We start from the raw sequence: 47649 nt of genomic DNA, 5'->3' as shown, positions 1-47649 counted from the left end.
GCCACGATCTCGGCCAGCACGGGGGCGCCCATCCCGTCGTACAGGTTGACCACCCGGGCCCCGGCCAGCCCGGCCGCGTAGCGGGCGGCGAGGGCTTCGGGGGTGTTGCCGGTGAGCAGGGTGACGGTGGTACCGCGACCGGCGCCACGGGCGACGAGTTCGTGGGCGAGGCGGTAGGTGGTGGCGGCGAAGTCGCCGGCGGTGATCTCGACGCCGTCGGCGGAGGTGATGGCCCGCCGCTCGGGGTGCGAGGCGAGGGACCGGAGGATGAGAGCGGGTCCGCTGACGAACTCCCGGTCACTCATGGCCACTTCTTCCTTGTAGTTTGCAACCATGTCGTCAGGCTAACTCCACCCCCCGCTACACACCGGCGATATTTGGCCATGTCCGGTCAGAAGGTGGTCGGTGGACGAAGGACCAGCTCGGTGACCGCCTCCCAGTGCTCGTCGGGGGCGGTCACGATGACGTACCCGGACTGGTCGGGGAGGGCGGGGATCAGGGCGCTGCGGCAGCCGAGGCCGTGGTGGATCTCGACCGGGACGGGCGTGCCGTCGAGGCGCAGCACGTCGGTGCTGGTCCGCTCGACGGCCGGGAGCTGCCCGGTGCGCGGGTCGTAGTCGAAGCGGTCCGAATTGGCCAGGAAATTGGCGAGTTGGGACTGCGGGGTGGTGACGGAGCCGATCCGGTGCTCGGGCGGCAGCGGGCGTGAGGTCTGGACGATGGCCAGGAACTCGCGGCCCCGGTGGTAGTTGAGGTCGATGTGGCAGAGGTAGCCGTTCGTGGATTGGCGGCCCACCAGGAAGAACCAGGCGGGCGGGGTTTCGCGGACGGTGGCGATCCGCCCGCCCCACTCCTCGGCGGTCCCGCGCGGGGTGGGGCGGTGGCGTCGGTGGGCGTCGTGCGGGCGGTCGCTGTAGAACATCGGCACCTCAACTCACTTGGCGGGAAAGTTCGTTGAGCCAGTATGGCGCGGGGGGAGGCGCCGCGTGCGACCCCGTGGTGATCGAGGCCGAGCGTCCGGGGTCAAGGTCCGCCGGGTCACGGGTCTGTCCCAGCGGGGGACGGGGCGGGTGCGGGGGCTTGGTGGGGGCGGGAACCGCTGTTCCGGCTGGGTTGGGGGCCCGGCTCCGGCGCTTCGTGGTCGGCCGGTCGTGTAACAGCACTGTCCTGACGGATGGTCGGGCGGAACGGTTCGTCGGGCCGGGTGGTCCTGCTCACCAGAACCCGCCGCTCGTACGGATCCGTGCCGAGCAGCCGCCACCGCCACCGCCACCCGAGACCGAGGAAGTCACGATGCGCGTTCACAAGGCCACCTTCGCCGCCGCCCTGGTCGTCGCCGCCGGCCTGTCGCTCACGGCCTGCGGCCCCAACGACGACACCGGCACCGACCAGGCCAAGCCGACGGCCGCGGCTAGCGTCACCACCGCGCCCACCAAGGCCGGTACGACCTCGGGTGGCGGTTCGGGCGGCTCCGCCGGAACCGGTGGGACGGCCCCGAGCGGGAAGGCCACGGCCGGTGGGACGGGCGCCACCGACGGCGGCAAGGCGGGCGCCAAGTGCCGGACCGACGACCTGACCATCACGGCCGTGGACCGCACCATCGACGGCGACGCCGCCCGCACCGTCGTGGTCGAGCTCAAGAACCACAGCGGCCACGACTGCTCGCTCACCGGGTACGCGGGCGTCGACCTCAAGACCAACGCCGGTTCGCTCTCCGCCCAGCGCTCCGGCGAGCCGGTCGTCGCGGGCGTCGTCAAGAACGGCAAGTCGACGTTCTTCGGTATCAGCTACCCGAACAACACCTCGGGCGGCTCCGGCGTCCGGATCACCGGCCTGGTGGTGACCCCGCCGGACGAGACCAAGTCCGTCACCCTGCCCTGGCCGGGCGCGGGCTCGCTGCCGGTCACGGACGGCTCCGGCTCCCCGGTGAAGATCGGCCCGATGGGCAGTGCGGGCCAGGGCGGCCAGTAGTCCCCCGTCTGGCCGCAGGGTCGCGCCGCCGCATCGGGCCGATCCGGGGCCTCACCGGTCCGCGGTGAGCTTGCCCGCGACGCCCCAGCTCTCCGGCTGGAACTCCTGGACGAAGACGAACACGCTCTCGGCGGGGACCTCCAGGGTCTCCACGAACGCCTTGGTGACCTTCTCGACCAGCTCGCGCTTCTGCTCGACGCTGCGCGGGCCCTGCTGGATGGTGACGATCGGCATCTTCGGCTCCTGACCGGGTGTCCTGCCCGGCTCTTCCGCCGGGCTCTGCTGCCGGGTTCTCCGGCTGAGAACAGTCCACCGGATCGGGCCGTCCGCACCCAGACCCGAATCGCTCTCGCAGCGATCACGAATCCTGATCGTCCCAGGTCGGGGGCGTTCTGCGGCAGGTTTCCAGGAGCAGCCGGGGCACCGGGGCGGAGCGTCGTACGGCGATCGAGGTGGGCAGCGCCAGCGGGGTGCGGCAGCGGCGGAAGGCGACCCGGTGGGTGTTCACCATCCGGGCGTTGGCCGCGTACACCACAGTCCACATCGGGGTGCCGGTGCCGATCGAAGCCAGGGTGTCCTGGAGGGCGCCGTGCGCCGGGCCGAGGACGGGCCGGAAGCCGGCCCGGGCGCAGGCCTCGGTCACCAGGTCCACCAGCGCCGGGTGGTTGGCCCGCTCGGTCAGCCGCAGCGGCAGCTCGGCGAGGTCCGCGAGGTCCACCTCGGCCGCGTCGGCGAGTGGGTGCCGGGCGGGCAGCGCGAGCACCAGCTCGTCCGCCCAGACGGGCAGGAAGCGCAGCTCCGGGTTGTGCTCGGCGATCGCCCCGCGGACGAAGGCGGCGTCCAGCCGGCCGTCCGACAGCCGGGCCAGCCGCTCCCGCACCGGGATGGAGTGCAGTTCCACGCGGACCCCGGGGGCCTGCTGCTGGTAGGCCTCCAGGATCAGGTCGAGCCGCTCGGCGAGCCCGGTGACGGTGCCGAGCCGCAGCACGGCGGGCGCGGCGAGGTCGGCGGCGAGCGCCCGGGCGGCGTCCTCGGCGGCCAGCACGTTCCGGGCGGCGGGCAGGAACCGCTCCCCGGCCGGGGTCAGCCGGACGTACCGGGGCGAACGGTCGAACAGCTCGACCCGCAACTCCCGTTCCAGCCGCCGCACCTGCTGGCTCACCGCCGGCTGCCCGAGCAGCAGCCGCTCGGCCGCCCGGCCGAAGTGCAGTTCCTCGGCGACGGCGACGAAGCAGCGCAGCTGCCGTAGCTCCATGCGGTTCCCCCTGGCGGATCGGTCGTCGCCCCCATCGTCCCAGGCCGGGCCTCGAAGGCGAGGCCGTCCGGGTAGAGCTCCAGCCGCACGCCGTCGTCCTCGTCGTCCTCCAGGGCGGCCGGCCATTCGTCCCGCAGCTGTCGGGCCGCGGCGATCGCAGCCTGCTCGCCGTCCGCCGCACGGGAAGTCGGCCGGGCCGACTTCCCGTGCGGGCACTCGGGCCGCCGGTGGGGCTGGAACACTTGGGGGCATGACACCGAGCATCGTCGTGCAGTACACCGGGCTCCTGCGGAACAGCTCCCACGATCTCTGGGTGCGGCTGCGGGAGTTGCTGCGCGGCCAGGGGCTCGATCCCGAGGGGACGGTCGTCGTGGACCTTCTCCAGGAAAGCCTCAGTCACGAAGAGGGGCGGGTCATCTCCGCCGACGGCCGGGTCTACGAGTTCAGCCTCCACTACGACCAGGAGCGTGCGGGCGGAGCCCTCGACGCCCACCTGAGCGGGTGGAAGGACATCACGGACTCCTGGCAGGGCGGAGCGCTGGCGCCACGGACGGAGTTCGCCTTCGCCTGGAAGTCCCGGTCGGCGTGACGGTACGGGAGTGGGAGTCCGCCGGAGGGGGTCGCGGGGCGGGAGAGCGGGCGCTCCGGCCCGCATGATGTCCGGGTGATCTGCGAGTGATCTGCGGGACAAGGCGTGCACGGGAAGTCGGCCGGGCCGACTTCCGGTTCCGGCTCCGGTTTCGGTTCAGGCGCGGCGCCGGCGGTAGTAGGCGACGGTGACGAGCAGGAGCAGCGGGCCCCAGAGCAGTAGCGGTGCGTAGCAGGCGTCCATCAGGAGCAGGGCCGGCCCGGTCGGGGCTCCCGGGGCCCCGCCGAAGCCGCCCGCCCGGGGGATCGTCAGCAGCATCACGACGGCCGCGCCGAGCAGCGCCGGGACGACCGCCGCCAGCGGCGCGACCCGCCTCCCCCCGATCAGCGGGAGCCAGCGCGGTACCACCTCGCCCCAGGGCTGCACCAGCCCGAGCGTGAGCAGGGTGAGCCCTTCGGCGCCCAGGCTCATCGCGATGCACACGGCGCTGAACCAGCCGGGGATGTCCAGGCCCGTGGTGTCGAACCCCACCGGCACGCCGACCCCCATCGCGATCCGCCAGACCCCGGACGGTACGGCCGTGAGCGCCGCGACGTGCGCGGCCCGTACCGCCCAGCGGGCGGGCGGCCGGTGCGTCGGGGCAGCGGAGAGGGCGGCGGCGGTCGGCGGGTTCCGGTGGGTGTCCATGTCCATGGCCCCCATGCTGGCGCGCGGCCCGCTGCGCCCGGATCCTGCGCGAGGCCCAACTCCGATCCCCCGCCCGGGGGATGGGGGACGGCGTCCGGGGTGGCACCCCCGGCACACCGCGTACAGGTGACGGAGCACAGCGCACAGCTCACTACCACGTGCAGATCCGGACGACGAGGGCGGGAACGGGGCGCCCCACACCCCCAGGCGAGGGCCGTGCGACCCAGCACGGCCCTCGCTGCATGAGGCCGGTAGGTTCTGGGCGGTGATGACTCAGATCGTCACGCTGGTCGGCGTCCTGCTGGGCGCGCTCACCTCCTTCGTGGCCACCGGGTGGGCCGAGCGGACCAAGCACCAGCGCGCCATGGCCACGCTGTGGGAGGCCGAGATCGCGGCCCGCGAGCACGCGGGGGAGCCGAACGGCGTCGCCCTGATCGAACTGCTCAACGCCTACCACGCGCAGGCGCGGCTCGACCTCGGCGGCCCGTCCCTCGACCGATGAGCGTTGGCTGCGGCACGCGTGCGTCGCCGTGCTGTAGCCGCCGCGTGCTGTCCCCGCCCGCGCAGGAAGTCGGACGGGCCGGGGCAGGGAGCGGGGAGATCCCGCTGGTGCTGTCCCTCGGCCCGCCCGTCACTGTCGGCTCAATCCCGGGGCGGTCATACTTTCCGTTCGATGAGGTACGACTTGAAGATGACGTCGTTGCCCTTCTTCACGCCGGGGTCCACCTTCGTTGTTACGCCAACACAGTCCACCTCCGTGAAGACGTCGACAGACTCGTCCGACAGCGCGTTTTCGGGCCCGATGCCGAACCACAGGGGACGGTTATGGAGCTCGGGGAGGTTGTAACAAATGCCGTCCGACGGCGGGTTTTGGAGCTGGCCCTTCTGCCACGTCGACTGCGGCAGGAAAGGGTCGCCGTACTTGAAGAGGACAAAGCCCGTCGCGGCGTCGGCCGGTGTGGGGAGGGTGACGAGGAGGGCGAGGGCGCCGAGGGCGGCGCCGACTGTGTGACGCAGACGCATACGGGGGCTTCCTTCTCTCTGTGGCAGCCGATCCGCGATCGGCCATTTCGAACGAGAGCATGGCGCAGGAGCCCTTTCAGTACGCCACCGACTCGCGGGCACCCGAGTGACCAAGGGGCGCACAAAAGCAACCCCAGCGCTCGCTCTGGGCAATCGAGCGCTCCGCCATAAGGGTTGTCCAGGCGACCGTGATGCGCCTGACGCAGGCGATCTGGGTGAGCCAGTCACACGACCCATCGGATGCGCCCTAGCAGGTGGCTCCGGCGGTCAACTCCGAAATCCCATCGACGTGTGGCGGTCCGTCAGTGCGGTACAACCCCAAGTGCACCGTCGCCTGAACCGCCCGGGGGCCGGTCACCGGCTGGCTCCCTCCGTTGAAGTCACAGGTGTGGTGCACGGGAAGTCGGAGGGGCCGACTTCCGGTGCGGGGTGGGGGGTGTTGGGGTGTTCAACCGGATCGAGCTCGGAGTGGAGCCGCAGGGGCGGCGGTGGGTGCCGCTGGTGCGGGTGTGGATCGACGGTGCGGAGGTGGTGGCGGAGGCCGTCGGGGCCGGCGGCCGGGGTCCGTTCGCGGACGAGGTGCTGCCCGCCGAGGGTGACGGCCTCCTGCACGCGACCGCCGATCCCCGGCGGGTGGTGCTGGGCGAGCCCGAGTGCACGGGCGGGTGCTGCGGGTTCGTCTCGGTGGTCGTGCGGCGGTGCGGGGGCATCGTGGAGTGGTCCGACTGGGAGGTGCCCTACGAGGCCGCGCGGCTGCCGGACTTCCACTTCGACGCCGATCAGTACGACGCCGAACTGGCCCGGGCCGCACGGCTGCGGCACTGAGCGAGCGCGGTTCTGATGCGGGGGTCGGGGGCGGGTTCGGCGGTGAGGAGTTCGCCGGCGGTGACGAGGGTGGTCCAGTACCGGGCGGGGTCGCCCGTGCTGGGCAGGGGGCGGGCGGCGGTGAGGGAGAGGTAGGCGGCGGTGAGGTTGCCGGTGGTGAACCAGCGGGCGAGGCCGTGCTGGTGGCCGGCGCGGATGCCGCCCATGGCGTCGATGGCGGCCAGGAAGTGCTCGACGACGGCGAGTTCGGTGGCGGTGAGGGCCTTGGGGACGTCGAAGACGCCGAGGGCTTCGAGGAGTTCGCCGGTGTCGGCCTCGGTGCCGGGGCGGGGGTTGGCGAGGAGGGCGTCGTAGCACTCGTTGAGGCGGGTGGTGGTCTCGGCGTGGGGGATGGCGAGGGCGAGGCAGACGGCGCGCGCGGCGGGGAGGGGTTCGCCGGTGCGGCGGGCGAGGATCGCGTAGGTCTCGGCGGGGGTGTGGCCGCGGTCGAGGGCGTGCCGGGCGAGGGTGGGGAGTGGAGGCAGCATCGGGGTGTGGGCTTTCAGGCGGCGAGGAGGGCGGGGGAGGGGGCGACGAGCGCCCAGACGAACTTGCCGATGCCGCCGGCCCTCGGGCAGTAACCCCAGCGTTCGGCGAGTTCGTTGACGAGGTAGAGGCCGCGTCCGTGCTCGTCGGTGGTGGTGGGGGTGCGGAGGGAGGGGCGGCCGGTGCCCGCGTCGTGGACTTCGAGGCGGAGGCGGTCGTTGACGAGGGCGAAGCGGATCTCGATGAGGCGGTCGGTGGGGGCGTCGGAGTGCTGGACGGCGTTGGCGAAGAGTTCGCCGAGGAGGAGTTCGGCGATGTCGCGGTAGCGGTCGCCGGTGGGGAGGGCGGCGAGGTAGGCGCGGAGCAAGTACCGGGCGAGGGGGGTGGATTCGGTGCAGGAGTCGAGGCGGGCGGCGAACGCGCGGGGGCGGCGGGAGATGGGCATGGGGGGACCTCGGGAGGGGGCGGAATAGGGGAGCGCGAAAGGCGCGCGCAATCACGCTGTGCACGCGAATGATTGCGTTCTGGTGTCAATCATCGGGGTTGCGGAGGTACGGTGACGCCAGTTAGGCGTGCGGGACGTGCGGTGCACAACTGGGGGCAGTCGTGGCACAGGGGAAGACCAGGCGGGGAGCGACCGTTAGCTCCGCGATCATGTTCGGCGAGGAGCTCAAGTACGCCCGAGAGGCGGCGGGCTACACCCAAGGGGACGTGGGCAAGCTCCTGCACTGCGATCGGACGGTGATCTCACGGACCGAGAGCGGGAAGCGGAAGCCGACGGTCGAGGAGGTCGGAGAGCTCGACCGGCTGTACGGCTCGGGCGACTTGCTGAAACGACTCTACGGGCGGGTCGACTGGGATGCGTCGCTCGAGTATCCGGACTGGTTCTGGAGGTACGTAGACCTGGAGGCTGTCGCCAGCGCTGTGCGAACCTACCAGGAGGGTCTGATGGCAGGCCTGTTGCAGTGTCGGCAGTATGCGTATGCACTCATCTCCGACGGAGATGCAGCTGGTGATGCGGACGAGGTCGAGGAGCTGATCAAGGTCCGACTCGGCCGCCAGAGCCGGTTCCTGTCGCCCGGCGGGCCGCTGCTGGTCGTCATTCTCGATGAGAGCGCCATCCGAAAGGTCATCGGCGGGCCCGGGGTGATGAGAGCTCAGATGGAGCACCTGCTGAGGGTGGCGCAGCTTCCGAACATCGTCATTCACGTGGCGCCGTTCTCCAGTCGGCAGGCCTCCATTAACACGACTATGGTGTTGCTGGAACTGCCAGATGGGCAGAACGTGGTCTACTCGGAGAGCATCGATCGCGGGGATCTCATCGAGGATTCCGCCAGGGTGACCAGGCATCACCATCGCTTCGATCGGCTCCGTGGCGAATGCCTGTCCGAGAGTGACTCGCTTCGGTTGTTTGCCGATGCGATGGAGGGGTTCAGAGATGATGAGCAACGAGCTCGCCGTGGCCGAGTGGCGGAAGAGCAGCTACAGCGGCGGCAACGTCGACAACTGCATCGAGGTGGCCCTTGGATTCCTCCCCAGCGCCGTTCCCGTGCGTGACTCCAAGGACCCGCACGGCCCGGCTCTCGTTTTTTCGGCCCCCGCATGGGCAGCCTTCGTAACGGCCGTCCGTGAGGGCGACCTTCCGGCATAGGCAACGGAGGAGCCGACAATGCTGACTTGGCGCAAGAGCAGCTACAGCTGGGACGATGGTGGCGACTGCATCGAGGTGGCCCTGGAGTGGCGCAAGAGCAGCTACAGCGGTGCCAACGCCGACGACTGCATCGAGGTGGCCCTCGGATTCCTCCCCAGCGCCGTTCCCGTACGTGACTCCAAGGATCCGCACGGCCCGGTCCTCGTCTTCCCCGCCCCGGCCTGGGAGTCCTTCCTCTCGGCCGTCCGGTCCGGGGGCTTTCCCTCGTAGCCCCGAGGTGGTCAGAGGCACCCCTCCAGATGGTCTATAGTTAACCCATCACCCAGATGCGCGGGTGGCGGAATAGGCAGACGCGCTGGATTCAGGTTCCAGTGCCCGAAAGGGCGTGGGGGTTCAACTCCCCCCTCGCGCACAGCGAATGGCCGGTCGATCTTCGGATCGACCGGCGTTTTTGCGTTACGGCACCAGGTGGTCCAGGAGGGCGTCCAGGCCGGTGGCGAACTCTGCTTCCGCGTCGTGGTCGACCAGCAATGGGGCCAGGGTGCGCAGCAGTGGGTACTCGGTGGCCGGGAGGCGGTGCAGGCCGAGGCGGAGCAGGGGTTCGGGGTCGTCGGGGTTGTCGATCACCTGCCGCTTGTCCACCAGCAGGAAGCCGATCGCCCAGCCGACCACGGTCCGGTAGAGACGCAGGGTGGCCCGGTCGTCGAGGCCGGCCCGGCTCAGCACGGTCAGCACGAGTTCGTTGAGCTGGAGCATCGAGGCCGGGCGGCGGGCCAGTGGGACGCTGAGCGGGCGGGTGGCCACCAGGGAGAACACCTCCGGATGGGCGTCGGCGACCCGGTGGAAGGCCCGGGCGACGTGGTGCAGCTGTGCCCGCCAGTCGCCCTCGCCCCAGCCCCCGCCACCGCCCCCGCCACCGCCCGCCCCCTCGCCCACCTGCTCGTTCACCTCGGCGTAGAAGGCCTCCACCATGCCGTCGAGGAGCGCCTGCTTGCCGTCGGCGTAGCGGTAGAGCGCCATCGGCTCCACTCCCAGGTCGACGGCGAGGCTGCGCATGGTGAGCGCCGCGAGGCCCTCGCGGTCGACCAGGGCGACCGCCGCGCGCAGCACCCGTGGCCTGCTCAGTCGGCCACGGCCGGACGGCTTCGGCTCGGGGGTCGAGTCGGTTTCCACCACTGCCCCTCCCGGGCTGTCCTCGGTCTTGACGTCCGCCGCCGCGCGGCACAGGCTGTAAGTATACAAGCGACATTTACGGCAGATACGTATCACCTACGTATACACCACCAAATAAGACATCGGGAGGAGAAATGTCCATCATCAAGATCGAAGTGACCAACGAGAGCACCGTGCTCACCGACCACGAGGTGAGCGCCGTCGTCCCCGCACTCCAGACCCAGGTCCACCGGGACTTCGCCCCGGCGTGGGGGGTCGACGCGGACCTGTCCTTCGTCGCGTCGAGCGCACTCTCCGACAACGCCTGGTGGCTGGTCGTCCTGGACAACTCCGACCAGGCCGGCGCCCTCGGGTACCACGACGTGACCACGAGCTTCCTGCCGATCGGCAAGGTCTTCGCCGCCACCGACAAGCAGTACGGCGAGAACTGGACCGTGACGACCAGCCACGAGCTGCTGGAGATGATCGCCGACCCGGACATCGACCAGGTGGTCTTCGACCAACCGACCGCCAACAAGGGGACGTTGTACTCCATGGAGGTGTGCGACGCCTGCCAGGACGAGAGCTACGCGTACGACATCGCCGGGGTCAAGGTCAGCGACTTCGTCTACCCCGCGTGGTTCCAGTCCGGCCGCCCGGCGAACGGCGCCCGGTTCGACCACGGCAATGCCATCAAGCAGCCGCTCGAACTCCTCTCCGGCGGCTACATCGGGGTCTTCGACGTCTCGGCCGGCACCGGATGGACCCAGAAGACCGCCGCCCTCACCGTCGCCTACCACAGCCGCGCACACGTCGGCAGCCGCCGTGAACGGCGCCGGATCCCGCGCGACCAGTGGCTGCCGAGCAAGCGGCGAAGCTGATGTCCGGCAGCGACGGACTCCAGGCGGTCGAGCACCTGGTGGTGCTGATGCTGGAGAACCGCTCCTTCGACCACATGCTGGGGTTCCTGTACACGGACGAGGGCAACGTCTCCCCGGCCGGCCAGCCGTACGAGGGCCTGACCGGGCAGGAGACCAACCCGGACCAGAACGGCAAGCTCGTCACCGTCCGCCGCATCCGGTCGACGGACCCCCACCCGTACTTCATGCCGGGCGCCAACCCCGGTGAGGGGTACGGCCCGACAAACGCCCAGCTCTTCGGCACGCCCAACCCGCCGACGCCGCCGGTCGCCGGGATGCAGGGGTTCGTGACGGACTTCGCGCGGGTGCTGGACCAGCCTCCCCAGCCGAACCACACCGTCCTACCCGGCACCGTCCCGGCCGACATCATGAGCTGCTTCACCCCGGACACCGTGCCGGTGATCTCCGCGCTGGCCCGCGGTTACGCGGTGTGCGACCACTGGTACAGCTCCGTGCCCACCGAGACCCTGCCGAACCGGGCGTTCTCCTGCGCGGCGACCAGCCAGGGGCACCTGGACGACCACACCCACAACTTCACCTGTCCCAGTATCTTCGGCCGGCTCACCAGTGCCGGTGTGTCGTGGCGGGCCTACGGCTACCACGCCGCGCCGTTGGTCTCCGGGAACTTCCCCGACATCCACGGCGCCTCCGCCGACCACTTCGGCGTCTTCACCGCCTTCCAGGCGGCGGCCGCGGCCGGCACCCTGCCCTCCTTCACCTTCCTCGAACCCAGCTGGGGGGCCACCGGGAACAGCGAACACCCCATCCTCGACGTGGCGTTGGGCGAGCACCTGATCCGGGACGTCTACCGGGCCCTGCGCGACGGACCGGCACCGGCCTGGGGGAAGACCCTGCTCGTCATCACCTATGACGAACACGGCGGCTGCTACGACCACGTCCCGCCGCCCACCACCAGTGCCCCGCCCGGCGACGGCACCATCGGCGAACTCGGCTTCGACTTCAAGCGGTTCGGCGTCCGCGTGCCGACCGTCCTGGTCTCCCCGCTGATCGCCCCCGGCACCGTCTTCCGGTCACCCGACGCCGCCGCGCAGCTGGACCACACCAGCATCCTGCGCACCGTCGAGCGGCGCTGGTCGCTGCCCGCCCTCACCGCCCGCGACGCCGCGGCCGCCGACATCGGGCCCGTGCTCACCCTCGCCGCGCCGCGCACCGACGACGTCCTCGCGGGCGTCACCGCACCGGCCTCGGCGGCCGTCAACCCCGTCGCCGGAGAGGTCACCCACCTCCAGCAGGTCTACGCCGACCTCGTCGCCCGGCGGCTCATCCCGCCCGGCGCGGTCGCCGCGGCCACCGCGGCCACCGGCCCGCCGTCCGGCGGCTGAGCTCCACGGCCACGTCGAACGGCCGGTCGACCCTCGGATCGATCGGCCATGTCGCTGTGCCCTGGCTGCGGCCGCAGAACGTCCGCGCATCGCCACCACCGCCACCCCCACCACCACTGCCACCCCCATCGGCCCCGCACCTGGGCGGTGAGGGGCCGGGGCCGGGACTGTCGGAGGGGGGTGGCACACTCCCCGCCATGAAGATGATCGAAGCGATCGAAGCCGTCCTGCGGGCGCACCACGGGGAGGACGAGCCCGGCTTCCTGGGCGAGTTCACGCCGGCCGGGCGGCTGGCGAGCCGCGGGCAGGTCGCGGTCTGCGGTCTCGACGGCAGGGACCACTACACGTTCAATGTCATCGCCGACGGGCTGCACGAGGTGTACCTCGCGTACGACTGGGACGACGGGCGGGGCGCCACCGTCTCCGCGGTCGCGCTGGTCGCCGCCGGCACCGGCCCCGAGGCGCTGGTGGACGCGGACTGGGAGGAAGCCTCCGACGACGTCAACGAGCTGAGCTACAGCGCGTCAGCGATCTACTCCGCCACCCCGGACAACCTGGTGATCGGCGGGGCCCTGCGCCGGACCGCCGGGTTCGCCGAGGCGGCGGACCCGGCGGCCCACGCCGCCGCCGAGTTCGAGGCCCAGCAGGCGGCCGGCTCCCGGAGCCCGGTGCTCGACGTCGTGGTCGACCCGGCGAGCGGCGCGAACGCCCTGGTCTTCCCCACCTGTGACTTCACCTCGGGCAGCATCCTGGTCGGGCAGGACGCGAGCGGTGCGGGCGTCGGGATCATCTGGTGCCACTTCGACGGGTGATCCACGGCGGGTGACCTGCGAAGGGTGACCCGCGAGGGGCTACCGGGGCGGGCGGCGGATCAGCGTCCGATCAGCGGCAGAGGGCCGTGTCCACGACCTTCTCCAGGTGCCGGGTGACGGCGTCCTCCGCCGGGATCTGCGTCACCGCGATGCTGACCGCCCGGCCGTCGTCGGTGGCCCCGCCCCGGGTCTCGTAGCCCGGGATGTCCCCGCCGTGCCCCCAGTAGACGCCGCCGCAGGACAGCGGCCGGCTGATGAGCCCCAGCCCGTAGCCGGCGCCGCTGTCCCCGATCGGGACGGTGGTCCGCATCTCGGCGAGCTGGGCCGCCGGGAGCAGGCGCCCGCCGAGCAGCGCGGTGAAGAACTGGTTGAGGTCGGCGTTGGTGGAGGTCATCTGGCCCGCCGCCCAGCCCATCGAGGGGTCCATCTCGGTGGTGTCGATCAGCGGGCCGCCCGGCTTCTCCTGGCGGTAGCCCCTGGGGTGGGCCTCCCGGATGCTCCGGTCACCGATGGTGGGGAAGTAGGTGTGGCGCAGCCCGATCCGCTGGACGATCCGCCGGTCGATCTCCTCGCCGAGGGGGCGGCCGGTGATCTTCTGGATGAGCAGGCCGATCACCACGTAGTTGGTGCTGCTGTAGTCGAACTTCTCGCCGGGCGCGGAGCCGGCCTTGTGCCGGAAGGCGATGTCCAGCAGCTCGCGCGGCTCGAAGTACCGCTGCAGCATGGTGGCTTCTTCGACCTCGCCCTCGTAGTCGGGCAGGCCGCTGGTGTGCTGGAGGAGCTCGCGCACGGTGATGTGGTTCCCGTCGATCCCCTCCCCTCGGACGAGGCCGGGCAGGTAGGTCTCGATCGGTTCGTCGAGGCGGACCTTCCCCTCGCCGACCAGTTGCAGCGCCACGACGGCGGTGAAGGTCTTGGTGTTGCTGCCGATCCGGATCTGGGCGTCCTTGGGCACCTTCGCACCGGTGGCCAGGTCGGCGACGCCCGCCGTGTAGGCCTGGGTGCGGCCCTTGCGGTCCTTGACGGTCGCCAGTGCGGCGGGCAGCTTGTCCTGCCGCACCAGGGCGTCCAGGCCCTGCTGGACGGTGTCGGGCCTGGTGGTGGCGGTTGTGATTGTGGTTGCGGCTGCGGCGGTCGGTGCGAGGACGCCCGCCGCCATGACACCGACCGCCATCGCCACCGCCACCGAGGACGCCACGGCGCCGCGTCGCCCGGGGGTACGAAGCCTCTGCCAAGTCTGCTCGCGCATACGTCAACTCCTGTGAGTCGTAGGGGAAAGGGGGCTGGGGGCGGGTCGGCCGCCGGTCAGCCCCGGTGGAACTGCTGCTGGACGCACTCCCGGTACTGCCGGAAGCGGTCGGGCCGGTGGCACGGCTGCGTCCGGTCGGCGTACCAGGCCAGCAGGACGGCGGCCAGGACGGACACCGCGATCGCGATGAGCGACAGCACCAGCGCGGCCACGGCCGGGCCGTTCCGGCGGGCCGGGAGGTCCAGGGTGCGGACCACGTCCGTCCGGGGCTCGTCTTCTCGGGTGTGCATCGGCCGTCCTCTCGTCAACTGGCAGGGCACGATCCTGACTTCCGGGTCCCCGGGCGCACATCGCGGAAAAGCGGGAACTGGCCCTCCCTCGATCGGGGGAGGTGGCCGCTGACCTGGCCGGACATACTGGCGGGCATGATCAGGGGAATTCGGCCGCTGCTGCGCGGCTCGACATACACGGGTGCGCTGTTCGCCTACTGCGGCGCGCTGGCGAGCCTCGTACTGCTGCCGGTGGCGCTGGCGCCGGCCCTGGCGTGGCAGTCGGCTCCGTACGGGGTGCGGGCCGCGCTGGCCCTGCTGCTCTGGGCGGTGCTGATCGGCGCGGTCGGGCTGGCCCGCACCACGCGCCGGGTGCTGGTCGCGTCCGCCCGTCGACTGCTGGGGGTGGCGCTGCCGGACCCCGGTCCGTCCGGGGCGGCTGGTGCTTCCGGTGCGTCCGGGGTGGCCGCGACGGTGGCCGCCGACCGTTGGCGGACGCCGCTGTGGCTGCTGCTGCACGTCGCCCTGGGGTGGACGGGGGCGCTGACCAGCGGCCTGTTGCTGGTCGCCGGCCTGTCGCTGCCGGGGGACTGGCTCGGCGGCCAGGCGCAACTGAGCCTGTTCGGCCGGTCGGTGACGGTGTCCGGCGGCGGGTGGGGCCGGGCGGCGGGGGTGGTGTGCCTGCTGCTCGCGGTGGCCGGGTGCGCGGCGGTGGCGGGGACCCTGCGCCGGCTGGCGCCGCGCCTGCTGGGGCCGTCGGCCGCCGAGCGGCTCGCGCAGGCCGCCGAGCGGGAGCGCCGGCTCGCCGAACGCAACCGGCTGGCCCACGAGTTGCACGACTCGATCGGGCACACCCTGACGGCGGCCACCATCCAGGCCGCCGTCGCGGGCGAGGTCCTCGCCGCCGACCCGGTGACGGCCCGGGCCGCCATGCGCAGCATCGAGGAGTCGACCCGGGCCGCGCTGGAGGACCTGGACTACGTGCTGGGCGTGCTGCGCGAGGAGGAGGCGGGCACGGCGCCCACCCGGACCCTGGCCGACCTGCCCGAACTCCTGGACCGGCTGCGGCACGCGGGCGCCGTGGCGGAACCGGAGCTGACCGGCGACCTGGCGCAGGTGCCGGGGACGATCTCCCGGGCGGCGTACCGGATCCTCCAGGAGGGGCTGACGAACGCGCTCCGGCACGGGGCGGGCGGCCCGATCACCGTCCGGGTGGCGGCGGGGCCGGACGCGCTGGAGCTGCGGGTGGTCAACCCGGTCGGGGGCGTCGCGGGCGGTGCGGGGGCGGGGGCCAGAGGTTTCCCGACGTCCGGGCACGGCCTGCCCGGGCTGGCCGAACGGGTGCGACTGCTGCACGGCGAGTTCGAGGCCGGACCGGTCGGGGGCGGACCGGACGGTGGCGGACCGGTCGGGGACGCGTCGTGGCGCCTCGCCGTCCGGCTGCCGGTCCGGGCGGCGGTGTGAGCACCGCGCCCGAGGCCCCCGTCACGCTGCTGATCGCGGACGACGACGCCATCACCCGCAGCGGCCTGCGCACCCTGCTCGGCGTCCAGCCCGGGATCGAGGTGGTCGGCGAGGCCGCCGACGGAGTGGAGGCGGTCGAGCAGGCGCTGCGGCTGCGGCCCGACGTCGTCCTGATGGACGTACGGATGCCGCGCCGCAACGGCATTGAGGCCACCCGGCACCTGCTGGCGGAGTCCGCCGAGCCGCCGAAGGTCGTGGTGATCACCACCTTCGAGAACGACGGCTACGTCACCGCCGCGCTCAGCGCCGGGGCCAGCGGCTTCGTGCTCAAACGCCTCCCGGTCCGGCAGATCGCCGAAGCGGTACGGGTGGTGGCGGCGGGCGAGGCGATCCTGTTCCCGGCGGCGCTGCGCAGGATGGTCGCCGCCCGGCCGCTGGACTCCACCGAGGCCCTGCCGCAGGCGGCGCTGACCGGGCGGGAGGAGGAGGTGCTGCGGCTGATGGCCACCGGACTGTCCAACCCGGAGATCGCCGAGACGCTGACGGTCAGCCTGGAGACCGTCAAGACCCACGTCGGGAACGTGCTCACCAAGCTCGGCGCGCAGAACCGCACCCATGCGGTGGTGATCGCGTACGAGTCCGGACTGGTGGTGCCGGGCTTCACCGGGTGAACCTGCGTCGGTTGAGCCTGCCTGCCTCACCCGCCGGTCCGGGCCCCCACTAGGCTGGGCCGGTCGGTCGGCCGACCGGCCGGACGCGCCTGGGGGAGGAAACGGCACGTGACCTTGTCGGAACACGATCCGCGGGAGATCGGCGGATACCTCCTGGAGGGCAGGCTCGGTGCGGGCGGGATGGGCGTCGTCTACCGCGCCCGGTCGGTGTCCGGCCGCCAGGTGGCCGTCAAGGTCATCCGGCCCGAACTGGCCGCCGACGCCGAGTTCCGGGCCCGCTTCCGGCAGGAGGTCACCGCCGCCCGCAAGGTCAGTGGCGCCTTCACCGCGCCCGTCCTCGACGCCGACCCCGAAGCCCCGGCGCCCTGGCTGGCCACCCTCTTCGTCCCCGGCCCCTCCCTGGGCGAACGGGTCTCCGGACAGGGCCCGTTGACCCCGACCGAGGTACGGCGCCTCGCCGCCGGACTCGCCGAGGCGCTCCAGGAGATCCACCGCGTCGGGCTGATCCACCGCGACCTCAAGCCCGGCAACGTGCTGCTCGCCGAGGACGGGCCGCGCGTCATCGACTTCGGCATCGCGCGCAGCGCCGGCGAGACCCAGCTCACCAGCACCGGCGTCGCCGTCGGCACCCCGCCGTTCATGGCCCCCGAACAGTTCCGCAACGGCACGGCGACCACGGCCACCGACGTGTTCGCCCTCGGCTCCGTGCTGGCCTTCGCCGCCACCGGGCGCGGCCCCTTCGGCGCGGACTCCTCGCACGCCGTGGGCTTCCGGGTCGTCTACGAGGAGCCGGACCTGGCCGGGCTGGCGCCCGAGCTGTATCCGCTGATCATCGGGTGCCTGGCCAAGGAGCCGGAGCAACGGCCCACGGTGGAGGGGCTGTTGCGGATGACCGGGGAGGGGGCGAGGGGGCGGACGGTCCAGCTGCGGACGGGGCCGGTGGCGCCTGCTGCCCCGGGTCCTGTTGCTGCCCCGGCTCCTGGTCCTGGTCCTGCCCCGGGTCCTGCTCCTGCTTCGGTCGTGCCGACGCCGACGGCCCCCAACCCGGTCGCTCCGGCGCCGGTGCCGACACCGGCGCAGGTGCCGCCGCCGATGGCGCCGACCGTACCGCCGTACCTGCCGACCGCCCCGTCCGCGGCCACCTCCGCCGTCCCCGCCGGCCGACCCCGCCCGCGCAAGGCCCTGCTGGTCGGCGCCGCGGTGGCCGCCGTCGTGGTCGCCGCGGCGGGCACGCTCGGCTACCTCACCTGGCAGGACCGGCAGCCGGGCACCGGGCAGTCCGGGCAGTCCGGGCAGGCCGGCCAGACGGGGCAGACCGGCCCGTCCGCCCCCGCCTCCGGCGTCAGCTGCGCCCCGGCCGGACAGGCCGCCATCGGCGTGGACGGGATGGAGGCCGCCCTCGTCGAGCGGTGGACGGCGGACTTCGGCAAGGCCTGCCCGGGCAACCGGCTGACCTACAAGGGCCCTGCGGCCCCCGGCGCCGACGACCCGTTCAAGACCTCCAACGCGACCCTCTTCGCCGACGGCGGGCTCGACGCCGCAGGCTTCGACACCACGCTGAGCGAGCAGCAGGCGGTCACGTACGGCAAGCGCTGCGCCACCGGCCAGGTGTCCCAGCTCCCGGTCACCGTGGCCCCCGTCGCGGTCGTCTTCAACGTGCCCGGCGTGGCCGACCTGGTGCTCGACGCCCCGACGCTCGCCAAGATCTTCCGGAAGCAGATCCAGGCCTGGAACGACCCGGCGATCAGGGCGCTCAACCCGGCCGCGGTGCTGCCCAGTTCACCGATCGACGTGCGGGTCCCGGCCGGGCTGTCCTGGTCCTCCTACGTGTTCTCCCAGTACCTCGGCAAGGCCGCGCCCGCCGACTGGCCGTACGAGGTGAGCGCGGTCTGGGGCTCCGAGGTGAAGGCCCAGCCGGGGGCGACCGAGGCGAGCATCCCCGGCGCCGTCGCCGGTGCCCAGTGGTCGATCGGCTTCGTCCCGCTGCGGGCCGTCGGGAACCTCCACACGGTCCGGGTGCGGACCGGTGACTCCGACGCGGCCCCGAGCACCGCGACCGCCAATGCGATGGCCGCGACCGGCACGGTGGAGACCTCGGGCAGTCGGCTGTCGGTGAAGCTCGACTACCAGAAGCCGGTCAAGGGCGGCTATCCCGTGGTCGGCATCGGCTACCTCGGCTTCTGCGAGCGCGGCGGGAACTCCGCCGTGGTGGCGGGCCTCGCGTCCTACGCGGTCAGCGGCCCGGGCCAGGCGAGCGGCGAGTCGATGAAGTACGGCACGCTGCCCCCGGCGGTCGTCCAGCAGGTGCAGGGGGCACTGGCCGGGCTCCGCGCCCAGTAGCGGAACCGCCCCGCCCCGGAAGGCGGACGCGCGCCCGGTCGGCCACCGCCGACCGGGCGCGCGAACGGATCCCTCGGGCCACTACTCCTCGACCCGGACCTTGTCGGCCTGCATGCCCTTCTGGCCCTGGACGGCCTCGAAGGAGACCTTCTGGCCCTCCACCAGGGACTTGAAGCCGGTCGACTCGATCGCCCGGAAATGTACGAACAGGTCGGGGCCGGACTCCGGGCTGATGAACCCGAAGCCCTTCTCGTCGTTGAACCACTTCACGGTGCCGTACTGGCGGTCGGCCATGCCTACTCCTCGGGTTCGGGGGTGCCGTCGGCGTGATCCTCTCACGGAGGGCGCGTGGGTCAATACGAAGAGTAACGATTCTGCCCCTGTGCGCCCGTCGCGAGCCCGGTGGGTGCCCGGCGCGAGCCCGGTGCCTGCCGCTGTGGCGGGAGGCCGCCGCGCCCACGGCGGTGGAAGCGATCCGCTCGGGTATCTCCGTTGCGGGGGTGGGGCTTTGCGGCGAGGATCCTGTTCGTGCCCGACTCCTGGTCCGAACTGACGCCCTATCCGAAGATCCCCGCGAGGGGGCGCCCCGACGCGCCCGGCAGCCGGGAGTGGACGGCGGCGGAGAAGGTCCACGGCGCGCACTTCGCCGTGGTCTGCCAGGGCGACACCGTACGGGCCGCCAAGCGGCGCGACCTGCTCGGGGACGAGGACCTCGACGCCTTCTTCGGCGTCAGCCGGATCTGGCCCCGACTGCGCGTCGCGGTGGGCCGGTTCGCGGCGGCGGTACGGGCCGGCCGGGGCGGCGACGCCGTCGTCACCGTGTACGGGGAACTGGCCGGTGGCCGCTACCCCCACCCCGGGGTGCCCGCCGCCCCCGGCGTCGACCCCGTGCAGACGGGGGTCTGGTACGACCCCGGGCTGCGCTGGCTGCCCTTCGACGCCACGGTGGAGACCGCCGACGGCCGCTGCTGGCTCGCCGACCGGGAACTCCGCTCCGCCGCCGACGCGGCCGGGCTCAGCTGTGCGCCGCTGCTCGCCCGTGGCCCGCTGAACACCCTCCAGGACCTGCCCGCCGCCTTCCCCAGCCGGGTGCCGGCCCTGTTCGGACTGCCCGAGCTCGCCGACAACCTCGCCGAGGGCTACGTCCTCAAGCCCGCCGGCGAATGGCGCGAGTCGGGGGCGGCGGCCCGGCCGGTGCTCAAGGTCAAGCAGAAGGCCTTCGCCGAGGACGGGCGCTACGACGGCGCCCGCCCGTATCTCCCCCCGCCCGAGGGCGCCGCCGGCGTCCCCGCCTGGCTGCTGGTCCAGGCCTCCGCCCTGCTCACCCCCACCCGCGCGGCCGCCGCCGTCAGCAAGCTCGGCCCGCGCACGGCCCCGGATGCGGTCGCGGCCGAGATCGCCCAGGACGTCACCGACGAACTCGCCGAAGCCCTCGGCGGCCTGGAGCGGACCAGCGCGTCAGCGCTGTGCGACGCCCTCCGGCCTGCTGCCCATGCCCTGGTCCTCTTCGACGCCCAGGACCGGCGCAGGGCTTGAACGTACGTCCGTGCGGCGCGCGGACGGGACGTACGTCCGTGTGAGACGCCCATGGTGGACCCATGTCTCAGATGTGCGTCTTGGACGTCCGTATGGAACGAACGTCCGTGTGATCCGCCCGCCCCCGGGGCGCGCGCCGTCCGCTGCGCGCCGCCCGCTGTGTGCCGGTTCGGTGCTGCGCAGGGGGTTCTCGGGGACCGGCTCTTATTGTACTGTCCGTCTAATAAGGCGGGTGGGCGGGAACCCGCAGGGGCAGGCACCAGGAGGCAGCCATGGCTCTCACCCGGCAGACGGCGGCGGACCGGAACGGCCACGGGCCAGCGGAACACGGCCACACGGCGGCCGACGACGACGTCTCGAAGCGGCTGCTGGAGTCGGCCGCCACCCTCTCCTTCGACCCGATGACCGAGATCGACTGGGAGGCGCCCCTTCCCGAGGAGCACTACGGTCTCAACCCCGAGTGGAGCACCCTCTACGGCACCCGGCTGTGGGACGAGATGACCGAGCGGCAGCGGGTCATGCTCACCCGGCACGAGGTCTGCTCGATCATGAACACCGGCATCTGGTTCGAGATGATCCTCCAGCAGATGGTGCTGCGCGACCAGTACCTCAAGAACCCCGCCAACGCCGAGTTCCAGTTCGCGCTCACCGAGATCGCCGACGAGTGCCGCCACTCCATCATGTTCGCCCGCGCCTGCCAGAAGATGGGCGTCCCCGCCTACCGGCCCAACAAGGTGATCGCCCAGGCCGGGCGCGCCTTCAAGGCGCTCGCCAAGGGCGAACTCGCCTACGGCGGCATCCTGGTGGCCGAGGAGGTGCTGGACGTCATGCAGCGCGACTGGATGCGCGGCGAGAACGTCCTGGAGATCGTCCGCGGCACCTCCCGGATCCATGTGGTCGAGGAGTCCCGGCACATGAAGTTCGCCCGGCAGGAGATCCGCGAACGGGTCCGCCACGCGGGCCCGGCCCGGCGCCGCACCTCGGCCACCGGCATCGCCATCGGCGCGTACGTCATCGTCAGCAGCATGGTCCACCCGGGCGTCTACAAGGCCGTCGGGCTGGACGTGGCCCGGGCCCTCGACGAGGTGAAGGGCAACGAGCACCGCAAGGCGATGATGCGCAACAGCTCCCGGCACCTGATGGCGTTCCTCGCCGAGGCCGGGCTGCTCACCAGCCGGTCGGCGGCGATCTACCGCCGCGTGCACATGCTCTGACGATCCGTCACCCACAGCGAGGACCCACCCCGGCCATGGCCTACGCGATCACCCGGACCTGCTGCAACGACGCCTCGTGCGTGTCCGTCTGCCCGGTCAACTGCATCCACCCGACCCCGGAGGAGCCGGAGTTCGGCACCACCGACATGCTGTACATCGACCCGCAGGCGTGCATCGACTGCGGCGCCTGCGCGGACGCCTGCCCGGTCGACGCGGTGTACCCGGTCGACCGCCTGCGCGGGCCGGACGTCCTCTTCGGCGACCTCAACCGCGACTGGTACCGCGACCACCCCAACGACCACGCCTGGGGCGCGCCCAGCTTCCCGCGCAGCCTGCCGGGCGAGCTCGGCACCCTGCGGATCGCCGTGGTCGGCACCGGCCCCTCCGCCGGGTACACCGCCCAGGAACTGCTGCGCTGCACCAGCGCCGAACTCACCATGATCGACCGGCTGCCGGTCACCGGCGGCCTGCTGCGGCACGGCGTCGCCCCCGACCACCAGTCCACCAAGCGGATCGCGGAGAGCTTCGCGAGCGTCTTCCACGACCCGCGGCTGCGGATGCACCTCAACCTGGAGGTCGGCACCGACGTCACCCACGAGGAACTGGCCGCGCACCACCACGCGGTGGTGTACGCGGTCGGCGCGGCCGCCGACCGGCGGCTCGGCGTGCCCGGCGAGGACCTGCCCGGCAGCCTGCCCGCGACCTCCTTCGTCGGCTGGTACAACGCCGACCCGACGGTGCCCGCCGACGCGGTCGAGCTGTCCGCCGAGCGGGTCGTGGTGGTCGGCAACGGCAACGTCGCGGTGGACATCGCCCGCATCCTGCTCACCGACCCCGACCGGCTCGCCGTCACCGACATCGCCGACCACGCCCTGGCCGCGCTGCGCCGCAGTCGGGTCCGGGAGGTCGTGCTGCTGGCCCGGCGCGGGCCCGGGCAGGCGGCCTGGACCGCACCGGAGTTCCTGGCACTGCGCCGGCTGCCCGGGGTCGAGCTGGTGGTCGAGGACCACCCGCAGGTGCGGGCGGCGATCGAGGAGGCCGCGCCGGACTCGCGGGCCGCGCTGCTGGCCGGCCTGCCGCTGGTGCGCACCGACGAGGGCGCCGAGCCGGGGCCGGGCCGGCGGATCGTGCTGCGCTTCCTGTCGACCCCGGTGGAGCTGACCGGGGCGGACGGCCGGGTCGGCGGGCTGACGGTCGAGCGGACACGGCTGACCGAGGACGGCGAGCCCGACGGGACGACGGGGGAGCGCGAGGCCCTGCGGGCCGGGCTGGTGGTGCGCTCCATCGGGCACCGCGGCGTGCCGCTGCCGGGGCTGCCCTTCGACGAACGGACCGGGACGGTCGCCCGGCGGGGCGGACGGGTCGTCGACCCGGCCACCGGGCGGGCGCTGCCGGGCGCGTACGTGGTCGGCTGGGCCAAGCGCGGGCCGTCCGGCGGGATCGGGGCCAACCGGGCCTGCGCGCGGGAGACGGTGGACGCGCTGCTGGACGACGCGGTGGCCCGGGTGCTGCCGGAACCCCCGGCGGGGCGGGCGGAGTTCGAACGCCTGGTGCGGCGGCGCCGGCCGGACGCCGTCGGGTTGAAGGAGCTGCGCGCGGTGGACCGGGCGGAGCGCGAGCGCGGTGCGGCGCAGGGGCGGCCGCGGGTGAAGCTGGCGACGGTGGCGGAGCTGCTGGCGGCGGGGCGGCGGCGGTAGGGCTTCTCGGCGGGGGCGTTCACCGGAGGCGGCCCGCGCGGGGTGGACGTGTGGGGTGGATGCGCGGGGGGATGTGCGGTGGGGTGTGCGGGGTGGATGTGCGGGCTACCCGGTTGACGCGAGCGTGACCCGGTGCGCATGGGGCGCGTTGGGTGGATGTGAGTAGTTCTGAGGTGACATCGACCGGTTGGCCCTGGTCGGCCGAAGAAACGATCCTGCACGGTGCGGGGCACCCTCCGGAATCCGATCCGGAGGTGCCCATCTACGCCGAGCTGGCCCGGTTGTGGCAGTCCGAAGGGCGGTCGGTGCCCGGGCTGCCCGATCCGCTCTGGGAGTCGCTGGCCGGTTCCGCCGTCCCGCCCCTGCCGCCGTCGGAGCCCCCCGGGTAGAACTGCCGTGCCCAGCGCCGGAACAACCCGATCGAGCGCTCCCCGGGCACCAGCCGAGGCTGCGCCAGGTACCGCTTGTGGGCCAGCACCGGCCGGTCCTGCTTGATGATCCGTACCGAGGCCTGCAGGGCCAGCCAGGACGCCGCCCGGTCCACGGCCCGCGCCGCCCCGACCCCCGGCACCGGCACGGTGGCGGTCACCGCGAAGCGCACCAGGGTGCGCCAGGGCGCGAGCGGCGTCGGCAGCACCCACACCAGCAACGAGCTGCCCAGCTCCGGAAGTTCGGCCGTCAGCCGCATCATGCCCAGCCCCGCCAGCGTCACCGGCTGGTCCAGGCTCACCGCGCCCAGGCCCGGGAACCGGGTGGTGGTGCGCTGGTGGACGGTGAACAGCGGGCCGTCCGGCTCCGGTGGTGCGGTCTCGCGGGTGTCCAGGCCGTGCAGCACCGAGACGTGCCGGAAGTCCACGCTGTTCTCCAACACCTCCTGCGGATGGGAGAGCACCTCCCCGCTCCACCAGGCCAGCGGCCGCACCCCGACCGCGGGCGGCAGCTCCCACGCGGGCGCGGCGTTCTCCGGCCTGCCCTCCGACCCGCTCTGCGACTCACTGCCCGACTCGCCGCGCCAGACGAACAGTGCGCCGTCCCGCTCGACCAGCCGGCGCCGCGCCAGCTCGCCGCGGAACCGGGTGCCGTCCGGGGAGCCCGTGCAGGAGCCGTCCGGGGCGAAGGCGAAGCCGTGGAACGGACAGACCAGCTCCTCGCCACGCACCCGCCCGCCCGCGCCGAAGTGCGCGCCCAGGTGCGGACAGTGCGGCCCGATCGCGCGCACCGCGCCCCGGGCCGTCCGGTACAGCACCACGTCCTCGCCCATCAGCCGGGCCGTGCGCACCCGGCCGGGCGGCAGGTCGCGGGAGCGGCCCACGCAGAACCATCCGCTCGGGTACGGCAGCGGGGCGGAGTGCTCGGCCATGGCGGTCACCTCGGTGGCTTGACGGCGGTGTGAACGTACCAGGCGATGTGCTCGCGCACCGCGTACATCTCCACGGTGGAACGGAGGTTGAGCCAACGCGCCGGATCGCCGAGGCGGCGCAGCAGCTCCCAGGGCAGCCGGAAGTACGCGTGCACCGCCTCGGTGGTCGGCAGGTAGTACCGCGTCGCGTCCAGGGACTCCGCGACCTCGAAGCCGGCCCCGGCGAGCAGCTGCGGCAGGTTGCCCGCGTGGTAGAGCCGGGCCCCGGTCATCGCCATCGCGTCCAGGTACGGTTCGAGCACGGCCCTTGCCGGTTCGGGGAGTTGGTCCACCGGACCGGTGCTCATCGGGCCGAGCAGCACCAGCCGCCCGCCCGGGCGCAGCACCCGGTGGAACTCGGCCAGCGCACGGGCCGGGTGGTAGGAGTGGACGAGCGTCTCCATCGAGTAGGCGCCGTCGAAGTGACCGTAGGGGAAGGGGAGTTCGTGGTAGTCGCCCCAGCGGAAGTCGGTCCGGTCGGCCAGGGCGGCACGGGCGCTCAGGCGGTGGGCCTCGGCGAGGTGGAAGTCCAGCACGTCGACCCCGGTGACCAGCAGCCCGAAGCGGGTCGCCATCGCCCGGGCCACCACCCCGGCCCCGCAGCCCGCGTCCAGCACCCGTGATCCGGCGGGCAGCGCCAGCTTGCGTCCGAGCACGTCCTCGAGCTGACGCTGGGCCCGCCACAGCCGCCACTTGGACTGGCCGGGCTCCGTCCACCCCCAGTGCCGGGCGTTGCGCGCCACCCGGGTGTAGAACCACCGGCTCCCGGCGCGTCCGTAGACCCGGCGCAGCGCGCTGAGATCGAGCTCCTGGGCGACCATGTCGCCACGCTAGCCGCGGGCCCGCCGCCCCTCCCGGCGGCGCCACGGGCGGTTGCGCCGCCGGGAGGGTTCGTACGGTCGTCGGACCGGGTGATCAGCTGACCAGGGAGGCGCGCAGCCCCGCCCGGGCCCGCGAGGCGACGGCCCGCGAGGCCTCAGGCCGCGCCCGCCGCGCCGCGCAGGGTGCCGCTGCCGTCGCGGCCGCGCAGGGCGAGGGCCGCCGGGAGGACCGCCGCCGGGAGTGCGACGGCGGCGCAGCAGGCCGCCAGCACGCCCATCACCGTCCACGGCACCACCATCGGCGTCGGGCCGACCAGCGTGGTCAGCGCCGTCCAGGAGCCGCCGACGCTGATCGCCGTGCCGAGCCCGCCCAGCAGGGCGCCGGCCGCCACGCAGAGCAGGGTCTCGACTGCCACCGTGCGCAGCACCTGGCCCCGGGTGGCGCCGGCCAGCCGCAGCAGGGACAGCTCCCGCCGCCGGTCGCCGGTGGTCATCACCAGCGAGTTGGCCAGAGTGATCACCGCGTAGCCGATCGTCAGGCCGAGGATCATCAGCAGGGCGTTCCAGGAGTCCCGCGCGGTGCTGTCGGTGGCGGCCGACCAGACCTGCTCCGGCGTTTCGAGCCGGGCGCCCAGCCCGTCCACGGCCGTCCGCAGGGCGGCGGTGGCCTGCGCCCGGTCGGCGCCGGGCAGCAGCCGCAGGTCGATCCGCTCGGCCAGGGCCGGTCCGCCGACCCCGCCGGTGACGGCGTCGGGGCCGGTCACCCAGGCCTGGACGGCCTCGGCGCCGGTGCCCAGCAGGGCGGCGACCCGCAGCTCCCGCGGGGTGCCGTCGGCCCGCCGGACGGCGATCCGCTCGCCGACCGCGGGCGAGCCCGGCCAGGTGCGGCTGAGCACGACCGAGCCCGGGCCGAAGTCGGCGAGCGAGCCGGCGACGACCGGGAGCCGGTCGACGGCGGCCAGTGCGGCCGGGTCCGCCGTCGCGGCCCGGAAGGACACCAGGGCCTGGCCGCCGTCGACCGGAGCCAGTACGGAGGTCGGGGTGATCACCGCCGCCTGCACCCCGGGGACGGCCCGGATCCGGTCCGCCACGGTCCGGCTCAGTCCGGGGGTGCCGGCCGGCACGACCACCAGGTCGGCGGCGGACAGCTGGGTGCGGGTCTCGGTGACCTGGGCGCGGTTGATGGTGTCGATGCTGCCGACCAGGCACCCGGCGAAGGCGACGATCAGCACCACGGGGGTGGTGGTCGCGGCGGTGCGCCGGAAGGCGGTCAGCGAGCTCTGCCGGGCGGTCGCCCAGACGATGCCGCCGCCGTCCTCGGCGGACCGGCCGCGCAGCCGGGCCACCAGTGCGGGCAGCGCCGTCAGCAGCCGGATCGCCGGCCCGGCCAGCACGGCCGCCAGCAGCACGCAGCCGGCCACGACCGGCAGCAGCAGGGCGAGCGAGTCGGCGACGCTCGCCGCCGCGTCCGGCCAGCTGCGGGCGGTCAGCGCGAGGGCGGCGATCCCGCCGCCGAGCACCAGCAGGCCGCTCGCCCAGCGGAACGCCAGGACGGCGCGCGAGGTCCGCTCGGCGTCCGCCTCCGCGAGCGCCTCGCCGGGGCTGATCAGGCCGGCCTTCACCGAGGAGAACAGCACGCCGGTGATCGCGGTCAGCAGCCCGATCGCGCCCGCGATGAGCAGCCCCCACCAGGTGACCGGGACGGTGAACCCGTCCGGCACCAGGTCGCGGTCGACCAGCCAGCGGCCGGCCGGCGCCGCCCCGGCCGCGCCCAGCGCGCATCCGGCGGCGGAGGCCAGCACGCCGACCACCAGCGCCTCCCGGTTCACCAGCGCGCGCAGTTGGCGACGGGTGGCGCCGATCAGCCGCAGCAGCGCGAGTTCGCGGCGGCGCTGGGCGATCGACAGGGCGAAGGTGCCGCCCACCACGAACACCGCGGTGCCGCCGGAGACCGCGGCGGACAGGCCGAGCGGGGTCTGCACGGCGTCCAGCCGGGCGGCGACCTCGGCGTGGTGCGGGTCGGCCTGGCTGCGCTCGGCGCCGGTCAGCACCCGGGCGACGCCGGCCCCGCCGTTGGCCGCCACGGCCCGGCGTACGGCGTCGGCGGGGCCGAAGGCGGCCAACACGCCCACGGCGGGGCTGAATTGCGCGGCTCGGGTGTCGGTGAAGAAGACGGCGTGCTCGAAGGTCTCGGCCTCGGTGACGCCGGAGACCGTCGCGGTGTGCGGGCCGTCGGCGGTGACGAACCGGACCGGCCGGCCGATCTGCTCCGGGCGGCCGCCGCCGATCACGACCTGGTCGTCGCCGGCGGGCGCGGCGCCGGCGGTGAGCCGGTAGCCGCCCAGGGCGGCGCTCGACCAGGCGCGGCCGACCTGACCGCGCGGGCCGTCCGCGAGCTGGGCGTAGAAGGTGTGGTCCTCGACCGTACGGCCGGTCGCGCCGACGGCGGCGAGCAGCCCGGCGGGCAGGCCCGGCTGGGCGGGGACCTGGGTCGGCTGGAGGTCGCCGCCGCCCGCGGGCGTGAAGTCCACGTTCTGGTCGGCGACCACCAGCACCGGGGCCTCGGCGAAGCGCTGACGCCCCTGGTCCGGGACGCCCACGGTGGCCGAGATGACCAGGATCGAGGTGGCCAGCAGGGCGACGCCGCAGGCCAGCGCGACGAAGCTGCCGACGAAGGAGGCCCAGCGGAGCCGGACGGAGGCGAGGGCGAGGGTCAGCATGCGAGGGCCTCCTCGACGGCGCGGCTACCGGACGCGAGGGCCTCCTCGATGGCGTGGCGCTCCGGCGCGTCGGCCTTCTCGACGGCGTGGCCACCCGACGCGTCGGCCTCCAGCGCGGTCATCCGGGCGGCGACCTGCTCGGCCGTGGGCCGCTCCAGCGAGCCGGCCAGCCGGCCGTCCCGGAGGAAGAGCACCCGGTCCGCGTACGAGGCGGCGACCGGGTCGTGGGTGACCATCACCACCGCGCGGCCGGGGTCGTCGGCCATCCCACGCAGCAGGGTGAGCACCTCGCGGCCGCTGCGGGTGTCCAGGGCGCCGGTCGGCTCGTCGGCGAGCAGCACCGCCGGGCGGGTGATCAGCGCCCGGGCGATGGCGACCCGCTGCTGCTGGCCGCCGGACAGCTCGCCCGGCCGGTGCGCGGCCCGGTCGGCGAGGCCGACGGCGGCCAGCGCGGCGGCCACCTCGGCCGCGGCGGGCCGGCGGCCGGACAGCTTGGCCGGGAGCGCCACGTTCTGCGCCGCGGTCAGCGCGGGCAGCAGGTTGAAGGACTGGAAGACGAAGCCGATCCGCTCCCGGCGCAGGATCGTCAGCTCCTTGTCCCGCAGCCCGCCGAGGACGGCACCGGCCACCCGTACCTCGCCCCGGTCGACGGCCTCCAGCCCGGCGGCGGCACGCAGCAGCGTCGACTTGCCGGACCCGGACGGCCCCATGACGGCGGTGAAGGTGCCGTAGGGGAACCCGACGGTCACGTCGTCGAGCCCGACGACGGGTTCGGGCCCGCGCCGGTAGGTCCGGCGGACGGAGCGGAGTTCGACGGCGAGGTCGGTGGCGTTCATGATCCCCATCCCACCGCCTGGGGTGGGGGCGGCTCAATGACCATGGGTTCACTTCCGGGGGTGTAGCCAGCTACACCCCCTCCGCCCTACACCCCCTCGCACCACCGGCGCTTCAACCGCTCCCAGCGCTCCGCCTGCTCCGCGGTCAGGGTGCCGCGCAGCTCGGCGAGTTTCAGGAGCTGGGCCTCGGCGTCGGCGCCCAGCGGCTGGGCCTCGGCGCGGTAGTGGTCGGTGAGCAGGGCGTCGAGTTCGGGCCGGGTGAGGGCCGGGTCGAGGCGCTCGGCGAGCTTGGCCATGTTGCGGTAGGAGCCCTGGAGCAGGAACGGTGGCTCGGTGCGGGCGCGGTCGTCCTGGGCGGCGGAGTCGAGGTAGGCGCGGTTGACGGCCAGGACGGTGCCGCGCAGGTGGAGCAGCCCGGCCAGCACGGCGGTCATCCGCTCGACCTCGGCGGCCGGCCAGGCGCCGGTCAGGGTGCCGCCCGGGGTGCCGCCGGCGCGGGCGAGCAGGGTGTCCAGGTCGGCCCGTTCGGCGGTGGCGAGCGGGGCCAGGTGGGGGCTGGCGGGCAGGGAGTTCTCGACGAAGCTGAGCGCGAAGAGGTCCTCCCGGCCGGCCACGGCGTCACCGAGGTTCCAGACGTCGGCCCGGTTGGCGAGCATGTCGGGGAGCCGGAAGAGCCGGCCGGACTCGGTGTACGGGTTGGCGGCCATCACCACGGCGAAGCGCTTGTCGCGCAGGTCCCACTCCCGGGCCTCCCCGTCCGCGACGCCGTCGATCCGGCGCTGGGCGTCGCACAGCGGGATGAAGCGCTGCAGGAACTCGGGCGAGGTGTGCTGCACGTCGTCCAGGTGGAGCAGCACGTTGTCGCCCGCGTGCAGTGCGAAGTTGAGCTTCTCCAGCTCGCGCCGGGCGGCGGCGTCGGGGGCCTCGGCCGGGTCCAGCGAGGTCACCCGGTGGCCGAGGGCCGGGCCGCTGACCGAGACCAGCAGCAGGCCGAGCCGCTCGGCGAGGTACTCGACCAGGGTGGTCTTGCCGTAGCCGGGCGGGGAGACCAGCAGCAGCAGGCCGCTGCGGTCCACCGGCCCGCCGGGGCCGGCGGTGCCGAGCTGCTTGGCCAGGTTGTCGCCGATCAGCGGCAGGTACACCTGGTCGATCAGCCGGTTGCGGACGAAGCCGTTGAGCGGTGCGGGCCGGTACTGGTCGAGCCGCAGCCGGGCGTGTTCGGCGGCCAGCAGCTCACCGCGCAGCCGCTGGTAGGCGCGGTGTCCGGGGGCGTCGACCGCCTCGAACTCGCGGACCCGGGCGAGCAGTTCGTCCAGGCGGAGGTCCAGCGCGCCGCCGCGCAGGCGGGGGTGGTCGCCGAGCAGTCCGGTCAGCCGGGTGCCGACGGCGCCCTCGGCGGGGCGGCGCGGCAGGGCCGGGCAGAGCAGCACGGCGGCGGCCTCGGCGAGGTCGCCAGGATCGGCGTCGGTGGCGGCCGACTCCAGCCAGGCGGTGGCCAGTTGGTGCCGTACGGGCAGCAGGGATGGGTCCTCGGGCAGGGCGGCCAGGGCCTCGGTCAGTCCGGCGGACTCGGGGGCGGCGTGGAACTTCTCCAGCAGCGCGCGGGCCCCGGCCGACTGGGCGAAGGTCGGTGTGGCGGCGGACGGTGTGGCGGAGGACGGCGCGGCGGCGGAGGGCGGTGCGGCGGCGGCGAGTTCGGCCACCAGGTAGTCCCCGGCGCCCAGGTGTTCCCCACCGGCCGCGCCCGGACCGGACCCGGTCGGGGCGAACTCCGCGACGGCCTCGGACAGTTCGGCCGCCAGCGCGGCCAGCGCCGGCACCGCGCCCCCGTACGCCTGCCGGGCGAGGCCCAGCGAGCGGGCCCGGGTGTGCCAGACCAGCCGTTGCCGTTCGTCCGTGCCGTGCGCCCAGTACAGCTGGGCGGCCGCCCGGGCCGCCGCCGGATGCCGCAACAGGCCCGCCTCGGCACGGAGTTCGAGCAGGGCGCGGAGCACCAGCGCGGCGTCGTGGTCGTGCACCCCGCGCTGGTAGCCCTCGTCCGGTCGCCGTTCGGCGGCCCGCCGGACGTACTCCAGCAGGTCGCCCTCGGGCTCCCCGGGCTCGGTGGCCAGCAGCAGGCTCGCGGCCAGGTACTCGGCGCGGTAGAGCGCGGGCGTCTCGGAGGGCAGCGGCCGGTCCCAGTACCGCTCGGTGGCGGCGAAGGCCGGGTCGGTGACCGGGGCGCGGTAGTCGGTGCCGGTGAGGGTGAAGGCCGGGCGGCCCCGCCAGGGCAGCAGGGTGAGTTCGGGGCGCTGGGTGGTGACCGTGAAGAGGTGGCGGCCCAGTCGCAGGGTGCCGGGGCCGTCCCCGGCGAGCTCGGCCCGGTCGCGCAGCGCCCGGTGGGCGCGGCCGCGCGCGGCGCGCAGCCGCCCGGTCAGCTCCTCGGCCCGGACCCGGTCGCCGAGGGCGGTCAACTGCCCGGCGAGGTCGCGGAGTTTGACGGCCGTCGGGTCGGCGGCCAGGGCGGCGTCGATCTCGGCGGCGGTGGACAGGGCGGCCAGCCGCCGGTGCAGGGTGTCGAGGATCCGCTCGGCGGAGGCGGCCAGCCGGTCGGCCCGCCCGGCGCGTTCCTCCAGCAGGTGCTGGCGGCGGGCGGTGAGGGCGTCGTGGACCTCGGTGCGGCGTTCGGCGAGCTGTTCGCCGAGCGCCGGGTCGGCGTCGGCGAAGCGGGTCTCCAGCTGCTCGATCCGCAGCAGCAGCCGGCCGAGCCGGTCGTCGCAGGCCTCGGGGGTGTCGGCGGCGGCCAGTGCCGCGGTGACGGCCTGGGCGAGCAGCGCCGTCTCGGCGGCGAACTCGGCGGCGGCTTCGCGGGTGCGCAGCTCGCGGCGGCGGACGGTCAGTGTGCTGCGGGCCCGGTTGAGCAGCCCGAGCACGTCGGCGAGCCGGTCCAGGATGGCGGTGCGGGTGGTGGCGTCGGCCAGGTCGAGGGTGCCGACCAGCTCCGAGACGGTCTGCAACGCCTCGCTCTGCGCGGTGAGTTCGAGGCCCAGCGGCTCGGCCTCGGCGGCGGTCGCCAGCGCGGCGCAGCGCTCGGCCAGCTCGCCGGCCCGGCGCCGGTGCGGCTCGAAGGCGGTGGGTTCGGCGAGTTGGACCACGGCCCGGTCGGCGGCCTCGGCCAGCCCGTCGGCGAGGTGCTCGGCGAGTGCGTCGATCCGCTCCGGCCGGGCGCGCGGCAGGTCCCGCAGGGCCTCCACCCGGCCCTGGGCGCGGCGCAGCGCGGCCAGCCGGTCGACCCATTCGGCGGCGTCGGCGAGCGTCTCGCCGCGCGCGGTGCGCAGCAGGCCCTCGATGTGCTCGGCGGTCTCCTCGGTGCGGGCGGCGGCGTGCGCGGTGAGCTGGGCGACCGCCTCGTACTCGGCGATCACCTGCCGGGCGGTGTCGCGGATCTCGGCGAGCGGTGCGGCGAGGCCGCCCAGGCCGCTCTGGCCGAGCCAGTGGTGCCGGTCGGCGGTGCGGGTGCAGGCGGCGAGCACGGCCTGGTGCCCGGCCGGGGTGTCGGCGCCGGCCGCGGCCAGCCGGGCGAGGGCGAGGCAGTCGGCCAGGCCGCGGACCAGGTCGGCGTTGCCGATCCGGGCCAGCGGGCCGGTGCCGGGCGGCTGTTCGGCGGCGTGCCGCTCGCTGGTGAAGGGGCTCTGCCAGAGCTGGACGGGGTGCAGCCGGGTGGGGCCGTCCTCGGCCGGGCGCAGCGCGATGAGGGTGCCGTCGTCGAGCAGCGCGTAGCCCTGGCAGGCGAGCGGGGCGGCGGCCTCCTGGCGGACGGAGTTGTACGGCTGGAGCAGCGCCCGGCCGTCGGTGGCGGAGCGGAACTCGTACAGCACGTCCTCGCCGTTGGGGGAGAGGACGGTGCGTTCGTACGCGAGGCCGTCGACCGGCTGGTCGAAGGTGCGCACGGTGCCGTCGGCGAGGTGGCAGCCGCCGGGGAAGGCCACGCCCTGGTCGGCGGGCAGCCGCAGGCAGGCCTGGCCGAGCGCGTCGATCCGGGTGACCCGGCCGGTGGGCAGGTGGACCACCAGGTGCCGGACGGTCTCCTCCTGGTACGGGCGCACCCGCACCAGCAGCAGGGTGGCGAGCCGGGCGTGGGCGACCTGGGCGTCGGCGAGGGTCTGCAGGGCCTCGGCGAGCGGCTCGCGGTGCAGTTCGCGGCCGTCGGGGGTGGTGAGGGTGAGCCGGCCGCCGTCCACGCCGAGGTGGAGTTCCCCGGCGAGGTCGGCGCGCGGTGCGCTGCCGGGGGCGGCGGGCAGCTGGTCGTCGCGGGTGAGCTCGGTCCAGTCGAGCTGCTGGCCGTCGGCGGGGGTGTGGTCGCGTTCGCCGCGGCCGTCCTGGTAGCTGGCGCGGTCGTCGTCGAGGCGCCAGCGCAGCACCCGGACGTCGGCGGCGGCCGGGCCGGTGCGGAACACGGCGAGCAGCCGTCCGCCGACCGGGCGCAGCCGTTCCAGTCGGGCGTCGCGGAAGTAGCGGCGCAGGTCGGTGAGGTCCTGGCGCAGCCGCGGGTCGTCCAGCAGGGCGCCGCCGGTGGGGGAGAGGTCGTCGGGCCGGTGGAGGCCGAGGAGGTCGGTGACCTCCTCGGCGCCGTCCGCCGGCTCGGCCGGGCGGGTGCCGAGCAGCAGCAGCCCGCCGACGGCGGTGAGGTCCTGCGGCAGGCAGGCGCGGGCGGTGGTGAGCCGCCCGGTGCCGGTGAGCCGCAGTTCCCCGCCGCCGAACTCCTCGACCCGGCGGGCGTTCAACGCCTCCGCGCGGTCGGCGAGTTCGGCGGCGGCCCGGGCGAGCCGGCCACGCAGGACCTCGTAGCTGCCGGCGTCGGGCCGGGCGTCGTCGAGGGCTTCCACGGTCATGTTCCTCAGCTGCTCGGCGGGGTGGCTACTTGCTGCCGTTCACGGCGGCGCCGGTGAGCGCCCCGATCGGGGTCTCGGCGATGCCCAGCTTCCGCGCCGAGTCGAGCAGTTGGCGCAGTTGCCCGGCCTGCTCGCCGCCGCCGCCGATCAGCTTGAGCAGCAGCGCGGACACCGTCAGGTTCTGCACGTCCGCGGTGGACACCGAGGACAGCACCCGGGTGAGGTCCTGGGTGAAGTCGGCCCGCCCGTCCAGCCAGGGACCGGCCAGGGCCTGGGCGGTCTGCGAGTGGCCGACGAAGGCGTCCACGCTCTTGCCGGCCGTCACCGACTGCACCAGCCGGTCGAAGAAGACCGAGTCCCCGCCGACGATGTCGATCTTGGCCTTCTCCAGTCCGGCGGCGACCAGCGCGGCCTGCGCCTCGGCGATCTGCCGCTGGGTCTCCAGCCCGGCGAGACGGACGTCCTTCTCGGCGGCCAGCCGCAGCCGGTACTCCTCGTGCCCGCGCGAGGCCTCGTCCAGCTTGGCCATCGCCGCGGCCTTCTCGGTCAGGCCCTCGGCCTCCGCCTTGAGCTTGGCGCCGACCTCCAGCGCGGTCGCCTTGGCCTTCTCGGTCTGCACCGCGGCCTCGGCGCGGCCGACCTTCTCCACCGCCGCGGCCTCCTGCTCCCGCACCTGCACCCGGGCCAGCCCCTCGGCGGCGGCCTCCGCCCGGACGCCCTCGGCCAGCTTGACCTTGGCGGCCGCGTCCAGCTGGGCGGCCTGCTGCCGGGCCTCGGCCAGCACCAGCGACTCACGGGCCTTGTGCGAGGCGGCCTGCTCGGCGGCCTCGGCGGCCTTGATGTCCTTGACGAGCTTCTCCTGGGCCTCCGCCTCGGCCTGGATGACCACGGCCTTGCGCACCCGCTCGGCCTCCTCGACGGCCCGCAGGGTCTTGACGGCCTCCTCCTGCTCGGCGACGGTGCGCTCGACCGCGACCCGCTCGCGGACCACGTCGGCGACCTCCCGGCGCCGGGACTCGACCTCCTTCTGCTTGGCCATCACGGCGAGTTCGGTCTCCCGCTCGCGGCCGACGACCTCCAGCAGGCGGTCCTTCTCGATCCGCTCGTTCTCCACCGCGATCACCCGCTCGCGGTTCTTCTGCGCCACCGCGACCTCGCGGGCCTGGTTCTCCCGCTGCACCCCGAGCACCTCCTCGGTGCGCAGGAAGGCGGTCTGGGCGTTGAGCCGCTCCTCCTCCTGCACCCGGGCGATCACCGCGTCCTCCTTGGCCCGCAGGGTCTCGATCTCGCGGCGCTGGCGGATCTCGGCGTCGGCCTGGCGGCGCTCCAGCTCCAGGACGGTCTCCCGGGCGTCCACGTTCTGCCGGGTGATCTCCTTCTCCTCGTTGCGCTGGTACTCGTTGGTGCGCACGTGCTCGATCGCGGTCAGCTCGGTGATCTTGCGGATGCCCTGGGCGTCCAGGATGTTGTCGCCGTCCAGCTGGCTCATCGGGGTCTGTTCGAGGTGGTCGATCGCCGCGTCCTCGAGGGTGTAGCCGTTGAGGTCGGTGCCGATGACCGCGATGATCTGGTCCCGGAACTCGTGCCGGTGGGTGTACAGGTCGGTGAAGTCCAGCTGCTTGCCGACGGTCTTGAGCGCCTCGGCGAACTTCGCCGCGAAGAAGTCCTGGATCGCCTGCGGGTCACTGGCCCGGGCGGTGCCGATCGACTGCGCCACCTTGACGACGTCCTCGACGGTCTTGTTCACCCGGACGAAGAAGGAGATCCGGATGTCCGCCCGGATGTTGTCCCGGCAGATCAGACCGTCCCGGCCGGCCCGGTGGATCTCCACCGTCTTCGCCGTGATGTCCATCAGCTCGGCCTTGTGCAGGACGGGCAGGACGATCGCCCCGGTGAAGGTGACGTCCACGCTCTTGGTGCGGGAGACGATCAGGGCCTTGCCCTGCTCGACCTTCTGGAACAGGCGCCCCACGAAGAGCAGCGCGGCGAGCAGGATGAGCAGCACGACGGCGATGAGTACGCCGAAACCCACGGCGATGGTGTCCATCACGGAGTCCTTTGACGGGATGGTGGTGCGAAGTGGTTGGCGAGGAAACGAGACTGACGGAACGTCAGAGGCCCGGCGGGGACGGGTCGAACGGCGCGACCAGGAAGTGCTCGCCGTCCGCGTCGTAGTCGTAGATCAGCGCGGTGCGCCCGGCGGTGAGTTCCGGGTCCGCCTGCGGGGTGCGGACCTGCACGGTGGCGGTGGAGCCGTCCTCGGCGGTCACCTCGGCCTGCCCGAAGTCGGCCGTCACCCGGCCGGTGCGGATCACGCAGACCCGGCCGACGAAGTCGCCCCGGGTGACCGGCCGGTCCTCGGGGAACAGCCGCCGCAGCGGCCGGACGAGCACCCGGGTGCCCGCCCAGGAGGCGACCAGCGCGACGACGAACACGCCGCCGCGCGCCGGCGCCCCCGAGGTGAGGACGGTGCCGGCCAGGCTGACGAACCAGGCGAGCGCGACCAGCAGCGACACCGCCACCGTCGCGGGCACCCCGCCCAGCCCCAGCGCGTCCAGCACGCCCCCGTGGTGGCCCGCCCCGTGCCCCCCGTCGGCGGTCCCCCCGCCGGTACCGTGCCCGCCGGTACCGTGCCCGCCGGACGCCCCGTGGGCCACGTTCCCCCCGACACCGTGCCCCCCGACACCGTGTCCGACGTGACCCACCGGGCCCCCGTGTCCGGCGTGCCCGGCGTGCCCGGCACCCAGGTGGTGCCCGACGCCGTGCCCCCCGTGCACGGCGTCGAACCCCAGGCCGCCGATCAGCATCAGCAGCCAGTACCCGACGACCACCACCAGCGCGAAGCTGAACAGCGCCGTGGGAAAGGCCAGCGCGGCCGCGAAGAAGTCCCCCGTCCCGGCCATGCCCCCCGCCTTTCCCCCGGCACCGAGCATCGGCGCCGCAGAGATCATGGCAGCGGGCGGGGCGTCCGCACATTGCCAGGATCCGGCAATCTTTACGGCCTTTTGACACCCTGGTACGCGCGCCGCCCGTGACACTGTGACGGTCGGGCAACAGAACGGCCCTGACCAGGTCACCCGGGGTTTCGGCGGGCCGGGAGGCGCGCGGTGGAAGGCCGGGAACAGGCCCTCTGCGGGGCCGTCCTACAGCGGCTGTTCGGGCCAGTTCAGCAACCGCGCCCCCATCGCCGCCGTCTCCAGGGTGAAGCGCTGCAAGGCGTCCGAGGGGTCGTAGCCGGTGAGCGCCTTGATCCGCTCCAGGCGGTAGCCGAGGGTGCGCACGCTCAGCCCCAGCCGGCGCGCCGCCTCCGCGTTCACGTACGCCGCCTCCGCCTGCACCGCGATGGTGTCCAGCAGCGGACGGGCCCCGCCGCGCGCCTCGGTCAGCGGGCCGAGCACGCTGCGCACCAGGTCGGCCATCGCCGCCCGGTCGCGCATCAGCACCGGGAACACCAGCAGCTCCTCGGCCCTCAACTGGCAGGCCGGCAGGCCCAGTCGCTGCGCGTAGTCCAGTGCGTCCAGGGCCTCGTCGTAACTGCGCAGCACCCCGCTCGCCCCCGAGTGCCGACGGCCGGTCGCCACCCGCAGCACCGGCCGGTAGCCGGGCCCGGGGTGCAGCGTCAGCTCGGCGAAGGCCTCCAGCACGGCCCGCTCGGAGTCCGGGGCGATGCACACCAGCCGGCCGTCCTTGCTGGCGAGCAGGACGTCCCGCTCGCCGAACCGGCCGGTCAGCTCCCGCTCCACCCGGTGCAGCATCGGGTGCACGTCCGCGAACCGCTCGTCGCCCACCGCGACCGCCACCGTGTACGCGCCCGCCAGCCGCAGCCCGAACCGCTCCGCGCGCTCGGCGAGCAGCCCGAGGTCGCTGCGCCCGTGCAGCAGGTCGTCGATGAACTCCCGCCGGGCCGCCTCCTCCTGACGGACCGCCAGCCGCTGGGCGCGCTCGTGGCCCTCGCCCAGGGCGGCCAGCGCGGCGTCGGTGGCGGCCAGCACCGTGTCACCGATCCGGCGCAGCTCGCCGACACTGCTCGCGGTGGTCGTCCCCGGCAGGGTCTGCCAGGCCCGCCGGGCCGCCGCCAGGCAGTGCGAGACCACCTCGCGCAGCCCGTAACCGGCCTCGGCGCACTGCTCGCCGAGCCGGCGCAGCGCCTCCAGCTCGTCCCGGCGCAGCAGGCGCCCGGTGCGGGAGGTGTCGGCGAGCAGGGCGAGGTACGCCTCGGCCAGCTCGTTCGGTATGTCGCACTCGTCCGTCTCGTTCACCGTTACTGCCAACCCCCGTGCGGCCTGCGATTTCGGCGCTGAACGCTATCAGGATCCGTACGCCCGGGAGCCGTGCCCGTCGGAGCCGTGCCCGCCGGGGCCGGGGCCGGGGCCGATGTCGCGGGACCTGCCCTACCGCTCGCGGAAGTGCAGCACGAAGCGCGCGCTGCTGCCGTCGATCCGGCGCCGGACGTACAGCGCCGGGGTGCCGTCCGGGGTGCAGCTGACCCCCTCGCGGACCAGCAGCGGGGTGCCCGCCGGGACGCCCAGCAGCTCGGCGTCCGCGAGGTCCGCGCCGATCGCGCCGAAGGCCCGCCAGTCGTACTCCAGCTCCACCCCGGCCGCCCGGGCCAGGTCCAGCACCAGGTTCCCGGCGTGGCCGGGCCGCACCAGCTCGGCGGGCAGCGGACCGAACGGCACCCAGTAGCTGCACGCCGCCCGGGCCCGGCCGCCGAGCCGGATCACCGAGTCCAGCCGGTGCAGCTCGCCCGGCGCCCGGCCCAGCTGGCGGGCCGCCTCCTCGTCCTCGGCCGAGCCGGTCACCGGCGGGGCGGCCACCACGAACTCGCCGTCGCCGCGGTCCCCCTCCGGCACGGCCTCGTGCACGCTGCCCAGGTCGAAGCGCTGGCTGCGCGGGTCCACCGCGATCGAGACCCGGACGGCGGGCGGGCGGACGAAGGTGCCCACGCCCCGGCGGATCTCCACCGCCGCGGCCCGCTCCAGCTCCGCGACGGCCTGCCGTACGGTCAGCCGGTTCACGCCGAACTCGGCGCTCAGCTCCGGCTCGCTCGGCAGCCGGGCGCCCGCGGGGTAGCCGCCCGCGTCGATCCGCTCCTGGAGCCGGCGGGCCAGCCGGCGGTAGACCGGGGTGTTCGGGCCGTCGGGAGGAGTGTTCGTAGTGTCGGGGGGAGTGTTCGGAGGGTTCGCGGGAGTGCTCGGGGGGTTCGTCGCCACGGAGCGATCCTACGAAGCCGAGGGCCCCGCCCCGGGTCGCCGTGGCGGGCCGACGGCGGTGGGATGGAGGGGTGCCCCGTACCCGCCGGGGGAATTGGACATCTAGACGTCTAGATGTCCTACTGGATGTCCGGTTCCCCCCGTGTGCGGCTTCACCGAAAGGTCCTCGCATGTCCCTGGTCAACTTCCGCGACTCCGCCGTCCTCAGTGACCCGGAGGGCCTGCGGATCCGCCCCGGCGTGCTGTTCCGCTCCGCCCAGCCGTTCCCGGCCGCCGACGAGGCCGTCGTCGCCCAGCTGCGCGCCTGCGACATCCGCACCGTCGTCGACCTGCGCGACCCCCGCGAGACCCGGCCCGACGACTGGGCCGCCGCCGAGGCCGCCGGGATAGCCGTGGTCGCCGCCCCGGTGAACCCGGCCACCGACGCCCTCACCGCCCACATGGCGACCATGACCACCGCCGCCGACCTCGGCGAGTTCTACCTGCTGCTCGCCGAATCCGCCCCCGAGGCCGTCGCCGCCGCCGTCGAGGCCGCCACCCGCCCCGGCGCCGTCCTGCTGCACTGCGCCGCCGGCAAGGACCGCACCGGGCTGCTCACCGCCCTGCTGCTCGACCTCCTCGGCGTGCCCGCCGACCGGATCGTCGAGGACTACGCCCGCACCGCCGAGGCCCTGCCGCAGATCTTCGCCAACCTCGCCGAGCGCCACCGCACCGCCCTCAACGACCGGGGCACCGGCACCCGGGTCACCGACTCCGAGGGCCGCACCCTCACCATCCCCGCCCCGCTGCTCCAGGCCCCGGCCGAGGCGATGTCCGTCTTCCTCGGCCACGTCCGCACCCGCCACGGCGGCGCGGAGGCCTTCCTCCCCGCCTGTGGTGTCCCGGCGGCCACCCTCGCGGCCTTCCGCGCCAAGGCCGTGGCCCCCGCGGCCTGACCCGGCGATCGCCCGGCGCCCGGCCCCGTCCTGAACGGGGGCCGGGCGCCGGGCGATCGGGACGGGCAGCCGGGGTGCGTCAGACGTCCCGGCGGCGCACCACGACCATCGTCACCGCCACCGCGACGACCGCCCACACCCCCATGGTGATCCAGGAGTCCAGCACGCTCGGCGCCCACTTGCTGATCGTGGTCAAGGAGTCGGGGTTCCAGGTGAGCCGGTTGACGGTCTCCAGGGGCAGGTGGGCGCCGATCTCGTGCAGCCACCGGTAGCGGTCCCCGCCGAACATCAGCGGCAGGATGAAGAACAGCAGCACCAGCGACACGATCGAGGCGGTGGCGTGCCGCAGCACCGCGCCCAGCGCCATCCCGATCAGCGCGCAGACCGGCACGATCGCCGCATAGGCGAGGACGGCCTGCAGGCTGACGCCTTCGGTGATGGAGAGCCCGACGTGCCGGGTGGCCAGCATGGCGTTGGTGGTGAAGAAGGACACCGTCGACACCACGGCTCCCGCCAGGGCGGTGATCCCGCCGATCAGCAGCACCTTGGCGGCGATCACCCCGCGCCGATCGGGCACGGCGGCGAAGGTGGTGCGGATCATGCCGGTGGTGTACTCGCCGAACACGGTGATCGCCCCGAGGCTGCCGGCGGCGATCGCCATCACGTAGCCGGCGATGTTGCTCAGGCCGTGGTACAGCGGGTCGTACTTGTACGGTGGCAGGCCGGGTACCGGCGCCGGCGGGTGGTCGATGTACGTCAGGTCGGAGTGGACGGCGTTCAGGTTGATCCCGATCGCCACCAGTGAGGCCAGGGCCAGCACCCAGTACGTCGACCGCAGCGAGCGCAGTTTGATCCACTCGGCGGCGAGCAGGTCGGTGAACCGGGGCGCCGGGTCCACCGAGCGGGCGCTCTCCGTGCGGGTCAGGGTCATGGTGCTCATCGGGCCTCTCCAGCCAGGTACTCGACGCTGTCGGCGGTCAGGGACATGAACGCCGACTCCAGGGACGACGTCCGGGTGGCGAGCTCGTTCAGCACCACCCCGTGGCGCCGGGCGAGTTCACCGATCCGCTCGGCGGGCATGCCGGTGACCACCGCGAACTGCGGCTCCACCTGGTCGACTTCGGCGCCCTCGGCGCGCAGGGCGTCGGTCAGCAGGGAGAGTTGCGGCGTCCGCACGGTCACGCTGGACTCCGCGTACCGGGCCGAGAACTCGGTGAGGCTCTCGTCGGCGATCAGCCGGCCGCGCCCGATCACCACCAGCCGGTCCGCGGTGTGCTCCATCTCGGCCATCATGTGGCTGGAGACGAAGACCGTTCGCCCCTCGTCCGCGAGCCGCCGGAACAGCCCGCGCACCCAGAGCACGCCCTCCGGGTCCAGCCCGTTCAGCGGTTCGTCGAAGAGCAGCACGGGCGGGTCGCCGAGCAGGGCCCCGGCGATGCCCAGGCGCTGCTTCATGCCCAGCGAGTAGCCGCCGATCCGCCGGTCCGCGGCCTTGCCGAGGCCGACCTCGGCGAGCACCTCGTCGACCCGCCCGAGCGGGATCCGGTTGCTGCGGGCGAGCGCCGACAGGTGGGCCCGGGCGCTGCGGCCGCCGTGCACGTCCCCGGCGTCCAGCAGGGCGCCGACGTGCCGCAGGCCGCGCGGGCGGCCGGCGAAGGGCACCCCGTCGACGGTGACGGTGCCCGCGGTGGGGGTGTTGAGGCCCAGGATCATCCTCAGCGTGGTGGACTTGCCCGCGCCGTTGGGTCCGAGGAAGCCGGTGACGGTGCCCGGCCGGACGGTGAAGGTCAACTGGTCGACGGCCGTGGTGGCGCCGTACCGCTTGGTCAGTCGCTCGATCTCGATCACGGGGACAACGGTGCCGGTCAGGGCCGTACTCGGGCATCGGGCGGCGGGCCACAACCGGGAGCGGCGGCCCCCGCCCCGGGGATTACGCCCGCGGGCCGATGCGCCGCCCGACGGCCCGCCACTACCATCGGGTCATGATCATCGAACCCCGCCCGCCGCTGCTCAGGCGCCTGCCCGCGGGCGTGTGGGTGGGGGCGTTCTGGACGACCATCGTGGTGTTCCGGTTCTTCACCCGGGACGACGAGTTGAGGCACCTCTTCGAGTACAGCGGCAACGTCGAGGGCATGCCCCTGACGGTCACCGCCGTGGTCACCACCCTGGTTGCCTTCCTGCTGGTCCGGCTGCCGCTGGCGGCGGTCGCGGCCGCGCTGGTGGGCGGCGTCTACGCGCTCGGGATGTGGACCGTCCCGGAGACGGCGCCGCTGCAGTTCCTGATCGCCGAGGCGGTGGTCGGCTACTGCGTGGTCACCCGCTCCCGGACGGTCTCGGCGATCGCGGTGTCGATGCCGCTGACCGTGCTCGCCACCCTGTTCGCCTGGGGCGCCGTCAACGGGCAGGCCGCGAACCCGTACGCCTACCTCGGCCTCGCCGCGACCGTCCTGATCGCCTGGCTGATCGGCAACACCGTCCGCCAGAGCCGCGCCCACACCGAGGCCCTGCGCGGCCGCGCCGCCGAGCAGGCCGTCACCGCCGAACGGCTGCGGATCGCCCGCGAGTTGCACGACATGGTGGCCCACAACATCGGCATCATCGCGATCCAGGCGGGCATGGGCAGCCGGGTCATGGACACCCAGCCCGCCGAGACCCGCAACGCGCTGAACGCCATCGAGGCCACCAGCCGGGAGACCCTGGCCGGGCTGCGCCGGATGCTGGGCGCGCTGCGGCAGGGCGAGGGGGAGTCCGCGCCGCTCGAAGTGGCGCCCGGGCTCGACGAGTTGGACCGGATGCGGGAGAAGGCGGCCGGCGCCGGGGTGCGCGTCGCGCTCACCCGCAGCGGCGAAGCCCGGGCGCTGCCGCCCGAGGTGGACCTCGCCGCCTACCGGATCGTCCAGGAGTCGGTCACCAACGTGGTCAAGCACTCCGGCATCCGGGACTGCCACGTCACCGTCGAGTACGCGCCCGAGCACCTCGCCGTCACCGTCCTCGACCTCGGCGCCGGTACGCCCACGGCCACCCCCGGCACCGGCTACGGCCTGGCCGGGATGCGCGAGCGGGTCGCCCTGCTGGACGGCGAGTTCAGCGCCGGCCCGCGCCCCGGCGGCGGCTTCCGGGTGGCCGCCCTGCTGCCGCTCCCGGCCGTGCCCGCGGGAAGCCCCGAACCGACCCCCCTGGAGGTGGGACCGTGATCCGCGTCGTCCTGGTCGACGACCAGCCGCTCATCCGCACCGGCCTGCGCGTGCTCATCGCCGACGCCCCCGACCTGGAGGTGGTCGGCGAGGCCGGCAACGGCGCCGAGGCCGTCGAACTGGTCGCCCGACTGCGCCCGGACGTCGCCGTGATGGACATCCGGATGCCCGGCATGGACGGCATCGAGGCCACCCGCCGGATCCTCGCCGACCCGGACCTGCCCACCCACGTCCTGGTCCTGACCACCTTCGACGACGACGACTACGTGTACGGCGCGCTGCGCGCCGGGGCGAGCGGCTTCCTGGTCAAGGACCTCGCCCTGGAGACCATCCTGGACGGCGTCCGGGTGGTCGCCGCCGGGGACGCCCTGCTCGCGCCGGGGATCACCCGCCGGCTGATCGGGGAGTTCGCCGCCCGCCCGGACGCCGCCGCCCGGCCGCGGAAGTCCGCCGAGGGCATCACCGGGCGCGAACGCGAGGTGCTCACCCTGGTCGGCCGCGGCCTGTCCAACACGGAGATCGCCGAGGAGCTCACCATCAGCGTGGCCACCGCCAAGGCGCACGTCGCCCGGCTGTTCACCAAGCTGGACGCCCGGGACCGGGTCCACCTGGTCATCCAGGCCTACGAGTTCGGGCTGGTCGCGCCCTCGTCCTGACCGTGCCCTCGTCCTGACCGCGCCCTCGTCCTGACCGTGTCGACGGCGAGGAGGCCGGACAGCGCGAAGCGCCGGAGCGGGCCCGCACAGCCCGCCCCGGCGCTTCCCCGTACCGGATCGTCAGGGCACAAGACCCCTCCGGCCCGTTCGATCCGTCGGTCCCGTCAGCTCCCGAGCTGCCCCACGCTGCTCGGGGGACGGCGCTTGGAGGTGTTCAGGTGCCGTCGCCCGGGTTCCGTCGCCCGGGTGGCGCCGGTCAGTGGACGATCGCGTGCGAGATCTGGCACCCGCTGACCGCGTTCGACCAGGTCCCCTGCATCGCGAACGAGCCGGTCGCGAAGGCCACGTTCTGAGAGCCGCCAGTGCCGCCGACGCCCTTCCAGGCGCACTTGTCGGCGTTCTCCGCGCCCGAGGAGTCGGTCCAGCCGCCGGCCGGGTTCTGGTCGGTGACCGTCTCCGAGTACTCGTGGCCGAAGACCATGGTCACCCCGTCCAGCAGGCCCGCGCTGCCGCTGTTGACGTAGTTCTGGCCGCAGGAGGTGCCCATGTCGGTCACGTACGGGTCGTTGCTGAACGCCACGTCGCCGTAGGGGGAGGTGGCCGCGCCGCCGGTCAGCGTGGTGTCGCCGTTCCAGTCGTGCCAGGCGCAGAAGTTGCCGGTCGAGGTGTTGAAGCCGTCCGGGTGGGTGCCGGTCGGCGAGAGCACCACGTACTGCGCGTTGCGGTTGGCGGCCGCGGTGGTGTTGCCGAAGTGCCCGGCGGCCTTGATGGCCTCGTTGGCGATCTGGTTGCCGGTGGCCTGGCCCGGGGCGGCGGCGGAGTTGTCCACCCAGACGCCGGCCAGCGCGCCGCCGGTCGGGTAGCCGACGTGCCCGGTGGTGCCGCACGTGGTGGCACCCCTGGCGACGCCCTCGCAGTACTGGGTCATGACGCCGGACCAGGTCTCGTTGTTGGTGCCGAGGCCCTTGAACAGCTGCTGGGCCCGGACGGCCTCGCCGGACGGGTCACCGGACAGGGTGGTGTAGCCGTTGGCGTCGGTGCCCGCGGTGCCCCACTGGGAGCCCCAGAAGATCACGTACACCTTCGGGGCGCCGGTGGTGACGCCGATGCCGTCGACCCCGCCGCCGAACTTCAGGTTGGTGGTGCGGCTCGCGGCCGCGGAGGCGGCGTTGGCGTGCTCGGCGGCCTCCTTGGTCGGGACGCTGCCGTGCCGGTACGGGTGGGACTGCCCGGCGAACTCGCTGCCCGGCTGGTCGGCCTGGGCGGCCGGGGCGGTGACGAAGCCGGCGGCGGCCAGGGCCAGCGCGCTGAGCCCGGTCAGGGCCCGGACCCGTGCCCGGCGGGAGGTGGGGGAGATGCCCATCGTGAGGGTTCCTCTCTCATGCCGACCGCACACCGGTGGGGGCGCGGCGACAGCGTGGGGGGACAAATGGGGAGGAGCGACGACGGCAGGCCGGTGTCCACCGACCGCCCGTCAGGGAGGTTCGGTGAAACGGGGATGGGGGACCGGTTCACTGCCGACGGCGGGAAGCAAAGCACCGCCGCGGAAACCGGGTCAACGACGCCGGGAGTAAGACCAGCCCCAAGGGCGGCCCCGGATCAGGTATTGAACGTCAAAAATCCGCAGCTGATTGGTTGTTGACGTACTTGACGAAGACATGTCTCAACAGTTGAAAGGGCCTTCTACACCGTATGGCGGCACGGTCCCCGCCCGGCTCAGCGCTGCGCGCCCTCGACCTCCGCGTCCTCCGCGCTCTGGACGTCCGTGCCCTGGACGTCCGCGCCTTGGACGTCCGGGCCCTGGACCTCCGTGATGCGCATGATCCGCCCGTGCGAGTCCAGCACCACGTCGTAGGCGTTGCCGTGGCAGCCGTACGGATCGGCCGGGTCGCGTTCGGCCAGGCAGTCGTTGAGGTGGGTGACCAGTTCGTCCAGGTGGACGGGTCTCGCGCTCTCCCCGCGCGGACGGTCGACCAGGGTGGCGGTGACGCCGGCCGCCGCGAAGCCGTAGTGGACGGGGGAGCCGGTGGCCTCGTAGCGGGGCGGGGTGCAGGCGAACCGGGCGGGCTGGGCGGTGAGTTCGGCCGGGCCGGCGGCGACGACGACCAGCACCTGGTGGCCGGGCCGCAGGGCGGGCGCGGTGCACGCCGGGGCGGGGTCGACGGGCGCGCCCGGGGCGGCGACGGTGCCGGTGGCGGCGTCGGTGGCGGTGTCGTAGGCCTCCTCGTCGGCGAAGTCGTCGGCGTCGTCCAGCAGCGGGTCGTCCAGGCCCTCGTCGGAGAGGGCCGCGGCCGAGGAGGCGGCGGCCACCGTCGGGCGGGAGTCCGCGGGGGTGCAACCGGTGAGGCCGGCCAGGGCGAGTCCGGTCAGGGCGGCGGCAGTGAGGAGGAAGCGGGGCACGGCCATGGCACAAGTCTCCCCGGGCGGCGGTGGCGGTCGGTACCCGGGTACCACGAGCGGCGCGCGCGGTGCGGTTCCCGCCCCCGCCGGACGTGCGGATCCGGCGGGGACGGGAGGTCCAGGGTGAGCAGAGGGGAGCAGGGGGAGCAGAGGGGAACAGGGTGAGCAGAGGGGAGCAGGCGTCAGACCGCGACCGCCGGCTGCGCCTCGTACGCCCCGCGCACCCGCGCCTGCACGGCCGCGTCCACGCCCAGGTGGTCCAGCCCGAGCAGCGCGGCGCCCAGCACCGGCGGCGCGACGACCACCCGCGGCTCGGCCAGCGGCGCGGCCCGGGCCAGCCGCTCCTTGAGGTTGTCGAGCAGAAGCGGCTGCCGGGAGGCGAGCACCCCGCCGCCGAGCACCACCGGGGTTGCGGAGTCCAGCAGTTCCAGCCGGCCGAGGGCGACCACGGCCAGCCGGACGATCTCGTCGGCCTGCCGGTCGATCAACTCCCGGGCGACGGCGTCCCCGTCGTTCGCGACCGCGAACAGCACCCGGACGATCTCGTGCAGCCGGGAGGCCGGCAGGTGCCCGAGGTGGACGGCCTCGGCGACGGCCCCGGCGCTGGGCAGGCCGAAGTGCTCGGCGATGGCCCGGGCGAGACCGGTGGGCCCACCGCGCCCGTCCTCCGCACGGACGGCGTGCCACATGCTGCTGGTGGCCAGTCCGCCGCCGCCGCCCCAGTCGCCGGTGAGCTCGCCGAGCGCCGGGAAGCGGGCGGTGCGCCCGTCCGGCAGCAGCCCGACGCAGTTGATCCCGGCGCCGCAGACCACCGCGACCCCGCGCGGGCCGTCGGTGCCGGCCCGCAGCAGGCCGAAGGTGTCGTTGACGACGGTGTTGCTGAGCCCCCACGGGTGCGATTCCAGGGCGGTGCGCAGCGCCTCCTCCTCCACCGGCAGGTCGGCGTTGGCCAGGCAGGCGCTGACGTGGCTGGTCAGCACGCCGTGGAAGGACGGGAAGCCGGCCGCCGCGGCGGCCTCCTCGACCAGCGGGGCGAGGCCCGCCACCGCTGCCGCGCCGCCGATCTTCTGCGGGGCGAAGCCGCCGCCGCGGGCGGTGCCGCGGACGGTGCCGTCGGCGCCGATCAGGGCGACGTCGGTCTTGGAGTTGCCCGCGTCGATGGCGAGGACGCCGGGCAGGAGTGGTTCGGGCTGGTGGGTCATCAGGTCCCCGCGGCTCGTACGTGGCCCGGCCGCAAGCCCCGGCCGGGGGCCGGTCCCCAAGGGCCCGGCGAGGGGCGAGGCCTGTCTTCGAACTCCCGCCTGCGGGGCGACGCCGGGGCACGCACCTCGCCGCGTTGTCGTCGGTCGCCAATGCGCTGCATTGGGCTCCCTCCTCCGCCTTGCGATGCACGCACCCCAACGCCGCCCCG

45 protein-coding genes and 1 tRNA gene are annotated in these 47649 nt (G+C 74.0%); 20 read left to right on the top strand and 26 right to left on the bottom strand.

What is annotated here, in order from left to right; genetic code table 11:
* Positions 1-335: AMP-binding protein (locus AB0F71_RS34850; protein ID WP_360243474.1), on the bottom strand; the 335-nt coding region annotated here is incomplete at its 3' end.
* Between the two features lie 56 nt (positions 336-391).
* The gene (locus AB0F71_RS34845) at positions 392-922 is read right to left on the bottom strand and encodes a hypothetical protein (protein ID WP_360243471.1); all 531 of its coding nucleotides are present in this window, start codon (positions 920-922) and stop codon (positions 392-394) included.
* Between the two features lie 371 nt (positions 923-1293).
* Between AB0F71_RS34845 and AB0F71_RS34840 the strand changes: the two genes are divergently transcribed.
* Positions 1294-1971: a DUF4232 domain-containing protein gene (locus tag AB0F71_RS34840; RefSeq protein WP_360243468.1), complete on the top strand. Its 678-nt coding sequence runs from the start codon at positions 1294-1296 to the stop codon at positions 1969-1971.
* Between the two features lie 51 nt (positions 1972-2022).
* On the opposite strand, the gene dmpI is transcribed toward AB0F71_RS34840, so the two are convergent.
* Positions 2023-2205 (bottom strand): 4-oxalocrotonate tautomerase DmpI, encoded by a 183-nt coding sequence (dmpI, locus tag AB0F71_RS34835; RefSeq protein WP_360243465.1) that lies wholly within the window; start codon positions 2203-2205, stop codon positions 2023-2025.
* A gap of 124 nt (positions 2206-2329) precedes the next feature.
* Complete coding sequence (locus AB0F71_RS34830) at positions 2330-3226, bottom strand: LysR family transcriptional regulator (protein ID WP_360243462.1); 897 nt, start codon at positions 3224-3226, stop codon at positions 2330-2332.
* 250 nt (positions 3227-3476) lie between these two features.
* Between AB0F71_RS34830 and AB0F71_RS34825 the strand changes: the two genes are divergently transcribed.
* Positions 3477-3815, top strand: coding sequence for a hypothetical protein (locus AB0F71_RS34825; RefSeq protein WP_360243459.1), 339 nt, complete (start codon positions 3477-3479; stop codon positions 3813-3815).
* A gap of 156 nt (positions 3816-3971) precedes the next feature.
* Here the strand turns inward: AB0F71_RS34825 and AB0F71_RS34820 are convergent, their stop codons facing one another.
* Positions 3972-4508, bottom strand: coding sequence for a hypothetical protein (locus AB0F71_RS34820; RefSeq protein ID WP_360243456.1), 537 nt, complete (start codon positions 4506-4508; stop codon positions 3972-3974).
* 262 nt (positions 4509-4770) lie between these two features.
* On the opposite strand from AB0F71_RS34820, the gene AB0F71_RS34815 reads away from it, so the two are divergent.
* The gene (locus tag AB0F71_RS34815) at positions 4771-5004 is read left to right on the top strand and encodes a hypothetical protein (RefSeq protein ID WP_360243453.1); all 234 of its coding nucleotides are present in this window, start codon (positions 4771-4773) and stop codon (positions 5002-5004) included.
* Positions 5005-5159: 155 nt separating this feature from the next.
* Here AB0F71_RS34815 and AB0F71_RS34810 read toward each other — a convergent pair whose 3' ends face one another.
* The gene (locus AB0F71_RS34810; protein ID WP_360243450.1) at positions 5160-5525 is read right to left on the bottom strand and encodes a hypothetical protein; all 366 of its coding nucleotides are present in this window, start codon (positions 5523-5525) and stop codon (positions 5160-5162) included.
* Between the two features lie 444 nt (positions 5526-5969).
* On the opposite strand from AB0F71_RS34810, the gene AB0F71_RS34805 reads away from it, so the two are divergent.
* Entirely contained in the window at positions 5970-6350 is a 381-nt protein-coding gene (locus AB0F71_RS34805; protein WP_360243447.1) for a hypothetical protein, read from the top strand.
* On the opposite strand, the gene AB0F71_RS34800 is transcribed toward AB0F71_RS34805, so the two are convergent.
* Both AB0F71_RS34800 and AB0F71_RS34795 read right to left on the bottom strand, forming a co-directional pair.
* A complete protein-coding gene (locus tag AB0F71_RS34800; RefSeq protein ID WP_360243444.1) occupies positions 6305-6877 on the bottom strand; it encodes a hypothetical protein in 573 nt (190 codons plus the stop codon). The genes AB0F71_RS34805 and AB0F71_RS34800 overlap by 46 nt on opposite strands.
* A 14-nt stretch (positions 6878-6891) precedes the next feature.
* Entirely contained in the window at positions 6892-7320 is a 429-nt protein-coding gene (locus AB0F71_RS34795) for an ATP-binding protein (protein ID WP_360243441.1), read from the bottom strand.
* Between the two features lie 209 nt (positions 7321-7529).
* Between AB0F71_RS34795 and AB0F71_RS34790 the strand changes: the two genes are divergently transcribed.
* The 4 genes from AB0F71_RS34790 to AB0F71_RS34775 all read left to right on the top strand — a co-directional run bounded on the left by AB0F71_RS34790 (position 7530) and on the right by AB0F71_RS34775 (position 8938).
* The gene (locus tag AB0F71_RS34790; protein WP_360243438.1) at positions 7530-8432 is read left to right on the top strand and encodes a helix-turn-helix transcriptional regulator; all 903 of its coding nucleotides are present in this window, start codon (positions 7530-7532) and stop codon (positions 8430-8432) included.
* Positions 8392-8526: a DUF397 domain-containing protein gene (locus tag AB0F71_RS34785; RefSeq protein WP_360243435.1), complete on the top strand. Its 135-nt coding sequence runs from the start codon at positions 8392-8394 to the stop codon at positions 8524-8526. The genes AB0F71_RS34790 and AB0F71_RS34785 overlap by 41 nt, the downstream gene beginning before the upstream one ends.
* 18 nt (positions 8527-8544) lie before the next feature.
* Positions 8545-8796, top strand: a complete 252-nt coding sequence (locus AB0F71_RS34780) for a DUF397 domain-containing protein (RefSeq protein WP_360243432.1) — start codon at positions 8545-8547, stop codon at positions 8794-8796.
* Positions 8797-8854: 58 nt separating this feature from the next.
* Positions 8855-8938 (top strand) — tRNA-Leu (locus AB0F71_RS34775).
* 44 nt (positions 8939-8982) lie between these two features.
* Here the strand turns inward: AB0F71_RS34775 and AB0F71_RS34770 are convergent.
* On the bottom strand, positions 8983-9699 hold the full coding sequence (locus AB0F71_RS34770) for a TetR/AcrR family transcriptional regulator C-terminal domain-containing protein (protein WP_360243429.1): 717 nt from the start codon (positions 9697-9699) through the stop codon (positions 8983-8985).
* 134 nt (positions 9700-9833) lie between these two features.
* On the opposite strand from AB0F71_RS34770, the gene AB0F71_RS34765 reads away from it, so the two are divergent.
* The 3 genes from AB0F71_RS34765 (at position 9834) to AB0F71_RS34755 (ending at position 12753) form a co-directional block, all read left to right on the top strand.
* The gene (locus tag AB0F71_RS34765; protein ID WP_360243426.1) at positions 9834-10559 is read left to right on the top strand and encodes a hypothetical protein; all 726 of its coding nucleotides are present in this window, start codon (positions 9834-9836) and stop codon (positions 10557-10559) included.
* Positions 10532-11941 carry an alkaline phosphatase family protein gene (locus tag AB0F71_RS34760; protein WP_360243423.1) on the top strand — a complete coding sequence of 470 codons (1410 nt, stop codon included), beginning with the start codon at positions 10532-10534 and terminating at the stop codon, positions 11939-11941. Before AB0F71_RS34765 ends, AB0F71_RS34760 begins: the two co-directional genes overlap by 28 nt.
* A 197-nt stretch (positions 11942-12138) precedes the next feature.
* Positions 12139-12753, top strand: coding sequence for a hypothetical protein (locus tag AB0F71_RS34755; protein WP_360243420.1), 615 nt, complete (start codon positions 12139-12141; stop codon positions 12751-12753).
* Positions 12754-12823: 70 nt separating this feature from the next.
* On the opposite strand, the gene AB0F71_RS34750 is transcribed toward AB0F71_RS34755, so the two are convergent.
* Both AB0F71_RS34750 and AB0F71_RS34745 read right to left on the bottom strand, forming a co-directional pair.
* A complete protein-coding gene (locus AB0F71_RS34750; RefSeq protein ID WP_360243417.1) occupies positions 12824-14002 on the bottom strand; it encodes a serine hydrolase domain-containing protein in 1179 nt (392 codons plus the stop codon).
* Positions 14003-14058: 56 nt separating this feature from the next.
* Positions 14059-14292, bottom strand: a complete 234-nt coding sequence (locus AB0F71_RS34745; protein ID WP_360243414.1) for a hypothetical protein — start codon at positions 14290-14292, stop codon at positions 14059-14061.
* Between the two features lie 135 nt (positions 14293-14427).
* On the opposite strand from AB0F71_RS34745, the gene AB0F71_RS34740 reads away from it, so the two are divergent.
* The 3 genes from AB0F71_RS34740 (at position 14428) to AB0F71_RS34730 (ending at position 18746) form a co-directional block, all read left to right on the top strand.
* Positions 14428-15735, top strand: a complete 1308-nt coding sequence (locus AB0F71_RS34740) for a histidine kinase (protein ID WP_360243411.1) — start codon at positions 14428-14430, stop codon at positions 15733-15735.
* The gene (locus AB0F71_RS34735) at positions 15732-16406 is read left to right on the top strand and encodes a response regulator transcription factor (RefSeq protein WP_360243408.1); all 675 of its coding nucleotides are present in this window, start codon (positions 15732-15734) and stop codon (positions 16404-16406) included. Before AB0F71_RS34740 ends, AB0F71_RS34735 begins: the two co-directional genes overlap by 4 nt.
* Positions 16407-16514: 108 nt before the next feature.
* Positions 16515-18746: a serine/threonine-protein kinase gene (locus AB0F71_RS34730; RefSeq protein WP_360243405.1), complete on the top strand. Its 2232-nt coding sequence runs from the start codon at positions 16515-16517 to the stop codon at positions 18744-18746.
* Positions 18747-18827: 81 nt separating this feature from the next.
* Here the strand turns inward: AB0F71_RS34730 and AB0F71_RS34725 are convergent, their stop codons facing one another.
* Positions 18828-19040, bottom strand: coding sequence for a cold-shock protein (locus tag AB0F71_RS34725; protein WP_360243402.1), 213 nt, complete (start codon positions 19038-19040; stop codon positions 18828-18830).
* A 234-nt stretch (positions 19041-19274) separates the two neighbouring features.
* On the opposite strand from AB0F71_RS34725, the gene AB0F71_RS34720 reads away from it, so the two are divergent.
* The 3 genes from AB0F71_RS34720 (at position 19275) to AB0F71_RS34710 (ending at position 23193) form a co-directional block, all read left to right on the top strand.
* Positions 19275-20282, top strand: coding sequence for an RNA ligase family protein (locus AB0F71_RS34720; RefSeq protein WP_360243399.1), 1008 nt, complete (start codon positions 19275-19277; stop codon positions 20280-20282).
* A gap of 272 nt (positions 20283-20554) precedes the next feature.
* Entirely contained in the window at positions 20555-21496 is a 942-nt protein-coding gene (locus AB0F71_RS34715) for a diiron oxygenase (RefSeq protein WP_360243396.1), read from the top strand.
* A 35-nt stretch (positions 21497-21531) separates the two neighbouring features.
* Entirely contained in the window at positions 21532-23193 is a 1662-nt protein-coding gene (locus AB0F71_RS34710) for a 4Fe-4S binding protein (RefSeq protein ID WP_360243393.1), read from the top strand.
* Positions 23194-23455: 262 nt separating this feature from the next.
* Here the strand turns inward: AB0F71_RS34710 and AB0F71_RS34705 are convergent, their stop codons facing one another.
* The 9 genes from AB0F71_RS34705 to AB0F71_RS34665 all read right to left on the bottom strand — a co-directional run bounded on the left by AB0F71_RS34705 (position 23456) and on the right by AB0F71_RS34665 (position 39053).
* A complete protein-coding gene (locus AB0F71_RS34705) occupies positions 23456-24553 on the bottom strand; it encodes a Rieske 2Fe-2S domain-containing protein (RefSeq protein ID WP_360243390.1) in 1098 nt (365 codons plus the stop codon).
* Between the two features lie 5 nt (positions 24554-24558).
* Positions 24559-25413, bottom strand: a complete 855-nt coding sequence (locus AB0F71_RS34700; protein WP_360243386.1) for a methyltransferase domain-containing protein — start codon at positions 25411-25413, stop codon at positions 24559-24561.
* A gap of 155 nt (positions 25414-25568) precedes the next feature.
* On the bottom strand, positions 25569-28133 hold the full coding sequence (locus AB0F71_RS34695; RefSeq protein WP_360243383.1) for an FtsX-like permease family protein: 2565 nt from the start codon (positions 28131-28133) through the stop codon (positions 25569-25571).
* The gene (locus tag AB0F71_RS34690) at positions 28127-28969 is read right to left on the bottom strand and encodes an ABC transporter ATP-binding protein (protein ID WP_360243380.1); all 843 of its coding nucleotides are present in this window, start codon (positions 28967-28969) and stop codon (positions 28127-28129) included. Before AB0F71_RS34690 ends, AB0F71_RS34695 begins: the two co-directional genes overlap by 7 nt.
* Positions 28970-29055: 86 nt before the next feature.
* A complete protein-coding gene (locus tag AB0F71_RS34685) occupies positions 29056-33840 on the bottom strand; it encodes a DNA repair ATPase (protein WP_360243377.1) in 4785 nt (1594 codons plus the stop codon).
* Between the two features lie 25 nt (positions 33841-33865).
* The gene (locus tag AB0F71_RS34680) at positions 33866-35887 is read right to left on the bottom strand and encodes a flotillin family protein (protein WP_360243374.1); all 2022 of its coding nucleotides are present in this window, start codon (positions 35885-35887) and stop codon (positions 33866-33868) included.
* A gap of 64 nt (positions 35888-35951) precedes the next feature.
* Positions 35952-36743 (bottom strand): hypothetical protein, encoded by a 792-nt coding sequence (locus tag AB0F71_RS34675; RefSeq protein WP_360243371.1) that lies wholly within the window; start codon positions 36741-36743, stop codon positions 35952-35954.
* Between the two features lie 240 nt (positions 36744-36983).
* Positions 36984-38099: a helix-turn-helix domain-containing protein gene (locus AB0F71_RS34670; RefSeq protein WP_360243368.1), complete on the bottom strand. Its 1116-nt coding sequence runs from the start codon at positions 38097-38099 to the stop codon at positions 36984-36986.
* 132 nt (positions 38100-38231) lie between these two features.
* Positions 38232-39053, bottom strand: coding sequence for a GntR family transcriptional regulator (locus tag AB0F71_RS34665; protein WP_360243365.1), 822 nt, complete (start codon positions 39051-39053; stop codon positions 38232-38234).
* A 170-nt stretch (positions 39054-39223) separates the two neighbouring features.
* On the opposite strand from AB0F71_RS34665, the gene AB0F71_RS34660 reads away from it, so the two are divergent.
* Positions 39224-39988, top strand: coding sequence for a tyrosine-protein phosphatase (locus tag AB0F71_RS34660; RefSeq protein WP_360243362.1), 765 nt, complete (start codon positions 39224-39226; stop codon positions 39986-39988).
* Positions 39989-40067: 79 nt separating this feature from the next.
* Here AB0F71_RS34660 and AB0F71_RS34655 read toward each other — a convergent pair whose 3' ends face one another.
* Both AB0F71_RS34655 and AB0F71_RS34650 read right to left on the bottom strand, forming a co-directional pair.
* Positions 40068-40928: an ABC transporter permease gene (locus AB0F71_RS34655; RefSeq protein WP_360243359.1), complete on the bottom strand. Its 861-nt coding sequence runs from the start codon at positions 40926-40928 to the stop codon at positions 40068-40070.
* On the bottom strand, positions 40925-41836 hold the full coding sequence (locus AB0F71_RS34650) for an ATP-binding cassette domain-containing protein (RefSeq protein ID WP_360243356.1): 912 nt from the start codon (positions 41834-41836) through the stop codon (positions 40925-40927). Before AB0F71_RS34650 ends, AB0F71_RS34655 begins: the two co-directional genes overlap by 4 nt.
* A gap of 134 nt (positions 41837-41970) precedes the next feature.
* On the opposite strand from AB0F71_RS34650, the gene AB0F71_RS34645 reads away from it, so the two are divergent.
* On the top strand, positions 41971-43182 hold the full coding sequence (locus AB0F71_RS34645) for a sensor histidine kinase (RefSeq protein WP_360243353.1): 1212 nt from the start codon (positions 41971-41973) through the stop codon (positions 43180-43182).
* Positions 43179-43838: a response regulator transcription factor gene (locus AB0F71_RS34640; RefSeq protein WP_360243350.1), complete on the top strand. Its 660-nt coding sequence runs from the start codon at positions 43179-43181 to the stop codon at positions 43836-43838. Before AB0F71_RS34645 ends, AB0F71_RS34640 begins: the two co-directional genes overlap by 4 nt.
* Positions 43839-44094: 256 nt before the next feature.
* Here AB0F71_RS34640 and AB0F71_RS34635 read toward each other — a convergent pair whose 3' ends face one another.
* The 3 genes from AB0F71_RS34635 to AB0F71_RS34625 all read right to left on the bottom strand — a co-directional run bounded on the left by AB0F71_RS34635 (position 44095) and on the right by AB0F71_RS34625 (position 47440).
* Positions 44095-45201 (bottom strand): hypothetical protein, encoded by a 1107-nt coding sequence (locus tag AB0F71_RS34635; protein WP_360243347.1) that lies wholly within the window; start codon positions 45199-45201, stop codon positions 44095-44097.
* 353 nt (positions 45202-45554) lie between these two features.
* A complete protein-coding gene (locus tag AB0F71_RS34630) occupies positions 45555-46244 on the bottom strand; it encodes a hypothetical protein (RefSeq protein ID WP_360243344.1) in 690 nt (229 codons plus the stop codon).
* 176 nt (positions 46245-46420) lie between these two features.
* The gene (locus tag AB0F71_RS34625; RefSeq protein ID WP_360243342.1) at positions 46421-47440 is read right to left on the bottom strand and encodes a BadF/BadG/BcrA/BcrD ATPase family protein; all 1020 of its coding nucleotides are present in this window, start codon (positions 47438-47440) and stop codon (positions 46421-46423) included.
* Between the last annotated feature and the right edge of the window lie 209 nt (positions 47441-47649).

It is taken from the genome of Kitasatospora sp. NPDC028055, assembly GCF_040637885.1.
GTDB lineage: Bacteria > Actinomycetota > Actinomycetes > Streptomycetales > Streptomycetaceae > Kitasatospora.
The sequence above is the reverse complement of the archived record's forward strand: the minus strand, read 5'-3'. Positions and strand labels throughout refer to the sequence as shown.

What these genes read in the sequence shown, in the direction of transcription:
- AB0F71_RS34635 (WP_360243347.1), bottom strand. Translation starts at nt 45,201, where the DNA reads ATGGGCATCTCCCCCACCTCCCGCCGGGCACGGGTCCGGGCCCTGACC.
- AB0F71_RS34645 (WP_360243353.1), top strand. Translation starts at nt 41,971, where the DNA reads ATGATCATCGAACCCCGCCCGCCGCTGCTCAGGCGCCTGCCCGCGGGC.
- AB0F71_RS34715 (WP_360243396.1), top strand. Translation starts at nt 20,555, where the DNA reads ATGGCTCTCACCCGGCAGACGGCGGCGGACCGGAACGGCCACGGGCCA.
- AB0F71_RS34745 (WP_360243414.1), bottom strand. Translation starts at nt 14,292, where the DNA reads ATGCACACCCGAGAAGACGAGCCCCGGACGGACGTGGTCCGCACCCTG.
- AB0F71_RS34705 (WP_360243390.1), bottom strand. Translation starts at nt 24,553, where the DNA reads ATGGCCGAGCACTCCGCCCCGCTGCCGTACCCGAGCGGATGGTTCTGC.
- AB0F71_RS34695 (WP_360243383.1), bottom strand. Translation starts at nt 28,133, where the DNA reads ATGCTGACCCTCGCCCTCGCCTCCGTCCGGCTCCGCTGGGCCTCCTTC.
- AB0F71_RS34765 (WP_360243426.1), top strand. Translation starts at nt 9,834, where the DNA reads ATGTCCATCATCAAGATCGAAGTGACCAACGAGAGCACCGTGCTCACC.
- AB0F71_RS34700 (WP_360243386.1), bottom strand. Translation starts at nt 25,413, where the DNA reads ATGGTCGCCCAGGAGCTCGATCTCAGCGCGCTGCGCCGGGTCTACGGA.
- AB0F71_RS34750 (WP_360243417.1), bottom strand. Translation starts at nt 14,002, where the DNA reads ATGCGCGAGCAGACTTGGCAGAGGCTTCGTACCCCCGGGCGACGCGGC.
- AB0F71_RS34845 (WP_360243471.1), bottom strand. Translation starts at nt 922, where the DNA reads ATGTTCTACAGCGACCGCCCGCACGACGCCCACCGACGCCACCGCCCC.
- AB0F71_RS34685 (WP_360243377.1), bottom strand. Translation starts at nt 33,840, where the DNA reads ATGACCGTGGAAGCCCTCGACGACGCCCGGCCCGACGCCGGCAGCTAC.
- AB0F71_RS34740 (WP_360243411.1), top strand. Translation starts at nt 14,428, where the DNA reads ATGATCAGGGGAATTCGGCCGCTGCTGCGCGGCTCGACATACACGGGT.
- AB0F71_RS34660 (WP_360243362.1), top strand. Translation starts at nt 39,224, where the DNA reads ATGTCCCTGGTCAACTTCCGCGACTCCGCCGTCCTCAGTGACCCGGAG.
- AB0F71_RS34655 (WP_360243359.1), bottom strand. Translation starts at nt 40,928, where the DNA reads ATGAGCACCATGACCCTGACCCGCACGGAGAGCGCCCGCTCGGTGGAC.
- AB0F71_RS34680 (WP_360243374.1), bottom strand. Translation starts at nt 35,887, where the DNA reads ATGGACACCATCGCCGTGGGTTTCGGCGTACTCATCGCCGTCGTGCTG.
- AB0F71_RS34630 (WP_360243344.1), bottom strand. Translation starts at nt 46,244, where the DNA reads ATGGCCGTGCCCCGCTTCCTCCTCACTGCCGCCGCCCTGACCGGACTC.
- AB0F71_RS34830 (WP_360243462.1), bottom strand. Translation starts at nt 3,226, where the DNA reads ATGGAGCTACGGCAGCTGCGCTGCTTCGTCGCCGTCGCCGAGGAACTG.
- AB0F71_RS34725 (WP_360243402.1), bottom strand. Translation starts at nt 19,040, where the DNA reads ATGGCCGACCGCCAGTACGGCACCGTGAAGTGGTTCAACGACGAGAAG.
- AB0F71_RS34690 (WP_360243380.1), bottom strand. Translation starts at nt 28,969, where the DNA reads ATGAACGCCACCGACCTCGCCGTCGAACTCCGCTCCGTCCGCCGGACC.
- AB0F71_RS34625 (WP_360243342.1), bottom strand. Translation starts at nt 47,440, where the DNA reads ATGACCCACCAGCCCGAACCACTCCTGCCCGGCGTCCTCGCCATCGAC.
- AB0F71_RS34840 (WP_360243468.1), top strand. Translation starts at nt 1,294, where the DNA reads ATGCGCGTTCACAAGGCCACCTTCGCCGCCGCCCTGGTCGTCGCCGCC.
- AB0F71_RS34675 (WP_360243371.1), bottom strand. Translation starts at nt 36,743, where the DNA reads ATGGCCGGGACGGGGGACTTCTTCGCGGCCGCGCTGGCCTTTCCCACG.
- AB0F71_RS34795 (WP_360243441.1), bottom strand. Translation starts at nt 7,320, where the DNA reads ATGCCCATCTCCCGCCGCCCCCGCGCGTTCGCCGCCCGCCTCGACTCC.
- AB0F71_RS34710 (WP_360243393.1), top strand. Translation starts at nt 21,532, where the DNA reads ATGGCCTACGCGATCACCCGGACCTGCTGCAACGACGCCTCGTGCGTG.
- AB0F71_RS34825 (WP_360243459.1), top strand. Translation starts at nt 3,477, where the DNA reads ATGACACCGAGCATCGTCGTGCAGTACACCGGGCTCCTGCGGAACAGC.
- AB0F71_RS34815 (WP_360243453.1), top strand. Translation starts at nt 4,771, where the DNA reads ATGACTCAGATCGTCACGCTGGTCGGCGTCCTGCTGGGCGCGCTCACC.
- AB0F71_RS34780 (WP_360243432.1), top strand. Translation starts at nt 8,545, where the DNA reads ATGCTGACTTGGCGCAAGAGCAGCTACAGCTGGGACGATGGTGGCGAC.
- AB0F71_RS34800 (WP_360243444.1), bottom strand. Translation starts at nt 6,877, where the DNA reads ATGCTGCCTCCACTCCCCACCCTCGCCCGGCACGCCCTCGACCGCGGC.
- AB0F71_RS34755 (WP_360243420.1), top strand. Translation starts at nt 12,139, where the DNA reads ATGAAGATGATCGAAGCGATCGAAGCCGTCCTGCGGGCGCACCACGGG.
- AB0F71_RS34790 (WP_360243438.1), top strand. Translation starts at nt 7,530, where the DNA reads ATGTTCGGCGAGGAGCTCAAGTACGCCCGAGAGGCGGCGGGCTACACC.
- dmpI (WP_360243465.1), bottom strand. Translation starts at nt 2,205, where the DNA reads ATGCCGATCGTCACCATCCAGCAGGGCCCGCGCAGCGTCGAGCAGAAG.
- AB0F71_RS34820 (WP_360243456.1), bottom strand. Translation starts at nt 4,508, where the DNA reads ATGGACATGGACACCCACCGGAACCCGCCGACCGCCGCCGCCCTCTCC.
- AB0F71_RS34810 (WP_360243450.1), bottom strand. Translation starts at nt 5,525, where the DNA reads ATGCGTCTGCGTCACACAGTCGGCGCCGCCCTCGGCGCCCTCGCCCTC.